The 57,671-nt window shown below is 37.8% G+C and carries 53 protein-coding genes, 1 rRNA gene and 1 riboswitch (1 of these 55 running past the window's edge); of the genes, 6 read left to right on the top strand and 48 right to left on the bottom strand.

Annotated features, from left to right (window positions below; translation table 11 throughout):
* From JOD29_RS06505 to JOD29_RS06480, 6 genes are all read right to left on the bottom strand, one after another.
* Nucleotides 1–42 carry the beginning of a VRR-NUC domain-containing protein gene (locus JOD29_RS06505; protein WP_124763831.1) on the bottom strand. It extends 240 nt beyond the left edge of the window, so only the first 42 of its 282 coding nucleotides appear in the window; its start codon is at nt 40–42; its stop codon lies beyond the left edge, outside the window.
* A gap of 219 nt (nt 43–261) precedes the next feature.
* Nucleotides 262–2,628, bottom strand: coding sequence for a virulence-associated E family protein (locus JOD29_RS06500; protein WP_124763830.1), 2,367 nt, complete (start codon nt 2,626–2,628; stop codon nt 262–264).
* 5 nt (nt 2,629–2,633) lie between these two features.
* On the bottom strand, nt 2,634–3,059 hold the full coding sequence (locus JOD29_RS06495) for a DUF7768 domain-containing protein (RefSeq protein WP_074050012.1): 426 nt from the start codon (nt 3,057–3,059) through the stop codon (nt 2,634–2,636).
* On the bottom strand, nt 3,059–3,811 hold the full coding sequence (locus tag JOD29_RS06490; protein ID WP_124763829.1) for a phage antirepressor KilAC domain-containing protein: 753 nt from the start codon (nt 3,809–3,811) through the stop codon (nt 3,059–3,061). The genes JOD29_RS06495 and JOD29_RS06490 overlap by 1 nt, the downstream gene beginning before the upstream one ends.
* Nucleotides 3,812–4,193: 382 nt before the next feature.
* Complete coding sequence (locus JOD29_RS06485) at nt 4,194–4,412, bottom strand: hypothetical protein (RefSeq protein WP_039236448.1); 219 nt, start codon at nt 4,410–4,412, stop codon at nt 4,194–4,196.
* A 25-nt stretch (nt 4,413–4,437) separates the two neighbouring features.
* Nucleotides 4,438–5,151 carry a GAP family protein gene (locus JOD29_RS06480; protein ID WP_071396131.1) on the bottom strand — a complete coding sequence of 238 codons (714 nt, stop codon included), beginning with the start codon at nt 5,149–5,151 and terminating at the stop codon, nt 4,438–4,440.
* Nucleotides 5,152–5,254: 103 nt separating this feature from the next.
* Between JOD29_RS06480 and JOD29_RS06475 the strand changes: the two genes are divergently transcribed.
* Nucleotides 5,255–5,854, top strand: a complete 600-nt coding sequence (locus JOD29_RS06475; protein WP_015926218.1) for a TetR/AcrR family transcriptional regulator — start codon at nt 5,255–5,257, stop codon at nt 5,852–5,854.
* Between the two features lie 284 nt (nt 5,855–6,138).
* Here the strand turns inward: JOD29_RS06475 and JOD29_RS06470 are convergent, their stop codons facing one another.
* The 28 genes from JOD29_RS06470 to JOD29_RS06340 all read right to left on the bottom strand — a co-directional run bounded on the left by JOD29_RS06470 (nt 6,139) and on the right by JOD29_RS06340 (nt 38,780).
* Nucleotides 6,139–8,073, bottom strand: a complete 1,935-nt coding sequence (locus JOD29_RS06470; RefSeq protein WP_124763828.1) for a DNA polymerase — start codon at nt 8,071–8,073, stop codon at nt 6,139–6,141.
* Nucleotides 8,074–8,145: 72 nt separating this feature from the next.
* Complete coding sequence (locus tag JOD29_RS06465; RefSeq protein ID WP_124763827.1) at nt 8,146–8,694, bottom strand: DUF2815 family protein; 549 nt, start codon at nt 8,692–8,694, stop codon at nt 8,146–8,148.
* Nucleotides 8,687–9,835 carry a DUF2800 domain-containing protein gene (locus JOD29_RS06460; protein ID WP_124763826.1) on the bottom strand — a complete coding sequence of 383 codons (1,149 nt, stop codon included), beginning with the start codon at nt 9,833–9,835 and terminating at the stop codon, nt 8,687–8,689. Before JOD29_RS06460 ends, JOD29_RS06465 begins: the two co-directional genes overlap by 8 nt.
* On the bottom strand, nt 9,828–10,112 hold the full coding sequence (locus tag JOD29_RS06455; RefSeq protein ID WP_239585606.1) for an rRNA biogenesis protein rrp5: 285 nt from the start codon (nt 10,110–10,112) through the stop codon (nt 9,828–9,830). Before JOD29_RS06455 ends, JOD29_RS06460 begins: the two co-directional genes overlap by 8 nt.
* Before the next feature lie 13 nt (nt 10,113–10,125).
* Nucleotides 10,126–10,344 (bottom strand): hypothetical protein, encoded by a 219-nt coding sequence (locus JOD29_RS06450; protein WP_048717981.1) that lies wholly within the window; start codon nt 10,342–10,344, stop codon nt 10,126–10,128.
* Between the two features lie 46 nt (nt 10,345–10,390).
* On the bottom strand, nt 10,391–10,924 hold the full coding sequence (locus tag JOD29_RS06445; RefSeq protein ID WP_239585605.1) for an RNA polymerase sigma factor: 534 nt from the start codon (nt 10,922–10,924) through the stop codon (nt 10,391–10,393).
* Nucleotides 10,925–11,396: 472 nt separating this feature from the next.
* The gene (locus JOD29_RS06440) at nt 11,397–13,265 is read right to left on the bottom strand and encodes a helix-turn-helix domain-containing protein (RefSeq protein WP_124763823.1); all 1,869 of its coding nucleotides are present in this window, start codon (nt 13,263–13,265) and stop codon (nt 11,397–11,399) included.
* A 17-nt stretch (nt 13,266–13,282) separates the two neighbouring features.
* Nucleotides 13,283–14,743, bottom strand: a complete 1,461-nt coding sequence (locus JOD29_RS06435) for an LlaJI family restriction endonuclease (RefSeq protein WP_048717975.1) — start codon at nt 14,741–14,743, stop codon at nt 13,283–13,285.
* The gene (locus JOD29_RS06430) at nt 14,740–16,959 is read right to left on the bottom strand and encodes a 5-methylcytosine-specific restriction endonuclease subunit McrB (RefSeq protein WP_053094372.1); all 2,220 of its coding nucleotides are present in this window, start codon (nt 16,957–16,959) and stop codon (nt 14,740–14,742) included. Before JOD29_RS06430 ends, JOD29_RS06435 begins: the two co-directional genes overlap by 4 nt.
* The gene (locus tag JOD29_RS06425; protein ID WP_048717973.1) at nt 16,946–18,034 is read right to left on the bottom strand and encodes a DNA cytosine methyltransferase; all 1,089 of its coding nucleotides are present in this window, start codon (nt 18,032–18,034) and stop codon (nt 16,946–16,948) included. The genes JOD29_RS06430 and JOD29_RS06425 overlap by 14 nt, the downstream gene beginning before the upstream one ends.
* Nucleotides 18,024–18,755, bottom strand: a complete 732-nt coding sequence (locus tag JOD29_RS06420) for a DNA-methyltransferase (RefSeq protein ID WP_082169272.1) — start codon at nt 18,753–18,755, stop codon at nt 18,024–18,026. The genes JOD29_RS06425 and JOD29_RS06420 overlap by 11 nt, the downstream gene beginning before the upstream one ends.
* 20 nt (nt 18,756–18,775) lie before the next feature.
* On the bottom strand, nt 18,776–18,964 hold the full coding sequence (locus JOD29_RS06415) for a helix-turn-helix domain-containing protein (protein ID WP_035198876.1): 189 nt from the start codon (nt 18,962–18,964) through the stop codon (nt 18,776–18,778).
* Nucleotides 18,965–19,379: 415 nt separating this feature from the next.
* On the bottom strand, nt 19,380–20,747 hold the full coding sequence (gene rlmD / locus JOD29_RS06410) for a 23S rRNA (uracil(1939)-C(5))-methyltransferase RlmD (RefSeq protein ID WP_124763822.1): 1,368 nt from the start codon (nt 20,745–20,747) through the stop codon (nt 19,380–19,382).
* Between the two features lie 146 nt (nt 20,748–20,893).
* A complete protein-coding gene (gene cydS / locus JOD29_RS20795; RefSeq protein ID WP_420844546.1) occupies nt 20,894–21,013 on the bottom strand; it encodes a cytochrome bd oxidase small subunit CydS family protein in 120 nt (39 codons plus the stop codon).
* Between the two features lie 12 nt (nt 21,014–21,025).
* On the bottom strand, nt 21,026–22,051 hold the full coding sequence (locus JOD29_RS06405; RefSeq protein ID WP_124763821.1) for a cytochrome d ubiquinol oxidase subunit II: 1,026 nt from the start codon (nt 22,049–22,051) through the stop codon (nt 21,026–21,028).
* A gap of 1 nt (nt 22,052) precedes the next feature.
* Complete coding sequence (locus JOD29_RS06400) at nt 22,053–23,393, bottom strand: cytochrome ubiquinol oxidase subunit I (protein WP_124763820.1); 1,341 nt, start codon at nt 23,391–23,393, stop codon at nt 22,053–22,055.
* Nucleotides 23,394–23,871: 478 nt separating this feature from the next.
* Entirely contained in the window at nt 23,872–24,813 is a 942-nt protein-coding gene (locus tag JOD29_RS06395; protein WP_124763819.1) for a diacylglycerol kinase, read from the bottom strand.
* 73 nt (nt 24,814–24,886) lie between these two features.
* On the bottom strand, nt 24,887–25,453 hold the full coding sequence (locus tag JOD29_RS06390; RefSeq protein WP_124763818.1) for a thioredoxin family protein: 567 nt from the start codon (nt 25,451–25,453) through the stop codon (nt 24,887–24,889).
* A gap of 130 nt (nt 25,454–25,583) precedes the next feature.
* On the bottom strand, nt 25,584–27,029 hold the full coding sequence (gatB, locus tag JOD29_RS06385; RefSeq protein ID WP_124763817.1) for an Asp-tRNA(Asn)/Glu-tRNA(Gln) amidotransferase subunit GatB: 1,446 nt from the start codon (nt 27,027–27,029) through the stop codon (nt 25,584–25,586).
* 2 nt (nt 27,030–27,031) lie between these two features.
* A complete protein-coding gene (gene gatA, locus JOD29_RS06380; RefSeq protein ID WP_124763816.1) occupies nt 27,032–28,495 on the bottom strand; it encodes an Asp-tRNA(Asn)/Glu-tRNA(Gln) amidotransferase subunit GatA in 1,464 nt (487 codons plus the stop codon).
* Nucleotides 28,496–28,524: 29 nt separating this feature from the next.
* Nucleotides 28,525–28,818 carry an Asp-tRNA(Asn)/Glu-tRNA(Gln) amidotransferase subunit GatC gene (gene gatC, locus JOD29_RS06375; RefSeq protein ID WP_124763815.1) on the bottom strand — a complete coding sequence of 98 codons (294 nt, stop codon included), beginning with the start codon at nt 28,816–28,818 and terminating at the stop codon, nt 28,525–28,527.
* Nucleotides 28,819–29,226: 408 nt separating this feature from the next.
* A complete protein-coding gene (locus JOD29_RS06370) occupies nt 29,227–30,369 on the bottom strand; it encodes a CamS family sex pheromone protein (protein WP_124763814.1) in 1,143 nt (380 codons plus the stop codon).
* Nucleotides 30,370–30,383: 14 nt separating this feature from the next.
* The gene (gene ligA / locus JOD29_RS06365) at nt 30,384–32,384 is read right to left on the bottom strand and encodes an NAD-dependent DNA ligase LigA (protein ID WP_124763813.1); all 2,001 of its coding nucleotides are present in this window, start codon (nt 32,382–32,384) and stop codon (nt 30,384–30,386) included.
* A 41-nt stretch (nt 32,385–32,425) separates the two neighbouring features.
* The gene (gene pcrA, locus JOD29_RS06360; protein WP_124763812.1) at nt 32,426–34,681 is read right to left on the bottom strand and encodes a DNA helicase PcrA; all 2,256 of its coding nucleotides are present in this window, start codon (nt 34,679–34,681) and stop codon (nt 32,426–32,428) included.
* A gap of 84 nt (nt 34,682–34,765) precedes the next feature.
* Nucleotides 34,766–35,458 carry a heptaprenylglyceryl phosphate synthase gene (gene pcrB / locus JOD29_RS06355; protein ID WP_124763811.1) on the bottom strand — a complete coding sequence of 231 codons (693 nt, stop codon included), beginning with the start codon at nt 35,456–35,458 and terminating at the stop codon, nt 34,766–34,768.
* A 198-nt stretch (nt 35,459–35,656) separates the two neighbouring features.
* Entirely contained in the window at nt 35,657–35,971 is a 315-nt protein-coding gene (locus JOD29_RS06350; RefSeq protein ID WP_124763810.1) for a YerC/YecD family TrpR-related protein, read from the bottom strand.
* Nucleotides 35,972–35,994: 23 nt separating this feature from the next.
* Nucleotides 35,995–37,035: a DUF3048 domain-containing protein gene (locus JOD29_RS06345; RefSeq protein WP_124763809.1), complete on the bottom strand. Its 1,041-nt coding sequence runs from the start codon at nt 37,033–37,035 to the stop codon at nt 35,995–35,997.
* A 14-nt stretch (nt 37,036–37,049) separates the two neighbouring features.
* Nucleotides 37,050–38,780 carry an adenine deaminase C-terminal domain-containing protein gene (locus JOD29_RS06340; protein ID WP_124763808.1) on the bottom strand — a complete coding sequence of 577 codons (1,731 nt, stop codon included), beginning with the start codon at nt 38,778–38,780 and terminating at the stop codon, nt 37,050–37,052.
* 188 nt (nt 38,781–38,968) lie between these two features.
* Here JOD29_RS06340 and JOD29_RS06335 point away from each other — a divergent pair, with 188 nt between their 5' ends.
* Nucleotides 38,969–39,622, top strand: a complete 654-nt coding sequence (locus JOD29_RS06335; RefSeq protein ID WP_124763807.1) for a DUF2892 domain-containing protein — start codon at nt 38,969–38,971, stop codon at nt 39,620–39,622.
* Between the two features lie 193 nt (nt 39,623–39,815).
* Here JOD29_RS06335 and purD read toward each other — a convergent pair whose 3' ends face one another.
* The 13 genes from purD to JOD29_RS06270 form a co-directional block, all read right to left on the bottom strand.
* Nucleotides 39,816–41,072: a phosphoribosylamine--glycine ligase gene (gene purD, locus JOD29_RS06330; protein ID WP_124763806.1), complete on the bottom strand. Its 1,257-nt coding sequence runs from the start codon at nt 41,070–41,072 to the stop codon at nt 39,816–39,818.
* Nucleotides 41,073–41,350: 278 nt separating this feature from the next.
* Complete coding sequence (gene purH, locus JOD29_RS06325; RefSeq protein ID WP_124763805.1) at nt 41,351–42,877, bottom strand: bifunctional phosphoribosylaminoimidazolecarboxamide formyltransferase/IMP cyclohydrolase; 1,527 nt, start codon at nt 42,875–42,877, stop codon at nt 41,351–41,353.
* A 156-nt stretch (nt 42,878–43,033) separates the two neighbouring features.
* The gene (gene purN, locus JOD29_RS06320; RefSeq protein ID WP_124763804.1) at nt 43,034–43,615 is read right to left on the bottom strand and encodes a phosphoribosylglycinamide formyltransferase; all 582 of its coding nucleotides are present in this window, start codon (nt 43,613–43,615) and stop codon (nt 43,034–43,036) included.
* Nucleotides 43,615–44,670 (bottom strand): phosphoribosylformylglycinamidine cyclo-ligase, encoded by a 1,056-nt coding sequence (purM, locus tag JOD29_RS06315; protein WP_124763803.1) that lies wholly within the window; start codon nt 44,668–44,670, stop codon nt 43,615–43,617. The genes purN and purM overlap by 1 nt, the downstream gene beginning before the upstream one ends.
* 23 nt (nt 44,671–44,693) lie before the next feature.
* Nucleotides 44,694–46,118 carry an amidophosphoribosyltransferase gene (purF, locus tag JOD29_RS06310; protein ID WP_124763802.1) on the bottom strand — a complete coding sequence of 475 codons (1,425 nt, stop codon included), beginning with the start codon at nt 46,116–46,118 and terminating at the stop codon, nt 44,694–44,696.
* Nucleotides 46,094–48,322 (bottom strand): phosphoribosylformylglycinamidine synthase subunit PurL, encoded by a 2,229-nt coding sequence (gene purL, locus JOD29_RS06305; protein ID WP_124763801.1) that lies wholly within the window; start codon nt 48,320–48,322, stop codon nt 46,094–46,096. Before purL ends, purF begins: the two co-directional genes overlap by 25 nt.
* Complete coding sequence (gene purQ, locus JOD29_RS06300; RefSeq protein ID WP_124763800.1) at nt 48,312–48,992, bottom strand: phosphoribosylformylglycinamidine synthase subunit PurQ; 681 nt, start codon at nt 48,990–48,992, stop codon at nt 48,312–48,314. Before purQ ends, purL begins: the two co-directional genes overlap by 11 nt.
* A 2-nt stretch (nt 48,993–48,994) precedes the next feature.
* Complete coding sequence (gene purS, locus JOD29_RS06295; protein ID WP_124763799.1) at nt 48,995–49,243, bottom strand: phosphoribosylformylglycinamidine synthase subunit PurS; 249 nt, start codon at nt 49,241–49,243, stop codon at nt 48,995–48,997.
* A gap of 2 nt (nt 49,244–49,245) precedes the next feature.
* Entirely contained in the window at nt 49,246–49,956 is a 711-nt protein-coding gene (gene purC, locus JOD29_RS06290; protein ID WP_124763798.1) for a phosphoribosylaminoimidazolesuccinocarboxamide synthase, read from the bottom strand.
* 73 nt (nt 49,957–50,029) lie between these two features.
* A complete protein-coding gene (purB, locus tag JOD29_RS06285) occupies nt 50,030–51,325 on the bottom strand; it encodes an adenylosuccinate lyase (protein WP_124763797.1) in 1,296 nt (431 codons plus the stop codon).
* Between the two features lie 14 nt (nt 51,326–51,339).
* Entirely contained in the window at nt 51,340–52,464 is a 1,125-nt protein-coding gene (purK, locus tag JOD29_RS06280; RefSeq protein ID WP_124763796.1) for a 5-(carboxyamino)imidazole ribonucleotide synthase, read from the bottom strand.
* Nucleotides 52,461–52,949, bottom strand: a complete 489-nt coding sequence (gene purE, locus JOD29_RS06275) for a 5-(carboxyamino)imidazole ribonucleotide mutase (RefSeq protein ID WP_124763795.1) — start codon at nt 52,947–52,949, stop codon at nt 52,461–52,463. The genes purK and purE overlap by 4 nt, the downstream gene beginning before the upstream one ends.
* 145 nt (nt 52,950–53,094) lie before the next feature.
* A riboswitch (purine riboswitch) is annotated at nt 53,095–53,194 on the bottom strand.
* A gap of 109 nt (nt 53,195–53,303) precedes the next feature.
* Nucleotides 53,304–53,492 carry an NETI motif-containing protein gene (locus JOD29_RS06270; RefSeq protein WP_124763794.1) on the bottom strand — a complete coding sequence of 63 codons (189 nt, stop codon included), beginning with the start codon at nt 53,490–53,492 and terminating at the stop codon, nt 53,304–53,306.
* Between the two features lie 236 nt (nt 53,493–53,728).
* Between JOD29_RS06270 and JOD29_RS06265 the strand changes: the two genes are divergently transcribed.
* The 4 genes from JOD29_RS06265 to JOD29_RS06250 all read left to right on the top strand — a co-directional run bounded on the left by JOD29_RS06265 (nt 53,729) and on the right by JOD29_RS06250 (nt 57,318).
* Complete coding sequence (locus JOD29_RS06265) at nt 53,729–54,436, top strand: response regulator transcription factor (protein WP_124763793.1); 708 nt, start codon at nt 53,729–53,731, stop codon at nt 54,434–54,436.
* Nucleotides 54,433–55,806 carry a sensor histidine kinase gene (locus JOD29_RS06260; protein ID WP_124763792.1) on the top strand — a complete coding sequence of 458 codons (1,374 nt, stop codon included), beginning with the start codon at nt 54,433–54,435 and terminating at the stop codon, nt 55,804–55,806. The genes JOD29_RS06265 and JOD29_RS06260 overlap by 4 nt, the downstream gene beginning before the upstream one ends.
* Nucleotides 55,803–56,600: a PepSY domain-containing protein gene (locus JOD29_RS06255; protein WP_124763791.1), complete on the top strand. Its 798-nt coding sequence runs from the start codon at nt 55,803–55,805 to the stop codon at nt 56,598–56,600. The genes JOD29_RS06260 and JOD29_RS06255 overlap by 4 nt, the downstream gene beginning before the upstream one ends.
* 112 nt (nt 56,601–56,712) lie before the next feature.
* Nucleotides 56,713–57,318 carry a PepSY domain-containing protein gene (locus JOD29_RS06250; protein WP_124763941.1) on the top strand — a complete coding sequence of 202 codons (606 nt, stop codon included), beginning with the start codon at nt 56,713–56,715 and terminating at the stop codon, nt 57,316–57,318.
* 248 nt (nt 57,319–57,566) lie between these two features.
* On the opposite strand, the gene rrf is transcribed toward JOD29_RS06250, so the two are convergent.
* Nucleotides 57,567–57,671: ribosomal RNA gene (gene rrf, locus JOD29_RS06245) — 5S ribosomal RNA — on the bottom strand; the annotation flags it as partial.

Here is a 57,671-nt window from a genome sequence, read left to right as displayed (position 1 = left end):
TACCTCAACCACCAGTTTCTTTTCTATATATTTTTCAAGCATAAATACCTCCCATATAAAAAGGCTCGGAACAAGAAAACAACTTTGACCCAATTTTCCTATACGCGCGTGTATACGTGTATGCACAGGCTACTATTACTTCTTTTTACTATTTATAAATAAATAGGATACTTCTTGTTCCACTTGTTCCGAACCGTTGATTTTCCTTATCATTACTAACTTTAGGGAAAGAACCAGTATGGGAACAATGTAAGGTACAACTTAGCGTTGTTCCTCGACTCGGGAATAAGCTCGTTGCTTTCCGTAGACAGGAAACGTCACAACACCATTCTTGTTCCCAGTGTACTTGTTCCACTCACTGATCTTTCTCATAATGGCACCGATGGCATAGGAATCTGAAGGCTTTAGCATGGATGCCTCTTTACCGAAACACTCACACCAAATTTCCATATTGCAGACAAGGGTTCTGTGTACTGTTCCAACCCGGGTGCCGCCGCCAAATTCGCTACCGCCAAGGAAATTTCTACGCTCGTACAAAGACATCGTGTCCCAATCATCCGGCAAGAGCGTATCCAAGTAAGTACGAACTAGTCCTTCTCGTTCATCTGTTTCCATGGCATCTGCCTGTTCACTAGTTGCCATGGATACATCATCACCTTCAAGGTAGAGTTTTTCTCCTTTCTCATAAAGAACTAGTGCCTCTGCCCAAATCTGCTGTACTTCCTCTTTAGTCATCTGCCAAGCTTTCTTTTTACTGTTGCCGCTAATGCGGACTGGCCAGAATCTACGGTTACCCGTAATATCCCGAAGAAATCCGCTTTCGGCATTGGTAGAACCTACAATCACGCATTGACGGGGATGGCTTTCCACGTTGACTCCATAACTGGCACGGTATTTATCATCCGCCCTCGAAATAAAGGACTTCACAATCTCCACATCCGTCTTACGCATTCCAGCAAGCTCACCCAGTTCTAACAACCAATATCCCTGAAGTTTTTCAGCACCTGATTTATCTTTCATGTCCGTAATGGTCAAACTATCTGAAAACCAATCCCCTGCAAGCCTCGCAAAGAAGGTTGACTTACCGATACCTTGAGGACCGTTTAAGATTAGAACACTATCAAACTTTGTACCTGGTCTATAAATGCGGGCTACCGCTGCAACCATCGTTTTGCGAATAATTGCCTTTGTGTAGGAATTATCTGTTGCACCGAAATAATCAATTAGTAGATTTTCTACTCGGCTAATACCATCCCATTTTGGCAGGGAGTCTAGGTACTCCTTAACAGGATGGTATGCTCGTTCTGATGCTACTGCTAACACAGCATCCTTGGTCTTGGTAGGAGAATAGACACCGTATTTGCTGCTTAAGTACACCTTAAGAAGTGCATTGTCCGAATCATTCCAACCCGCCTTAAGCTGTTCCCAAGGCAGACCACCTTTGGCATCAATACCATCACGGTGGCAGTTGAAAGCGATATGCTGTAAATCTTCATCATGACGAATAATCAAGACGATGTTATCCAGTGTGTCTTTTATCCGACCTTGCTTATCTAGTTCCAAACCTGTCTGCCAATCCTCATCCCTAAACTCTTCTTCAGCCTGAGCCTGTCTTTCCTTTGCGAACTCAGCTTTTACCGCTTCATCTTTTATAGCAAACTCGCACATTGCCACAAAAGACGGCATCCTGCCAGGAGCCGTAGTAGTGGAAGCTCTATCATCTAAAGAGCCGAATTTATGAATACGAACTAGATCAAAAGCATTGAGGAGCAGGCCGCTTGCTGGATCGGTGGCATGGTGGCTGTATGCAAATTTATCATCATAGATAATCACACCCGCACTGCTGTCAGCTGGAATATAGTCATAGCGCCCTTCCATAGCAGATGGCGCATAAACTGTACCTAAAAATTTATCAATTGCTTCACGAACGGAATAGGCACGACAGAAAGTTCCTACCACACCTTCCTTTAAAAGCGGATCGGCTTGTTCTTTAAGACTGCGATTAATAACCTCAGACTGCCTGCTTGATACTGGCCAAGTTGACGTATCTCGCCAGTTTTCATATTTTGCAAGATAAATATCCGGGTCAAGTAATGCTCCATCCTGCTCTTCGTAGACAAATTCACCATTAGAGGAAGTGGATGGCCAATACATAAGGCGATGGGCTTCATATGTCGTATCATCAAAAAGGTCAATACCGATTTCTTTTGCCACCATACGTCCAACGGCTGCATATTCTTCTTCACTGATCTCGCGGGCAAGAGGAACAATAAGTCTGAGTCTTGGATTTTCCGGTGTGTGCTTATGAGTGGAGTAAACGCAACATTTGAAGTCAAAAAGCATGCTGATTTGTTCCCAGATATCCGGTCTACCGTAATCCATATCAAGGGTAAGCAAAGAACGACACAGAACATTGCCCTTCTTTCGCCTTCCTTCTTTTAAATGTCCCCCGACAAAGCCGCCCACGTCTTTGATATCATCTTGCTGGCCTTTTTTAAGTTTCCGATATTCTTCTACCGTTTCTGTAGTACGTTGGGTTGTCTTTACACGGGAGCAAAAATCCCCCCAGGAGATATCTTTGTTTTTCCATTTCCTGTCCATCCGACTATTGCCCACTGCAATTTTCATAAACTTTAGACCTCCTCATGCTCCGGACTAAAATACCTGACCGTTTGTCTGCGTTTCTTGGCTACTTCAATCTCCCTTGCCATACCGCTTGAGATGGTATTGCCCAGCACCCACACCTCAGAGCATTTGCCCATAAGAACGATGTCCATAAATATGGCAAGCTCTCGTTCCTCTGGGTTTTCATCATCCATAAACTGCGGAAACATAAGGTGGGGAGCAATTGGGATACAGTTTTGGTCTAAGGCAAACCTGCAAAAACTGCGAGCCTTTTTAATGTTTCCTTCTACATCACCGGAATAGGGAGAACAGATATATACAAGTGGCTTAAAGGCAGATTTTTTCTCTGCCTTTTCCTTTCTCATTATGTTGGTCAGTGCTTCATGGGGAGTTGGGTCATGGTATCCTTCATGGTTAAATTTGTTGATCCCCATTACACACCCTCCATTTCTATCTGAGGCAAAATACCGTCCGCCTTCATCAGTTCGTAAATGAAGAGTCTGCCTTTTTGAGTCCAATATGTATGGACCTTTGTATGCTGTTCACCGTTACTGCCAAGGTAGCTATGTGTCTTAGTACTGGTGTAGCCTTTTTCCGCATACTTCTGATATAAAAGCCAAATGCCGCCTTGTTTAAACTGGATGCCCTTTTTATTAAGATAGCGGTTCATCCAAATAGCTGACTTGCCGTAATCTTTGGCAATTGCTGAGGTGGAAATGAGGTCTTTACAATTTAAAACTACATCGTAATAAGAGACTTTCGGTTTCATTTCTGCAATTTGCTGATTCTGAACAGCAACCGTACCTTCAAGCACTTTATTTTGATTCCTTACTTGAGTTAGTTGTTGATTGGCAAACTGTAATGCCCTTGCCATGATCGCCTCAGGGGAATTCCATCGTCTTTCTATTTCAAGAAAGTATTGACGGCATTGTTTTCCTTTTGGAGTACGCTGTATCATACATAGCTCTTTTGCCATATCAATTGTTAACTGATGGTCTATGCTTGGTCTGCCTCCAGTACTTTCGCTCAAAAATGAGCTAAAGTCTGACCCTTCCTCAAATCCGTACTCACACATTCTTGGAAACCAATCTTTATAAGCGGTCTTTACTTCCAAGGCTTCATGTAAATCACGACCGAGTACGGTTGGTCGTTGATTTTCATAATTGATTTTTACTAATTCGTCCATACGAATTACCTCCTGCAATATAGTCAGAGGAAAGTTCCTCTACCTAATAGCCGCAGGAGGTAATCAATGTTGAGGATTTTGAAAAAATAAATTATACATCCGATTGTTTTTCGGAATTTGAGTATGTAAAATAGATTTAAAAGTTGATTCAGTAATTTTCTACTTTAACAAACAGACTAGATTGATAAACAAGAAATGGTAACGTAAACAGTAATAGGCCTATAGAACTGGAGCTAATAGGAAAAGAGAAAAACAGTCATTTTGGTATCATATTTTATCTATGACCTGGATGAGTAAGGTTGGTAGAGCCTGAGGAGAATCAATTAAAATAAAAAATACAGAGCGAGAAATTCTCACTCTGTATTTTTTATTTTTGCATCGTTCACTTATCGCTTTTACTTGATGTTATTTTACGAGTGGCTAAAGCTATGATCCCACCAACTGCAATAAATACAATGTCCAAAACGATTTCCAACCCTTGAAACGCATCAATATAATTTACTAAAAACCAACTTTTTCCTCCATTAGTCAAATGATTGATTAATCCGCCTACTCCCTGAATAATAAAAAGTAGACTGAGTCCACTGATAATTTCTTTCATAATGAACACCTCTTTAATATTTTTTCTAATTTAATATGCCTCTAAGACCGATATTAAAAAAAACTGCACCTATGACTCCTGTCGCTACCAAGAGTGAAGAGATTGGAGCTTCATTTAATTTTGACCTCATTTTAACAAGAAATTGTTGCAATCTTTCTTTAAATATAATATTAACCCCTAACAGTAATATAGAAGGAAGCACCATTACTAGATTGTATCCAATAATCATTAAGATAGCAGGTGTAGTCTCAATTGTTTGATGATTCATTAAAAAGATTGAATAAAAGTAAGGCAATGCCGTTACAAATTCAATTAGGAAAACAATGATTCCTAGTATAATCATCCCTTTAATTGTTGTATTTTTGGGGATAAATGAAATTAAACGTTTTTTTGTAGTCTCTTTTGGTTTACTGAAGCTTATTAGAACAAGAACTGCTCCAAGTAGGATATAAAACCAATTGATAAAGTCAAACTGAGACAATTGTTCTATTCTCTTCAATAATGAATTTCCACCAAAGTAGAGTAATAAGCCCGTGATGAAATAGCCTAACTGCGTGATGAATAAAAACACAAATAAACGAGAAGATAACTGATTCGGTTGTGTCAGTAATAAATAGGCTGTTACAGTCAGTACACCGGGACTTAAAATATCAATTAAAGCACACAAAGAAATAATCATTAATGCTGAAGAAATGTCTAATGATGAAGAAGGCATCAATGCTTCAATAGTTTCGATCAAACAAACTAGTCCTCCTTTAAATATTGTGGTATTATCTATTTAACACATCGTGCTATAAAAAGATAATAACACACTGTGCTAAATAAAGGAAGTGATTTTTATAATGCCAAAAATTGTTGATCATGATGAAAAGCGCAAACAAATTGCTGAGGCTGCATGGAATATTATTAGGAAAGAAGGGGTTGAGAAAGCGTCTATACGAAGAGTTGCAGCTGAGGCAGGGATGTCTTCTGGTGCGTTAAGACATTATTTTTCAACTCAAGATGAAATGTTATTATTTATTATGAATTACTACTTAGAAGAAGGGAAAAAACGTTCTCAAAATAAAGAATGGTCAGAAAACCCAGTGCAGGCAGTAGAAGAAGTTTTATTAGAGCTAGTACCAATAGATGAAGAAAAGAAAATTGAAACGAGCGTTTGGTGGATTCTTGCATTACGTTCACTTACAAGTGATACAATAAAGGACAAAAAAGATGAAATGACGGACGGTACATATGAATTAGCAAATTCAATGATTGAAATCTTAGCTCTAAAAGGCGTATTATCAGATTCAATGAATGCAGAATTAGAAAAGAGTAGGTTAACGGCATTAATAGAGGGATTGTCAATTCATGCTTTATTAAGACCTGATGTATACTCTCCAGAAAAGGTGAAGGAAGTTATTCGTTATCATTTAGAGACACTCTGCAATAAAATCAATTAAGCTAATCGGTCGATGTATCAATTATTGTCCCATGTGTTTTTAATAGATTTAGTCTTACCCCTTGATTTATTATTAACTTTATAGAGAGAGGAGTCAAAATCGGTTCTTTCACTATATTTCTTCAAGATTCGAATTTTAACCCTTTATTCCACAAAAATGGAGCGTTTATTAAACAAACAAGATAGCACGTACCGGTCATAAAATAAGTGCTATCCTGTTTTCATTATTTAAAAATTGAAGGTCTTTTAACCTCCTCCCACACGATTATCCGATTACCAATTAATTTAATCTTTTTGATAAAACTGACACTCATAACCATCAGCACTAAGCAACAGGCCATTTGCCCATGTTGGCATCTTAGCCATCTGTTCACAGATAGCGGAAAGTGACGTCCCCATATCTGCCTCGATGATAATTTCATCGTGTACATGAGCCACAATGGAACAATTCTTTAATGTCTGCATGGCATGACACAAGATGTCACGACTGATTGCTTGAACAATATTCTCTACAAATTTGGGACCGTAGCTTTCGATTCTTTCCCATTTCTTCGTTCCACCGACACCTTCATAAGTAACTGACTCACCGCCAAACATATTCTCTCCCATACGAGGTTTCACATAGGCAAGCCGTCTACCAGAGGGGAGGACAATAAAGAGCATTCCACTTTGATATATAAATTTAATGCCGTGTGTCTCTGTAGGAGTTTTTTGCTTAACACAAGTTTTTACTGCACGGTCAACATCCCACCAAAGTTTTGTGATATTGGGATTGGATTGTCTCCAAGCCGTTACAAGGGGCTGAAGTTCCTCTTCTTCAATTCCCATCTCCAAAGCACCCATTGATTTTAATGCTCCAACAGATCCACCATAACCGAGGGCAAGTTCGGCTATTTTCCCTTTCTGACGAAGGTGACCGTTCACACCATGCTTTTCAACAGGTACATTAAACATCTGAGAGGCACTGGCACAGTAGATGTCACCGCCGTTTTGGAATACATCTATTCTCCATTTTTCACTTGCAAGCCAAGCAATGACGCGAGCCTCAATCGCTGAAAAATCTGCCACAATGAACTTCATACCTTCTCGCGGTATAAAAGCAGTACGGATAAGTTCCGACAGTACCTCTGGGATTGAATCATAGAGTAAAGTAAGAGCATCAAAGTTTCCGCTTCGAACAAAAGCACGAGCCTGTTCCAAATCGGGCATATGGTTTTGGGGTAGATTTTGTAACTGAATTAGCCTGCCAGAGAATCTGCCGGTTCTGTTGGCTCCGTAAAACTGAAACATTCCTCTTGCACGACCGTCACTACATACCGCATTCTCCATTGCTGTGTATTTTTTCACCGATGATTTTGCAAGTTGTTGCCGAAGTTCCAAAACAGTGCCTAGTGGTTCAGGTGCTGTCTTTAACATCTCAGCAACCGCTTTTTTACCAAGTGTATCTGTTTCTAGCCCATTGTTAGCAAGCCAGTCTTTCATTTGTTGTACAGAGTTTGGATTCTCTAAATTGGTTATTTCTTGCATTGTAGCCATTAGCTTTTCACGGGAATGTTCATCCATCACAACAGCCTGTTTTACGAAAGCCATGTCAATGGCAATGCCACGATCATTGATTTCTTGGTCGAGATGATATTCCTTCCAGATATTTTCCGGCACCAGAAACTTGGATAACCTTTGTTGTATTGACATCTCGGCTTCCACATCACGAAGGTTATATGCTTTAAACCGCTCCCATTTATCAATGTCGTGTTCTGGCAAATTACGAACTCGACCACTATTAGATTTTGTAGGGGAGCAAGGTGAACAGAAATATTTAATAAGGTCCTTACCCTCAGTTAGCTTTTGTTTCTCCAAACCTAGAACCGCCCCGACTCCCTCCAAAGAAAGAGGTAATCCCATATATGCCGACCATATCATGGAACATTTCCAGGATGCGGGGTCAAGATATTCTTTAAGGTTAAGCCATTTTGATAGACACACACGCTCAAACATTGCGTTGAAAGCCCACTTGGTAACGGAATCATCCATAAGTGCGTTTATAATTTCAGCTGGGATTTCCTCTCCGCAGGCAAGATCAACAACTTGTACTTCACCAGAATCTACCGAATAGCCAAATAGTAGAATTTCAAAATCATCACTCTCGGCATAACGGTAAACTCCAGACTTTTGAAGATTGGCACTACTAAATGTTTCAATATCAATAGAAATAGAATTCATGTATTACCGCCCCTTCCAATGCAAACGAGGTGGCAGAAGAACAACCTCCACCACCTCGTTTGTATTTATTCTTTATGCTAGAAAATCATCATCTTCAATAGTTGTGAAGTCATCAGCTGCATTTGTTCTTCCGCCTAAAGGCTCTCCATCTCTTATCTTCTGGATGTTGCCAAGACCACACGCTACACCCTTATTACCATTAGAGTTAAAAGCATAGAAATTCAGGGATACTCTTGCATAACAACCACTGTAAACCTCGTTGCGATCCAAGATAGGTCTGACTGCTTTATCTACTATTTGGGGTGGAGTCTTGCTGTTGGCATTTATAAAGTAATGCCCTTTGTAAGCCTCATCATCACGTTCTACGTCACCATCTCGAAGTGGCAGTTTGATAGCAGCCTTATTCGGCTTTTTACCGCCAAACTTTGCAATGCCCTCTTCAATGGCTGCATCTACGGCTGCATTGATAGCATTGATGGTTTCCTTATCTGTTTTGGGAATCAATACGGATACGCTGTACTTTTCCGCTCCGCCATTGATGGATACCGGCTCCCAGCCGTGAAAGTAGCTAAGACGTGTGTTGACGCTTGTAACAACCTTCGTTCTGTTTTGATTATTCATATTCCAAATCCTCCGTTATCTCATTAAATTCGTTTTTTACGTTTGATATATTCATAGCAGGCCGCTTATCCGAAAGTGGAACCAGCGTTGGCTTACCTGGTGGTTTATGTATGAGACCACCGAGGATTTCTTCAAATTTCTTTTTACCCATCAGCTTCTGCATTTCCGTTAAGGTAATAAGACTATGGCGGTAAATATCCTTATAACCGTTTGCCTTGACTGCTTCAGCCACAGCTTCTTCGTCCTTATATTTGCGGACAGACCTGCCCTCGACTACCTTAAAACCGTGCCACTCTTTCCCGTGATTAACGGCAGCATCCGTGGCATAACCAATGATTTCATTGGCCCACTTTGTAAGGTCGGACAATTTAGAGAGAACTTCCTCAATTTCAGATTCCGTAAGTAAGGGTGGCAGTTTAAATTCCATCTGCGCTAATTTCAGCTTTTCTTCTGCCCTTGCACGGCATTTGACAGCCGCTCGACAGAAAGTACACCATTCACCTGGAAGATAGTCACCTTCACCTTCATAGGCTTTTTTGGCCTTTGGTCTCAGTTCGTTTTCTGCCCAGTCTTTTAATTCATTTACCGAGATTGTCCATGTACTGACATTCTCCCTGCGTGGCTGGAAGACAGTCATAGAAACCTCCTCGATGTCATACAGGCTATCATAGATTTCCAAAGCTCCAAGGGCATATAATTTCATCTGTGGGTTTCCTACTGCATCTACTAACACACCCATGCCGTACTTAAAATCGATAATATGAAGCTTTTTATCGCCAATGATGATGCAGTCACCAGTTCCGAACCCCTGTGGTACATAGCAGGAAAAATCAAGACGTTGTTCAATAAGTATTAACGGGTCGGTACAGCTTTGTTTCGCCAGTTCAAACTGCTCCATTACAAATTCAACATAGGCATCGCTGTGTTCTTCCATCTCATCGGTGTTATAAGATGAAACAGGACGCTTACTTCTCATGTGAAGTGCTTTTTTAAGTTTATGTTCACAGAGAGCATGGGCGGCGGTGCCTTCAGCGGCTGCATTGGATTCGCTATTTTCAAACTCCAGTTCCAATCTTGCAGATGGAAGGCAATTCAACCACCTATGGGACCCCGATGCGGAAAGTACTGCGTGATCACTCATTACCTAGTACCTCCGCATCTATCAACATATCTGCATAATGTTTCTTGTCAACTTCGCTTAATTTAGAGCCACCGTATTTTTGGATGATTTCTCTCACTTGGTCAGTAAGACCAGCTTGACTCTTCTCAGCGAGTTTTGCTCTGACTTCCTCTAGAGTGATTTCCTTTTTCTTTGGTTCTGGCTCTTTTACAGTTGTGGTCGGTTCTTTTGCTTCGACAGGCTCACTACCCGCCATTGCATCAGCAACCGCTTGTATGCTGTCTGCCAAAGAGCGCATATCAGAAACCACATCAAGAAGTAGTTTGATTTTGCTCATGGTTTAATCCCCCCTCCTTAATCTCACTGATGGCGAGTTCCTGTACGGTGTCACCCGGAACAAGAATAGTCAGCTTCTGCTTATCACCAAGTAAGAAACGAAGGAAGCGCTCCCTTATGGTGACATTACGGCAAGTTACAATCCCGCCGGACTGTGGAGTTTTTGAAACACTGATTTTCAAGTTGTGTTTCATGTTCTTCACCTCTTTCCGAGAGCGTTTATGTACTGCCCTCTATCTATTAGCCGTGGCAAGAGGGGAAAGTTGAGGATTCTGGAAAAACTTTTTTTAAATTCTTCTTGGCTGTATTTAAACGGTGTGAAATGGCGCTTTTACTGACACCTTCACGCTCTGCATACTCAGTCATTGTCATGCCATCAAGATATACAGCAATAAAAGGTTCTGAATGTTTTGGCTTGAGAATGGAACGAATAATCTCACAGTAATATTCATAATCTTCCTTTTTAATTCGTGCCACTTCATGGGTATTATCGGGGAGATAGTCCATATGATCCGTTGCATCCTCGGATTCGTCGTCCTTACGGAATGGTTTTTTTGGCATCCCTCTATGTCTGTCAAATTTATGCCAGTTATTGTAGTCGGGCTTGTTAAAACGCTCGTCCATAATCTCCTGTGGCGAACGGCGAATCACGGTTTCATTATCTTCGGCACAGGATAGCCTGTCCTCATAGTCCATATCAATCATTACAGTGCAGTCTTCGTCTGGTACCTCCAAATAGGTAGGTTTGTTGTCGTACATAATTCTAATTTTCATTTTGCATCCTTTCCGCCGGACTGCATTGGCGGCAAAGGATACAAAAATAGGTCTGTGCCTCGAAGTACACAGACCCTTTGTCCTGAAAATGAGCGCAACAAGGTAAGGTACTTCTATTGCAACGCATAACAATCCTAAACGGAATGAAACGTAGCAATATGTATCCTTTGCCCTTATTGCAAATCAGGCATTTGATATTTTTTTGTAGACGATGAATGGTCTAATTCTTGCTAACTACGAAGGACCTTTCCTTCATCTATCATTATTGTAGGTGAGAATTGGACAGCCTTGGCGGACACCTCATGCCCGTTAATTTCAGGCTCAAAATGACGCTTTTCCCAACAAAAACACCTAAAAACAACAATAAAAAAAGCCATACACAAACCCTTAAAAGGATTCATGTATGGCTTACTTAGTTAATAACTAAAAAGCGGACATCCTGTGTCCGCTTTTTCAAAAAAATTATTGAATTTTATAATGGCTCTGCGCCATGTTCCTGTAAAAACGTTCTAATCTCATCCATCGATTTTGCATATAGGTGAGTCAATGCAAAGTTATACCAAATATGACTATTGTTATTGAAGTTCAATGAAAATGGTGAGTTACGAATTATATGACTGCTAATATTTGGCGGTAGATGAAGTCCAAGGCAAATCAATACTATGGAATTAATAGATCCCGGTTCCTCACCATTAACGATTCGTCTTATGGTACGCTCGTTGACCAATATTTTTTCTGCTAATTCTTTATAAGTTATTTTTTTCCACTCACGTACTATTTTGAGAGAGCTGGTATAGCTATTTGGCAATTCATTATAGATTCGCATTTCTTCCGCTATTGTTTCGGCTAGTAATTGGGCCTTCTTTTCTGGAGCCGCATACTCAAAACCATTACAATACTTTATATCAAAATCTATATTTGATGTCTTATCACGGTTGAGGAAACATTCAGTATAGTATCTTTCCCTACACCCAGATTTGACTGATAACTCGAAAACCAAGCAGCACTCTTCCATATGGGTTCGTGCGTAGTCTGTAAGTACCGTTTGTCCGAATATATCCTGTGTTAAATATTTCGGATGATTTAGCACAAAGTGGGAATCCACATATATATAACTTCCATCCCTAACTAAAGCGGACATTTCTGGATTGGTTATGCTTTGGATAGCAGCATCCTCTGCACCTATAGAAAAGGTCTGATTTCTTTCAAGCGCACCCTTCTTAAATCTATGCGGCTTGACGTAGCGACCATCTATATAAGTAAAAGTTCCGATTGCTTCCTCATATCCAGCATCAATCATTCGGATTTTAGCTGCTGCCCGAGATACGCTGAAGAACGTTGCTAAGGCGTCAATAACTGGCTCCATTACATCTATAAGTTCAGATGTTCCCAGTTCTGAACTGAATTGCTTAATAAATTTGAACGCTTGGGTTTTAAACATGGCAAGTGGCATTTGTATCTTTGGAGCGAGGGCATTCGCCTGCCATTCCATCCAGTCAGTTGCATCTCTGGTATTGTCTTTTATACCCCCAACTACCTGACACTTGATTCGTGTGGCACTACTATTATATAACCGCTCCAATTCAAATGCTTTTCTATGTTGGTCCCAATGAACACACTCATGCACAATAGTATTATTGACTGATCCCAGATTACGAAGGAAGTAAGCTTTAGGGTCCACGATTATTGTACGGCCACTCACACGGGTCTGTACCATTTCATCGCTATCTTCATCATAAAACTCTGCATCACAGTCGTGAAAGTATATCTGCCCAAAAACAGTGAAATCCTTTGTAATCTCTCTCATTTCTACTGTAAGACCCATTTTTTCTGCCAACACCTGTGGCTCAACTGCCATTGGGTTTTTTAATGCTTCAGGATAATGTCTTCTAAGGAAGTCTGTGGCAACAGATTCTAGTTGTTCCTTATGAATGATAGGGACAAGGGAGTCTGACATAGGTTTCGGCTGCTTATTTTTGCTAGTATACTCAGTTATACTAGAGATTGAAAAATCATCCAAATTGCAATCTAAATCTCCTGAGCATTCCAGCATAAACCATTGCCGACAATTTTCTGATTCATCATAACGATGATTTGATTCACGGACTTCGAATTCAGCTTCAACAGCAACATCAAATTCTATTTTCATGTCCGGTAAGTCATTAACAGATACGAACTTTACTTCTATATCTGATAACTCAATGCCGCCGATGTTTTGAACTCTGTATAGCCGTAAGTCTAAGCCATCGTAGTTTTCTTCGGTGAAATCCTGTATGGCAGCAAACATTTTATTATAGAATCTTTCTGCCACATATTCTTTAAATGAACGATTACCTGCCATACTCCCCCACATCCCCTTTATAAATGAAGTAAGCCTATATCCATTTTTTCATTTGCTAAATAGTGCGAGTATATCAATTCTGCGGGCAACTGTCTTATTTGTATATTCTGTAACCCGAGAGCATCTAACATTTCTATATTGACGTATCCCTTATTAATAATGCTATGTTGTTCGGTTGGCATCAAAAAGCAATTTTTAACATCTTGAATTCCATGATCATTAACAAAATTTTTATATGCCAACTGATATAGGTACTGCTTTGTAATATCACCAATTCCAGGTTGTCCCCGTAGTTCTTTTCCATGCTCAAGTTGAATATTATAATACTTAGCATCAAATATAATGAACTGATGTGAGTTATTCATCTTATGGATTGACACAAGGTCTGGGACGAGGGTTTCCCTAGCGGCCTTTTGAAATTCAGAACCATCTTGCTTATAACCATTCCACTTTGGCTTTTCTATTAATGAAATGAGCAGGTCATAAGGATTATATCCGTCAGATAACGAAATAGGCAGTGAACCTAGTGGAGTCTGTAATTGATTGTCCAGTACTTCCGCACACACCTTTTCCCATACTAAATTAAAACTGTTTGTACCAAACATAGTGAAACAATCAATTTCTGCAAGTGTACTACTATGTGCAACATAGGCGTATAACGTCTTTAGTAATAACTGCTTTCTTGTATTAAACTGCAAATTCAATTCATTTTGTATGCGGTAAAGTATATAGTCTTTTTCTCCAAAGTCATCAAGTTCTTCATCGGACACTTCAACCGGCAGTATATCAAACAAATCCAATAAATCTGCATCTTTTAGTTCCCTAGAGCAAATACTTATAATAGATTCATGGAGTCTTTTAAAGTAATCAAAATCATCATTTATACGTTTTTGTGTAAACAGTTCTATGTAATATGGTCGATTATTACTGAGATAAGTAAAGGTCTCATTTATCGTCTTGTCCCACAGTATTTCACCCGAACCATTAGTTTCAATTATATCCTTTGTATTCGTATATGCACCATTTTCGTAGTAGTCATGTAGCAAGAAAATCATAACAGCAAGCAAGTTGAAAGCACTACTTTCACTGTTATCATTATACATACGAATGATTTGCTCTTTGGCATTATACTTTTCAAGAACTTTTATTATTGTTTTTAACTCAGTTAAGGGATCATTATTAGTTAAGATATATTTAGGATAGCATTTTAATACACAACCCCAAACGGTTATTACGCCAACGAAAGTAAACACATAAAGGTATTCGTTCTCACCAATTTCTACATCTGCAACTTCAATATCCTCTTCCAAAAGGTCTGACATATTTTTTTGAGAATCCGTAGCTTTAACAGCCTTTAGAACACCAAACTCTTTCAAACGCTTAATAATATCTACCGTTTTTTCTTCCGAGCATTGAAAGATGTCCTGTAATTCAGTTTGATTGTATCTTTTCTGTTCTCGGACAAACTTCGATATCATTCTGCACCGTCCCCTGTAAGGTTATTTGTAGGTGCAGTAGCAGGGAATTTATTGCTGATATTTTTGGCAAAGATAAATACACCCTTTTCCTCAAACTCTTTGCAAATAGAAGAGTATGTCGTCTTATCATTACAACCATCAAAAAGAGTCTGGCGTTTTTGCTTTGCTGCGTCATCAAATAAATACATGATAACTTTGCTCTTAAATGTGGCGATAAACTTTGTTGGGTCAATAGGCTCCGTTTCAGGAACGATTTTCCTTGACAGAAAATATGGGCCAAGCAACTTATCCTCATTCACTTTATATGAAAGAAGTTCAGTATTTATCGCTTTACGCAATTCATTCCACTCAACTATTCTCTTGTTTGCACCTTTACCTAGTTCAACAGTTTTACCTACAATTTTTTCTTCGCTATCATCAATACCTAAATAAGTGAAGTCCCATCTACGTTTGAATGCAGTATCCATAGGGAATACTCCTTGGTCAGCACTATTCATAGTTGCCCATATAAACATATTATCTGGAATTTTGATTTCAGAATACTCTTGTGGATTACCTCCTAATTCTTTAGCAAGATATTTTTTAATATCCTCAGATGTTTGAATAGCATATTCACTAACATTATCCTCATCACGGTCTAATAACTGAAATATATCACCAAATACAGCTGCAACATTCGCTCTGTTGATTTCTTCAACAATTAATAAAAATGGCTTAGGACTATCTGACTGAGCATTTTTAAGTGCTTTAACATACGTCCTCATAAATGGGCCAGGAACGTATTCATATGCAATTTCACTAGCAGGTTGTTTATTTGAAATCAGATTTACATATGGCCTAATCGCACGACCATGATTTCGTTCAACGCTATTATCACCACTAGCATCAGAGCCATCTTTTTTCTTAGTTTTAAACTTGTCATCACTATATAATCCTAGTAAAAGTGGTAAGCGAGTTAAATCGCCATCTTTAAATTTTTCATATAGCAAATCATATTTTTCTTGAGCCGTTTTATCATCCAACAGAACAGTTAAAACATCCCTCTCATCTTTGCTTCCAATCAGATTCTTTACTGAATCCACCATCGTAGGCTTGTAAGTTCCCACAAAGTTAGCATACGAATAGTCGGGATGGAAAGTCACACGCTCGTACTCGCCACCATTTTTAAGCAAGGTCTCCTTATCTCGATTTAAAGTATAACTTTTACCTGTTCCTGGAGCACCAAAGATAATTCTATTATGGTGGAAATCAGTTTGATATCCTGTTTTATATTTTATTAATTCAGCATTAGAAGAATCGGTAAGATAGTCATCATTGGATTCATGTGCAGCATCTGCCCCACTCTGTACTTCTTCATACTCATCAATTCCTACGATTTTTGTAGTACTTAGAGACAAGAATGTAGAAACACGTTTTTGATAATCGGCAAGGTTTAGATCCGGATCATTTGTAGAAGTAACTGTTCCACGCGAATAGTTCAAATATGGATTAGTTCCATCATTTAGCGAGGTTTTCAGAACTCGTAATGAACCCTTGGCTTCTTTATCACCATTAATGTCTACTGGTTCGGTGGTAGCTAAAAGTTTACGATAGATGCTATCTTGATTAAAAATTACATCTTGACCACTATCATCAAGTTTAAATACGGCTGTTTCTGACAAAGCCGTTAATACGGACTTAAGCAATTTATCTTCTCGTTCACTTGTGGCAACATTCAATCCCAACCAATTAAGCAAAACTTCCTTATATTTCTCCTCTGCCACAGCCATAGCTACATCAATAATATCCATATTCAAAGTAAAATGTATCTCTTTTGGATATCTCACACCACCTGTTCTCTCAGAACTAACAGGCTTAGTATTATCCTGAAAAACAATTTCGCCCAATTTCCAATACAGTTCAAACGCTACAATAAGAGCTTCCATTTGTGATTTTAATAGTTGATTGTTATTCACCGTTTGACGAAATTGATCATCCGAAACGCCATGAGCACTATACACTGGTGAAGAGTATGCAATAAGCTTATTCATGAGTTCATCCGAAATACGAATTGAATCACCATCTTGAACTGAATATTTTACTTCTGCCGGACGTCCTTCACTCTTCCAAATCAAAATAAAAAGGGCAAGTGTAGCTTTAACGTTGGGCAAAGATGACTTAATGCCAAGCTTTAAATCTATATCTTCATAAATTTCCATGTTTTCAGGCCTTTGCATATGCAGTATCCTCCTTATAGACTTCTATATCTTTCATAATAACCTGAGCAATGGCTTTAGCTAATAAAGGCGGAACAGCATTTCCTACCTGTTTCATTTGAGATCCTTTAGTACCAACAAAGTGAAAGGAGTCTGGGAAAGACTGTATGCGAGCCGCTTCACGAACAGTAATTGCACGATTCAAAAAAGGATGTGTAAACTTTCCTGATGATGGTGTATCAAACCGTGTCGTAATGGTAACAGATACTTCATTTTTTCTCATACGGGTCCAAGTACCACTATAAATAGATTTTGTTAAGTGCTCTTCTGGAAGAACCTCCTTGCCACTATTTGGTGGAATCAATGACAACCTTTCTAAAGCTAAAGCAGAATGATTAGTTGCAACGTGATTATATAAAATAGTTGATTCTTTTCTCAAAGTTTCTTGGTAAGAACTTTGTGGCGGGTTTCTATATTCTTGTTTTTCAGATCCCTCACCAGAATTCAAGTAAGCTAAATCACTTATTGCGTCCCATATTGTTACTTTACCTTCTTGTGGTGTTGGGAGTGAAGGGGCAACATCTCCTTGCTTACCAATAATTATCGCACGTCTTCTATTTTGTGGCACTCCATAATCTGACGCATTTAACACTCCCATGTTTAATTCGTAACCCATGTCATTAAAGAGTTTCTCTAGTTCCTTCTTAAAATACCCGCGTTCAGCAGTAAGTAAATTGGGGACATTTTCCATCACAAAGTACTTTGGTCGTACTTTCTCAACAACTCTCACAAAAGACTTAAAAAGGAAATTACGTTCATCATGAATTGTTTTTCTCTGACCCTTCTGCGAAAATCCTTGACATGGTGGCCCTCCGATAATCACGTCTATTTCCCCAAAATACCTTGAAAATGTTTTTTCAAAATCTACAGTTGTTATATCGGCCACTAACATATCCGTATTAGGATGGTTTATTTTATAGGCATCTGCTATTGAGACATCATATTCATTTGCAAATACTACATCAAATCCCATTTGTTCAAATCCCAAAGACATTCCTCCAACACCTGCAAATAAATCGATTACTTTAGGCTTCATTTTGCACCTCCTCGATACGCTTAGATGCAGCATTAAAATAATCTTTATCTAACTCAATTCCAATAAAGTTTCTATTATGTCTTTTCGCAGCTACTCCAGTTGTTCCGCTTCCCATAAATGGGTCCAAGACAGTATCACCCTCAATAGATAAAATTTCCACAAAATGTTCCATTAATTGTTCTGGCTTTTGAGTAGGGTGCTTGCCATATTTTTTCTCCCCATTCGGTGTAATTGAGGTTTCTATAAAATCATGGATTAAACGCCCTTCATTATTAAATGTACCTGTACGTGTTTTATATGTGAAGTATAGCCATGCTTCAGTTGAATTGACAAAATGGAGATTCATATTTCGTGGCATTGGATTTAACTTATGCCAAATACCTGTAGTCTTATAATAAAATCCACTTTTTTCTGCAAGCCTAATCAACGTTTCAACTTTAATAATTGCCATGAAGACAATCATAGAACCACCTTTTTTTAATACCCTAGCAGACTCCATAAAAAAGTTATCCATTGACTTTTGCCAATCATCAAAGTCAAGGTCATCCCAACCAGCTGCTCCAAAAAAGTTTTCTCTCATTTTTACAAGATTGGTATCTCTATTTTTCATAAAATTCCCTAAATTATATGGGGGATCGGTTATTATCAAATCAACAGATGCATCGTCTAGTTGCTTCATCGTTTCGATACAATCACCGTTGTATAAACGTATTTCTGCCATAAAGCTCTTCCTTCCAAAACTTATTCTATCGCACTTTTTCCACTCTTGACCCATTCATCAACTTCTGAAAGTTTAAACTTCCACTGCCGACCAATTTTATGAGCAGGGATATCAGTTTTTTTTATCCAATTTCGAATTGTATCTTTTGTAACCCCTAAATACTCAGAAATTTCCTCAAGGTTTGACCATTTTTCATTCATCTCATTCATTTCTTTCACCTCGGATATCAAACTGGTGATAATAATTATAGTAATCTATTATAACATAAAAACCTATGAATATAAATATTTTAATATAAAATTGCAATATTAAATATGATTTAATGGTAGTAGATATGAATTAGCGTTGATATATACTGTTTATATTAAATACTTATTATTTCAATTCCACCTATCATTTCGAACAGATATAGTTTGGACATTTGTTATTTATTACATCTATCCTATCTCCACACCCTACAAAATTATCCATCCTATCTCCTCAACCCTTTGCCCATTTCCACAGTCGATATGTTTCCTTAGTAAATAAAAACAAGGGTTTTCGAGACTAAGAATATCCATCGCACAACTGGCAGAATGTTTCCCAATCTCGAAAACCCTTTATTTATCATTACTTTGAATAGCGCTATTTCTCCACCCTAGACATCAAGGCAACACACTCCACGTGTGTCGTCTGAGGGAACATGTCTACTGGCTGCACTTCCATCGTTTTATATCCACCATCTTCTAGGATTCTTAGGTCCCGCGCAAGTGTCGCTGGATTACACGATACGTAAACGACTCGTTTCGGCCTTTGTTCAATGATTGTGTTAAGTAATGCTTCGTCACAACCTTTGCGAGGTGGGTCAACTACTAACACATCAGCTTCTTTACCTTCTTTATACCAACGAGGAATGACTTCTTCTGCTGGGCCTGCTTCGAAATACGTGTTGGTGAAACCATTTAGTTCTGCGTTACGCTTTGCATCTTCAATTGCTTGTTCCACGATTTCTACACCCATTACAGATTTTGCATTTTGAGCTAAGAATAAAGAGATCGTACCAATACCGCAGTATGCATCTATAACGGTTTCATCACCTGTTAGTTGTGCGTAGTCTAACGCCTGTTTATATAATACCTCTGTTTGTACAGGGTTTACTTGATAGAATGAGCGTGCAGAAATTTCGAAACGTACACCACCGATTGTGTCTTCAATGGAATCTTTGCCCCAAAGTGTAATCGTTTCATTACCAAAAATCACATTGGTTTTCTCACTATTCACGTTTTGTACAATGGACGTCACATTCGGTACAAGTCTTTGTATCACTTCGATTGCCTGTTCTTTTTGAGGAAACTTGCGACTTTTCGTAATGAGTACAATCATTACTTCCCCCGTCACTCTTCCTTTTCGAACAACAACATGGCGTAGCATTCCTTGATGAGTGGCCTCATTATAAGGCTGCAACCCAATGTCTGTTAACTCTTTTTTCAAATTGGCCATCATGCTATCTGCTTCACTTACTTGAATTAGACAACGTTCCATATCCACAATTTCGTGAGATTTCATCTTATAAAATCCTGCTACTGGCCCCGTTTCAGTTATTGAAAATGGGATTTGCGATTTATTACGATAATTCCACGGATCCTTCATACCCTTTACTGGAAGTACAGGCACATCGATTTTCCCAATACGTTTCATGACGTTGCGCACCATATTTTCTTTCCATTTAAGCTGCCCCTCGTATGATAAATGTTGAAGTTGACACCCTCCACAAGGACCAAAATAAATACATGGCGCTTTAACACGATCAGGCGAAGACTCCAGGATTTCCACTACTTTGGCAAATCCATAATTTTTTAGTGTTTTTAATACGTGAACCTCCACTGTTTCTTGTGGAAGTGCTCCGCGAATAAATAACGGATAGCCATCTATTTTTGCCACGCCATTCCCGTCATGAGTCAAATCTTCTATATAAACTGTTTTTCGATCATTCTTTTTTACTGGTGTTACCATTGTTACGTCCTCCATTCAGCTCCTCTATTTTAGCATGGACACAAACGAATGTAATAAAAACAAATCTGACTATATTATGTTATTTTTTCTTTTTCTACAGATTTGCCTCAAAAAAAATAAAAGAGCTACTAGTAAAAGCAGCTCCTTTATCTTCTATGCCGTTCATTCTCTTTTACAAATCGATCCTTTGGCGCAACATAAAATGCAAAAAATATCGCAAAGATTATAGTTAAAAATGGAGCAACAAATATCATAAACTCATTCATATGATTCCCCTCCTATACATGTTCTTTCCGTTCACCTCTCACGTAACCCTTGTTAAACACAAACAGTCTAAACAATAGATAAAGTGATGGTATGAGTAAGCACAGTCCTGCAATAAAAGCAATAACTAGAGCGAGTGCCATCTCCGTATTGGTGAACCCTTCGTGAATAGTTAAATATGGATATAATAAATACGGATAATGAGAGAAACCATATGCAAAAAATGCCAATGCAAATTGAAGAATTAACAAAATAACTGCTAAGCCATAATGTCTTTTTTGCCAAATACACCATATGGTAAATATGAAAAGAATTGCAGATAAGGCAAAAACCATCCATAGATTTCCCATCATCTCAAATCGCTCGACATTATGGCTTCGCATTTCATAGACGATGCCTACTGCAGTAATTATTAATGGTGCTGCCCATATTAGTGCATATTTACGCATTAGTTGTGATGCAGGTTGATCTCCAGCTTTCCATGCATACCATGTCAAAAAGACAGCCGATATATAAAGAACGGCTACAATACTTAGTAAGACAATACTCCAGGAAAGAGGGCTTGTGTATAATTTCCAATAATCTAATTGAGGCCCACCATTAACGATCTCTACAAATCCACCCTCTGAGATGGTAAACACAACGGACAATGATGCAGGTATTAATAATCCGGCTCCCCCGTATGCAAAAGCATAGCCTTTATGCCCTTTCGATACGTAAGCCTCAAATGCGTAATAGGAACCGCGAATAGATAACAATACTACTGAGATGCTGATCGGTACAAGCAAAATCGTCCCATAATAATAGGCTGTTTTAGGAAAGAAACCGACAATTCCTACAAAGAAAAAGACTAAAAATACATTTGTCACTTCCCAAACCGGTGATAAATACCTACTAATAATATTCGTTAAAATATGCGAACGACCCGTTAAAATACTGTAGGCATTGAAAAATCCAGCTCCAAAGTCGATGGACGCAATAATTACATAGCCGAAGAGGAATAGCCATAAAACTGTAATTCCTAAAATCTCAAGACCCAATTTACTTCACCTTCCTATCGGCATGTCGCTCTGCTATTTCACGTTCGATTGGATTTTTACGGAACATTCTCCTTAACACCACTATGCTTCCAATACCTAATACAATATACAGAATACAGAATAATAGTAGCATCAAATCAACACTCCCACTTGTGGTTGCTCCTTGTTCTGTTCTCATATATCCTCTTAAAATCCATGGTTGTCTACCAACTTCCGTAAGCCACCATCCTACTTCAATCGCAATGATGGATAATGGTCCACAAGCGCCAACAACCCACCGGAACCATCTCTTTTTAATAAAACTCCACCGTCTCGACATCGCTACAATATAGACAAGTGAAACGAACAGTAAAAACATCCCAATCATAACCATTGAATCAAATAAATAATGAATATAAAGAGGCGGAATCTCATTTTGAGGAAATTCATTTAACCCCAGTACTTCTGCCTTTGGATTACTATGTGCTAAAATACTTAACGCGTAAGGAATACGGATCTCGTATTTAACGTCTTCCCCCTCAAGTACTCCAAATAAAAGTAATTCTGCACCTTCTTCTGTTTCAAAGTGCCATTCAGCCGCCGCAAGTTTTTCAGGTTGATATTCTGACAAATACTTCCCAGAAAAATCCCCTATTAGGGCTGTCGCTACTGAAAAGATAAACCCTAATTTCATTAACAAATAAAGCGCCTTTTTATGATAAATATGGTTTGAACCCTGTAACAGACGAATCCCTGCAATCGAAGCTAGAACAAATGCAGCCGTCATATAAGCTGATGCTAAAACATGGGCCACTTTAGTCGGCATCGCTGGATTAAACATAGCGATTAATGGTTGAATATTCACCAGCTCTCCATTCAACACTTCAAACCCTTGAGGGGCATTCATAAATGCATTAACGATTGTGATAAAGACTGCAGACATTGAAGCCCCAATGGCAACAGGAATAAGAAGGAGTAAGTGCTTTCTCTGATCTTCAAATCGGTCCCAAGTATATAAATAAATCCCTAAAAAGATGGCCTCAAAGAAGAACGCAAAAGTTTCCATAAAAAGCGGAAGCGCAATAACTTGTCCAGCAAACTGCATGAAGTTTGGCCAAAGTAGCGAAAGTTGTAGTCCAATCGCAGTCCCTGTTACAACCCCTATTGCAACAGTTATGACAAAGCCCCTCGCCCATCGTCTTGCAAGTAAAATATAGTGCTCGTCATTATTTTTTATCCCAACCCATTGTGCAATCATAATCATTAATGGGATTCCAACACCTATAGTAGCGTAAATAATATGAAAAGAGAGCGTTGTTTCTGTTAACACACGACTCCAAAATACTGCTTCTTCATTAATCAAACCATCGTCCTCCTAACTTCCAAATATCCTTCCCAGTATAGAAAGGAGCATAATGGCAGCCACTCCAAAACTTAGGTATATAAGCCACTTTTCTTGTCTTTTATACAAATTAACCTCTCTCCTTTTAGTATTGAACCCTATCTGTGTATGAAAGCTCTAATTTAGTTGCTTAATGATATCCCTTCAAATGTATGAATAAATGGTTGAGGTTTATGTTGTGAAGTAGACATTCCCTTTTGAGAGAGCTCTTTTTCTTTATAAAGCGCTAGATTTCCATTTATGAAGGCGCCCTTTCTCTTTTATAGAGCAACTCGACTATTCTTCAGCTTACCCATTTATGAATTTCAACCTTCTTATAAACACAAAACTCCTTAAAAATATCTTACATAAATCACTTATTACCGAAAAAAACAAAAAAATACCTATATAAATACCAGCTTTCACTGACCATTTATATAGGTAGTACCCATTATACATTTTAATCTTCTGTTTCCTTCCAATTAAGTTCTACTCGATCTTGCTCGCGAATATCATCAATTGGCACGAAGACTTCAATATGTCTTTTTAAATTTTTAAAAGTAGCCGGTGCATCTCCACCGTATTCACCATCTAGATTAAGGTGAACCTCTTCTTTGGAATCTACTTTTACAATACTTGCCTTTTTATATATTAAATTCGGATCATTTAAATGTTCACCACGGAGCGCAAGCGATGCTAACCTGATGAAATCAGGAATTGAACATTTTTTCAAAATCATCATGGTAAAGTAGCCATCATTAATACTTGCATCTGGTGCGATTTTTTCAAAGCCGCCCACTGAATTTGTCAGGCCGCATAAAAACATCATAGCTTCTCCTTCGAATACCTCATCATCATATTCGATTCGCATTTCTGTAGCCTTAATGGAAGGAATCATTTCAATCCCTTTTAAGTAATATGCAAGTTGACCAAGCATCGTTTTCATTTTACTTGGTACTTCATAAGTTAGTTCAGTAATTCGACCACCAGCAGCAATATTAATGAAATAGCGTTCATCATTAATTAATCCAACATCTACAGGAATCGTATCGCCTTTGACTATAATATCAATTGCTTCATCAATTTTTCTTGGTATTTGTACTGCACGTGCGAAATCATTTGTTGTCCCTGTTGGAACTAAGCCAAGCTTTGGTCGTTTTTCATAAGGGCTAATTCCCGCAACAACTTCATTTAATGTGCCGTCCCCACCGACTGCAATGACAAGATCAAATCCGCGCTCTACAGCTTTCGCTGCAGCAAGCGTTGCATCCCCTTCACCTGTCGTTGCATGACAAGACGTTTCGTATCCTGCCGTTTCAAGCCTCTCTAAAACCTCTGGTAGATACTTTCGAAAGATTTCTCTTCCTGACGTCGGATTGTAAATGATTCTAGCTCTTTTCATTTTATCGCCCATCCTACTTCTGTAATTATCTATCGTGACGCTAGGCTCAAATTATAGTTACTAAAAACATAATTTATTCTGATAGCGCTTTCGTAATAACTGATTTTATATCTTCATAAACCCATTTTGCACATTGTGGGTCTTTGACATATTTCTCCTGCATAGTAGTATACATTTGTTTTTGTTTTTCTTCAAATGAAGGGTCATCTTTTTCCGGGAGCTCTGCACGCATTTCAGTAACCATTTGTTGTAACTCAGGTGCACGTGGGCCCCATTTCCCAATCACTTCACCTTCTTGACTTAAGAAAAGATAAATCGGGATCGCTCTGCCTCCATTTGTTAAGTGACGGTCAATTAAATCTGTATCTGCGTCACGGAATGCACAACGAATATCTAAGTTCGCCTCTTCAGCGATTTTGCGAATAACTGGATTGTTTAACATCGCATCACCACACCAGTCTTCAGTTATAGCTAATATATGAGGCTTTTTCTCTTTTAGCAACCCGAATACGTCATCTTCTTGATTCACATTGAAGTTTTCATATACTTTAAAACTTGGATCTTTTAAATTTGTTGTCATTTGATCCATGTAATCTGCCATGGACATAGATTCTTCAAAATATTGTTGTTCAGTTTTCATCTCATTACCTCCTCTTTTTCATACTATTATTTTGCCTTTTGATGTAGATAATTACAATCCTTTCGACTTCAGGAAACATAAAAACCCCATAAGCCGAATTTACGACTTATGGGGTAATTGATTAATAAAATTAGCGTTTATTAATTTCTTCAAGCAAGATTTTGTTAACCATTGGTGGGTTAGCTTGTCCTTTTGAAGCTTTCATAATTTGACCTACTAAGAAGCCAATTGCACGGTCTTTCCCGTTTTTGAAGTCTTCAATAGATTGAGGGTTGTTGTCAAGAACTTCTGTTACAAAGCCTAATAATACAGCTGGATCAGAGATTTGAACTAATCCCTTTTCTTTTACGATTTTCGCTGCATCGCCACCGTTTTTCACAAGCTCTGTAAATACTTTTTTCGCAATTTTGGAAGAGATTGTACCATCCGCAATTAATTTCACCATACTTGCCAAGTTTTCTGGTGTTAATGCAGTATCGCCAAGTTCTTTTTGTTCAGCGTTTAAGTATGCAGAAACATCACCCATTAACCAGTTAGCAGATAATTTTGAGTCTGCGCCTGCAGAAACCATTTCATCAAAGAAGTCAGAAATCTCTTTATTTACAACTAGTACGCTTGCATCGTAATTTGTTAATCCAAGTTCTTCAACATAGCGTTTTTTACGAGCGTCTGGAAGTTCAGGAATTGATTGACGAACGCGTTCTAGCCATTCGTCGTCAATTTGAAGATCGACTAAGTCTGGCTCTGGGAAGTAACGGTAATCATCTGTTCCTTCTTTAACACGCATTAAAATTGTTTTACCAGTTTTTTCGTCAAAACGACGAGTTTCTTGCTCAATTACTCCACCAGACATTAATACTTCTGCTTGGCGTACTTCTTCATACTCAAGACCTCTGCGTACAAAGTTGAATGAGTTTAAGTTTTTAAGCTCAGTCTTTGTACCAAACTCTTCTTGACCATAAGGACGGATCGAAATGTTCGCATCACAGCGTAGTGAACCTTCCTCCATACGTACGTCAGAAACTCCAGTATATTGGATAATTGATTTTAATTTTTCAAGGTATGCATATGCTTCTGCTGGTGTGCGGATGTCTGGCTCAGAAACGATCTCAACAAGTGGCGTACCTTGACGGTTGAAGTCAACTAAAGAATAGCCGTCACCATGTGTTAATTTACCAGCATCTTCTTCCATATGAAGACGAGTAATTCCGATTTTTTTTGTGTAACCTTCCTGACCATCTGTTCCAGGAACTTCAATTTCAATCCAACCATCATACCCAATCGGTTTATCGAATTGAGAGATTTGATATGCTTTCGGATTATCAGGGTAGAAATAGTTTTTACGATCAAATTTTGTATGTTGATTAATTTTCATGTTAAGTGCTAATGAAGCCTTAATAGCATAGTCAACAACATTTTTATTTAACACAGGTAAAACCCCTGGATAACCAAGGTCAATTACTGTTGTATTTGTATTTGGCTCTGCACCGAAGTGGTTCGGTGAAGGAGAGAAAATTTTAGATTCTGTTTTTAATTCTACGTGTACTTCTAAACCGATTACTGTTTCGAAATTCATAATTATTTACCCTCCCAAATTTGAGGAGTTTGTTTGTTGAAGTCTGTCGCTTGTTCATAAGCGTAAGCAGTACGATAAATTGTTTCCTCATCGAAATGTTTACCGATAATTTGTAAACCTAGTGGAAGTCCATTTTCAAAACCACATGGAATTGAAATCGCTGGAACACCTGCAAGGTTAATCGGAATAGTTAAGATGTCGTTTAGGTACATCGTCATTGGATCATCAATGTTTTCTCCAACTTTAAATGCAGGAGTTGGCGAAGTTGGTCCGATGATTACATCATAGTCTTCGAAAATTTTATCGTAGTCTTGTTTAATTAACGTACGAACTTGTTGTGCCTTTTTGTAATAAGCATCGTAAGTACCAGCACTTAATGAATAAGTTCCAAGCATAATACGGCGTTTTACTTCATCACCGAAACCTTGAGCACGTGTTTCTTTATAAAGTTCCATTAAGTTCTTAACGCCTTCTGCACGGTAACCATAACGGATTCCATCGAAACGAGAAAGGTTTGATGATGCTTCAGAAGATGACAGAATATAGTAAGCTGCTAATGCGTATTTAGAATGTGGTAATGATACTTCTTCAACTGTCGCACCTAAGCCTCTTAATACTTCAAGAGCATCTAATACTGATTGTTTTACAGTCTCGCCTACACCTTCACCAAGGAATTCTTTTGGCACTGCAATTCGTAAACCTTTAATATCGCCATTTAAACTAGCAACATAGTTAGGAACTGGTACATCTGCTGAAGTTGAATCGTTTGGGTCTACTCCTGCAATTGCCTCAAGAAGTAGAGCATTATCATATACATTACGTGTAATTGGTCCGATTTGATCTAAAGATGATGCAAAGGCAACTAGACCAAAACGTGATACACGGCCATAAGTAGGTTTCATCCCTACAACTCCACAATAAGCTGCTGGTTGACGGATTGAACCACCTGTGTCAGAACCTAAAGAGAATGGTACTTCACCAGCAGCAACAGATGCTGCAGACGCACCTGAAGAACCACCTGGTACATGATCTAAGTTCCAAGGGTTTTTTGTAGTTTTGTAATAAGAGTTTTCATTTGATGAACCCATCGCGAATTCATCCATGTTTAATTTACCAACTGTAATCATTCCTGCTTCGCGCAGTTTTTTTACAACTGTTGCATCATAAATTGGCATGAAGCCTTCTAGTATTTTTGATGCACAAGTTGTCTCAAGTCCTTCTGTTACGATGTTATCTTTTACACCGATAGGAAGTCCAAATAGAGGGCCACGTTCAGCAAATGGAACTTGGTCTTTTTCAGCTGCTTCCGCAGTTGCTTTTTCTTTGTTTAATGCTAAAAAAGCTTTTACATCTTCATCAAGTTGTTCGATGCGAGAAAATGCTTCGTTTGTTAGGTCGGCAATCGTGAAATCGCCGTTATGTAAACCTTCTTGTAATTCTTTCGATGAGCGTTCAAATAACGTCATAAAGGGTGTCCCTCCTTAACTTTCAAGTATTAGTCTTCTAGAATCGGTGGTACTTTCACTTGACCAGCTTCTTGATCTTTAACGTTTAGCATCATTAAGTCACGATTTAAACCTTTTTGTGCTACGTCTTCTCGTAAAACGTTTACGATTGGTAATACGTGAGATGTTGGTTCAACGTTTGTTGTATCTAGCTCATTTAGTTGCTCCGCGAAGTCAGTAATTTTCCCTAATTGTTGTGCAAACTTTTCTGCCTCTTCATCTGTAATAGCAAGACGTGCTAAGTGAGCAACGTGCTTTACTTCTTCTTTTGTAAGTTTTGCCATTTTTACACCTCCGAATATAAATAAATTGGCTTATGATTTTCACAGACTGATTACACTGCTTGTGGTTGATTTTTAAATTGGCACAAGTACTACTATAATTCTGTAAAAATTTTGTGCAAGTTTTTAACTTTATTTCGAGCAATAAAAATACGCCTACTGAACTAAATTTTATATAGTAAATAAAGTTAAACCTGGCAATAATGATACCATTTTTCCTTCTAAAAATCACAAATTTGATTAAATTCACGAAAGTTCAGCATTATACTACTTCTTAATTATCGCCAATTATGACATATCTTCAAACATGATTATGTAAAATCTTCTTTTCAATAGTATTTCACCCAGTAAACCCCATCCCTTTTGAGATAAACAAATGAAAAAAGCTGCCCTATTCAAAAGGGCAACTCTTTAATTATAGATATGAACAAACGGTTCAGTTTCGTTTCTTTCTTTTAAAATTAACGCTTCTGGCCCATTAACGGAAGTAATACTCACTTCAATAGTGATATCTGTTGGCAATTGTTTCAGAATAATACCTGAAATATATTGTGTAAAGCCAATGACTTCCGTTGTGCCATAAAATTGAATTGGTATTTCAATTGATAACTGTTGGATTTTATTATTTTGATAAAATCCTCTTCCAATAACACTTGTGTAATTGGAAAAATATTTATCCACATCTTGCTTAAAGTTTTGGAAGCCATCATTAATATCACGATAAATATCTTCTGGATTAGACATTGGGAAGGTTACATATTCTTCTTTAATTCCTTGCCAATCCCCACTTAATCCATTCTGACCTGCCTTCGATACATTGTATGAAAAATAAGAACCTGGAACGATCGAGTTACGTTCTTCTTGCTTATACAGGCCAATTACAATCGGAATATCTTGTAATTCGGGTCTTGCACGCAAACGTGAAATAACTTCATTGGCCATCTCTTTTCCCTTTTCAGCAAGAGCTGCATCCGAAATTTTTTCCTCGTAATATTCGCCATATTGCTCTTTTTGATAATAATAAGTTGAATTGAGGGCAAGTCCGATAGAAATTCCACCGAGCGTTACTTTATTATCATTAGTTTTCACTAAATAGTTTTGCTCTACAAGGTGTGCAAGATATACAGGTGCTTCTTTTGCACGCTTTTCTGGATCCATTCCTTTTGGAGCAGCTGGATTTAATCCATCTTCTGTTTGATTGCTTCTTGCAAGCCAGCTACTTACCGTTTCAGTGTCTAAATACTGGCCTTCTTGGAAGAAATAATTTTCTGTATCAAATTCATTTTGCGAAAGTCGCATCAAACCTGTTTCTACTTCTTTAATATCGTACTTTGTAAAAATATTAGATACAACTAGTCCTCGGCTAGCACTTTCTTTATAGGGGACTAGAGTTTTATAGTAGCTTTCGCTCAACTGCATATTGGGGATGATTGTCGTTTCAACTTCTGTTTCAGCTTCATCAGTTAATACTTCGGTATCTTCTTTTATGGAAGGTACACAACCTGTGAGCATTGCAACAACGACCATCGCAGGAATCCAGCGATATCGGCTCATTGTTTGAAACTCCTTTACTTTTGTAATTGTTCGAGAAGACGATCTTCGTCCCAAACTTCAATACCTAAATCCTGTGCTTTTGTCAGTTTTGAACCCGCATCTTCTCCAGCAATAACAAGGTCTGTCTTTTTACTAACACTACCTGTTACTGTTCCGCCTAACTCTTCTATTTTCGCCTTAGCATCATTGCGTGTCAATTGCGTTAATTTTCCAGTTAAAACAATTGTCTTACCTGCAAACGGATTTTCTCCTGCTTCAACGACTACTTTTTTACCTTTATACTCCATATTTACGCCGGATTCGTTTAATCGTGTGATAAGGTGTTTTACATCATCATTATCAAAATAAGCAACGATGGATTCTGCAATCTTTCCTCCGATTTCATGAATAGCCGTTAACTCTTCTACCGTTGCAGCCATTAATCGCTCGATCGTTTCGTACTCCTCTGAAACAATTCTTGCAACTTTTGCGCCTACGTGACGAATACCAAGTCCAAAAATTAATCGTTCCATTGAATTTTCTTTTGATCGCTCGATTGTGTTGACAAGGTTCGTAGCAGAAAGTTGTCCCATTCGATCTAATTTCGCTAATTGGTCAACTTCTAAATGATAAAGGTCTGCAACATCACGAATATACTTCTCTTGTAGGAGCAACTCTACCACCTTATCTCCTAATCCATCAATGTTCATGGCATTACGAGAGACAAAGTGCTTAATGCCTTCTGCAATTTGTGCAGGACATGTTGGGTTTACGCATCGAAGAGCAACCTCTCCTTCAAGACGTACAAGCTCACTATCACATGCTATACAGTTTGTTGGCATATTGTATGGTTCTGAGTCTTCTGGACGTTGTTCCAACATAACACCTACAACTTCAGGGATGATATCTCCAGCTTTGTGAACAATGACGGTGTCGCCGATTCGGATATCCTTTTCTCTGATTAAATCTTCATTATGAAGTGAAGCCCTTCCTACTGTAGTTCCTGCTATTTGAACAGGTTGTAAGATGGCTGTTGGTGTGACGACACCCGTACGTCCAACCGTTAGTTCAATATCAAGTAATTTTGTTGAAACTTCTTCAGCAGGGAATTTATAAGCAATTGCCCAACGTGGACTTTTTGCTGTGAATCCTAATTCATCTTGATGCGCGTAACGATTTACCTTTACCACGATTCCATCAATTTCATATGCGAGATTTGGACGTTCTTCAGTCCATTTATTAATAAACGCTAATACATCTTCAATTGTTTCGCAAAATTGTCGTTCTTTATTTGATGGGAAACCTAGGTCTTGCAAATAGTCGAGCATTTCTGCATGTGAATCAATTCCATACACCTCACCATTACCACCAACAGCATAAATAAATGTTGATAGATTCCGACTTGCTGCAACTTTTGGATCAAGTTGGCGCAATGAGCCTGCTGCAGCATTACGAGGGTTCGCAAACAGCTCATCACCCTTTTTAGCGCGCGCTTGATTTAATGCGTCGAATGATTTTTTAGGCATGTATGCTTCGCCACGTACTTCAATTGTCACAGGCTTTTTTAATCGAAGAGGAATTGCTCGAATCGTTTTTAGGTTTGTCGTAATATCTTCTCCAACTACGCCATCGCCACGCGTTGCACCTTGCACAAATACACCATCTTCATATCGTAATGAAATCGCTAATCCGTCGATTTTCAACTCACATACATAAGTGAAATCATCACCAATTGACTGTCTAATTTTACGGTCAAAATCACGTAAATCTTCCACATTGAACGCATTAGATAAACTTAACATTGGATACGTATGTGTCACTTTTTGGAATCCCTCAAGTGGTGCCCCACCTACACGTTGAGTTGGTGAATCGGGGTAAATTAATGAAGGATTCTCTTGTTCTAGTGCAATTAACTCATGTAATAGTTGGTCATATACAGCATCCGATACTAGTGGCTTATCTAATACATAGTAAGCATGACCATATTCATGAAGAAGTGCATTAAGTTCGGCAACTCGTTTTTCAATGTCGTTCATTCTACTCCTCCATATCCACTTGCTAACAGTTTTTCTTTAGATTAACCTTTTGTAATTGGGGCAAATGCAGCTAACAGACGTTTTATTCCGATACTTGGGAACGCGATATCAAGCTCCATTCCATCGCCCTCTCCTTTTACACTAACAACTGTACCTGTACCCCATTTTTTGTGTACAGCTTTGTCTCCAGCTTTCCATTGCATTTTGTCCCCACCAGTCGATTGAAGACTTTCAACTTGCGACTTGGTTTGCACATTTCCAATCGTACGTCTTGAACTTTGTGCTCGTCCCATTCGACTAGAGCGGAATGGTAAATCGTCTGGGTCAGGTCTTCCCCCTGCTTTTGAAATTTGTTCGACTAGCTCATCTGAAATTTCACGTAAGAATCTTGAAGGCATATTGAAGCTTGAACGCCCATACAAGGTACGTGACTGTGCACAAGTTAGGTAAAGTCTCTTCTCTGCCCGTGTTATGCCAACATACGCTAACCGACGTTCTTCCTCCATCTCAGCGACATCATCTAATGATCTTGAGTGTGGGAAAATATTTTCTTCCATACCAATGATAAAGACGACCGGAAACTCAAGTCCTTTTGCTGAGTGCATGGTCATTAAGATAATATTCCCTTTAGAAGTATCTTCTTTGTCGAGTGAATCAATATCAGCAACTAGAGCTAAATCCGTTAAGAAAGCTATCAGTGACTTATCGTCGCTTCTTTCTTCAAAGGCTTTTGTAACTGATAAAAACTCTTCAATATTCTCTAATCGACTTTCTGCTTCAATAGTTTTTTCGTTTTCCAACATTTGGCGATAGCCAGACTTGTCGATTACTTGTTCCACTAATTCCGTTACCGAAAGATAGTCTTGCATTTTTGTAAACCCTTCAATTAATTCACGGAACTTTTCTACTGAGTTTGCTGCTCTTTGAGTCAATCCCATAAACAGGGCTTCATTCATTGCATCAAAAATAGAACGGTCTTGGATAATTGCATACGTAGCAATCTTATCAAATGATGTTGCACCAATATTTCGCTTCGGTTCATTAATAATTCGTGCAAGAGATAAATCATCATCGTTATTAGCAATTAAACGTAAATAGGCTAGTAAGTCCTTAATTTCTTTTCTGTCATAGAACTTTGTACCACCAACAATTTGATAAGACATATTTGATTTCACTAAAACTTCTTCCATTACACGAGACTGTGCATTTGTTCGATAAAGAATAGCAAAATCATCTAATGAGTAGTGTTCATTTTCAATTAATTTTTGGATCGTCTGAACAACAAACTGAGACTCTTCTTGTTCATTATAAGCGTTGTAGACAACTATTTTTTCGCCTTCTAGATTGTCTGTACGTAATTTTTTAGGGTAACGGCTTTCATTGTTTTCAATGACTTCATTTGCGGCTTGTAAAATACGTTTTGTAGAACGATAGTTTTGTTCGAGAAGAATAGCTTTTGCGTTCGGGTAATCTTTTTCAAAGGATAAAATATTCCCGATGTCCGCGCCTCTCCAGCGATAAATTGACTGATCCGAATCACCAACAACGCAAATATTTTTAAATTTTTTGGCAAGCAATTGGACCAGTTTATATTGTGAGTGGTTGGTATCTTGATACTCATCCACATGAATATATTGAAATTTATTTTGATAATACTCCAAAACATCAGGAACTCGTTCAAATAAAGTAATCGTTGTCATAATTAAATCATCAAAGTCTAATGATTGATTTCGACGTAATCTTTTTTCATATCCTTCATAGACTTGCGCAATTACACTTTCATAAGGGTTGTTTGGATTCATTTTCGCTTTATACATGTCTGATGTAATACATTCGTTTTTCGCAGAACTAATTGCATTTAATATTGCACGTGGTTCAAAGCGTTTAGAATCAATATTTAATTCTTTTGAAACGTTTTTAACAACAGAAAGCTGATCGGCTGAATCTAAAATTGAGAAGTTTTTCGAAATGCCAATACGATCAATATTACGACGCAATATTCTTACACACATAGAGTGGAAAGTTGATACCCACATACTTTGAGTTGTTCCATTTCCTAATAATCCATCAATACGCTCACGCATTTCTCGAGCAGCCTTATTGGTAAATGTAATGGCTAAAATTTTGGAAGGGTAAACTTCTTTTTCTACAACTAAATAAGCAATACGATGTGTTAATACGCGCGTTTTCCCCGATCCTGCACCAGCCATGATGAGAAGTGGTCCTTCTGTAGTCTTCACTGCCTCAGCCTGTTGAGGATTCATCCCATTCAATAAATTTTTCGTTATTTGTTCCATGATGCACCACCTTAAATACAAACGTTTGTTCTTATTATACTATAATCTTACTAACCTTGGCGAATTTAGATTCAAGCAAATATTCTAAATCGAAACATTCTTCACTGCTTCGACTGTTTTTAACGCTTCTTTTAAATCTTCATATATGATATTTCCAACAATAATTGTATCTGCTAAATGGGCCATCTCTTCTGCCTGCTGTGCAGACTTGATGCCCCCACCGTAGAATAATTTTGTTTCATTTAATACTTCTTTTACTGAAGAAACAATGTCGACATCTCCGTAGGTACCGCTATATTCCAAATAAAAGATAGGTAATTTAAAGTAATTCTCTGAAAGACGCGCATAGGCGATCACATCATCCATTGTTAAATCGGTATTTGCATTCGTTGCTTTTGCGACCTTACAATCAGGATTTAAAATACAATATCCTTCAGCAATTAACTCATCCCATACCATGATATCTCCGTATTCTTTAATTGCTTGATGATGAAGATCTTTCACCCATTTCGTATCCGTACTATTTAATACAGATGGTATAAAATAATAATCAAAACCAGGAGTTACAGACTCGATATTTGATATTTCGAGAGCAATTGGAACTGTATAGCGACGTACACGTAGTAAAATATCAATAACATTATCAATCGTTACACCGTCTGTTCCCCCTACTATAATGACGTCAGTTCCTGACTCACAAACTTTTTCTAATGCTTCATCTGAAATTTCTTTTGCTGGATCAATTTTGAACACATGGCGCCAATTTTTATAATCCATCTTATTTCCCACCTATTCGTTTATCTAATCTCGTTTACAAGTATAGCGTAAAGTAATAAAAAGCGAAAACGTCCACTTAAGTATTAACATCGCTCTATCTCATCTTATTAATGCATTTGTTTGTTCTTATTCTTTAACATTAGAATAGGCTGTTTAAAAAGTCACAATGGGACTCATTAAACAGCCTACTACAAAAAACTATTTAGCCTGGAATGGTTTTTCATCAGGATATAATCGACCTAACATTTCATCGTATGTATCGTTCCCATAATCGAAACAACGACGTACACGAGAAATTGTTGCAGTAGAAGCACCTGTTTCTTTCTTTATTGCTTCATAAGTTTTTTTCAAGCGCAATAAATGTGCTACTTCAAAACGTTGAGCTAATGATTGTATTTCGCTAATTGTACATAAATCGTCAAAAAATTTATAGCATTCGTCGAGATCTTTTAACTCTAAAACTGCTTTAAACAATTGATCGGTTTGATGTCCTCGAATCTTGTCGATTTGCATTCATACCCATCCTTTCTCTTGTGCTACGAATATTTTACAGATGTTTCTATACCCGGATTGGATGGAACAAAATGAACCCACGTTTTTCCAGGTACTAATTTAACTTCGGTTCCATCTGGTTCAAAGGCTTTTAGTAAACCATCTACATTGTCCCATCTTACTTCTCGCATCATGCCCTCTTGGAATACATACGCTGTTCCACCTGTTGTGATATCAATTTCGCGACGTCCTGCATTATCGATTATTTGGTGGTCCATTTCAAAAAATAAAATATTAGATAATGCGATTGGTTCATTTGTTAAAGCATCTATTGTTTCTACATTGTCTGATTGGCGAGCATATGTGTTACTACTTACATTATATTTATAGGAACTATTGAACACATCATGGCTACTATACCTAATAGATACTTCATTTGCTTGTGTTCCTATTTTAACACTTTCTTCTTCATCATAAAACGTATAAGACACTTTTTTGTGATAAAGAAGTGAAGTGCCAACTTTTTCTGCAGCTACTGGTACATTTTCGCCTGAAATATAGGAATTATGCGGTGCCACACGATCTGTTGAGCGTTTGAAAATAGTCCCATCATATGCCATACCATTTATGTTGTCCACTACCCCATTCATTAGCATAACTTGTGCTTCTGGACTATACCCATGTGCAATATAAAATGCATCTAAACCTTGTGCAATTTCCACAAAATAAGATCGTGCACTTCGAATAGGCCCAATATTATCAGGTACTTCAGACTGATACAAAGCTAGTAATCTTGTAACATCACCTTCAGCTAGCATCTCATAAATTACATCCGCAGATGCAATTCCTGATTGTGGTCTTGCATCCGGATGGTTGTTGATTGTTGCAATGACCGGCCGCATAGTTACTTCATCAGCTACTTTTTCCCCTGTAAAAGGCATTACATAAGAGGGCTCCGCTACTTCTTCAGTAACTGGAATTGTTTGTTCCTCAACCTCTTCTTTTACTGTCTCATCTTTTCCACATCCGACAAGCATAATTGTCGAACATAGAGCTATAGAAAATATCCCTTTTTTTAACAACATATTCTATCCCCTTTTTAGCGCATAACTGCTGGTATAATTACACTTTTTTTCATTACATCATAAATACCTAATGGCGTAATCCGTATATAAGGTAAATGGGTAGATTGTAAAAACAACAAAGTATATATTGCATCTGTATGATGATATCCACGCTCTTTTAATTCTGCTTTTAATTTTAACTCTAATTCAATTAAATCATCAACATCACCATCGTAAGCAGTACCACCAATTGTTAATGGAATTGAAGAGACGACTTCATTATTCTCAATTAGGGTAATTCCACCATTCATATTTTTTACTTCCTCAAAAGCTCTCTTCATATCCGGTATACTTTTCCCAATTATAATAATTTCCCCGGTACATGAATATGAAGATGCGAATCCTTTTACATCTTTCGCAAAACCTTTAATCATTGTATTAACACGCCACTTACCTTTTCGATCAATCAGCATTAAATAACTTTCATCGCTTGTTGAACATAGCTCATTATTGCTAAACTGAGTTTGAATTGTAAATGGTTTTGTGATTACATCATTCACCATTTGAAGACCAATTGGCATTGAAAATTGGAAATCATCATCATTTAAATCAAAATCTATTTTTAATTTTGGTACAGGTGACCAATTGATTTTCGGAAAGTGATCCTGTTTTTGGTTTTCTTTTTTCAACCATACCCCTTTTGATAAGACAGCTTCTGGAGTTGGAGTGAATTCGTCCTTAAGAATATTAATGTTGGCCAAACGACCAGTTGCAATTAATCCATGCAAGTGAGATAGATTATAATAACGAGCAACATTAAAAGAAGCCATATTGTAAGCGTACACTGGCGGAACACCTACATCTAACGCAACTTGAATACATTTATCCATTACACCGTCCTGATGAAAACTAGGTGTTGAACCGTCTGTTGTCATCATTAAATGGTCAAATATATTTAGATCCTTTTCCAAAACCCCTTTTAAAAGCTCTGGTAAGTCAGGTCGAATCGAAGAATATCTCAACGTTACATCAATTCCATGTAAGATCCTACGTTCCACCTCTTCAATTGTCATTGCTTCATGATCACCATCTGCACCAAGAAGTTTTAGACGAGCTAATGTACGTTCCGATGCGCCTGGGAAGTGGCCTTCTATTTTTTTCCCCTTTTGCTTAGCCATTTGAATCCAATAAAGCATTTGGTCGTCCCCATTAAGTAAGCGTGGCCACCCGGTTAACTCTCCACCCAGTAAAACATCCTCACGTTCTAACCAAGATAGTACTGATCTATTTGTAAACAATTCATCTTCATTACCTAGTTCAGTTTGTGAATCAAAACGAGCCCACCAATAAAACGAAAACGGTAAGTCATTCAATCGATTGATAATTGAAAACGCTTTCTTATTTGATAAAGATAGAAAGAATATCATGTTGTCTGATATAAAGGTAGTCGTCCCACCTTGTGAGGCAAAATCTGCAAATGACTGTGGATGATACAACTGAAATGGATGAACATGTGGCTCAATATAACCCGGTACAACAGTTTTACCTGCTAAATCAATTACTTCTGTTCCACTTAATTGAGCCGGCATTTCTGTTCCAACATATACAATACGGTTGCCGAGGATCCATATATTTCCTTCCAACCATGTTTTCAGCATACTATGTAAATACCGCGCATTTTTCAAAACAATTGAAGGCGCCAATTTTCCATCAATAACTGCGACTTGCTTTCGAAGTTCATCGATTTTCCATGTAGATACAGGCATTTTTTACACTCCCTTCTTTCCTTAAAAGATTTTTAATCCGGTTATTCGTTATCTATATGCACATACTAAATTTACTTATTTTTGAGTGTTTTTATTTCGATTATACGTAATCGTATCACAGCACTTTAACAAATTAAAGTGCATTTCACTCAAATTTAAAACACATTTACAAAAGGAGCTGATTTACATTGCTAGAAGAAAACATCTCAGAGAGAAGCGGTTTTGTTCGCTTGGCATTAGGAGCAGGTATAACAGCTTGCGGTATTGCTCACCTAGCACGTGAAAATTCAAGCAGAACATTAGGATCATTACTAGTTACTGCAGGTGCACTAAAAATAGCAGAAGGGATTTTCCTACACTGTCCTGCAAAGGCTTTAGTTAGCAGAAATATAAATGATGCAGTATCTACATCATTTGAGAACTTTTTAGATGGCGACAGCCTAATGCAAGCTTTCCGTGATACGTATGCCAATACTAGTTCTCAAAATGGCGGTGGTCAATCAACTTCAGCCCAAGGGCAATCTAGTTCAGGCTCTTCAACACAAGGGGGTCTAGCCCAAGTTGTAAGTGCCGCAGCTCAAGGGGTCCAATCACTTTCAAATTCTTCTCAGAGTAAACCATCTAATACCACTAATTCATCGCAAGATGCGCTAACACAAGCAGCAAATAAGGCTGCAAAAACTATAGCTGGTGGTGGTTCTGTTGAAGGAGCTATTTCAAAAGTAGCCTCATCAGTAGCTGGCTCTCAAAATAATCAAAATAAATCTAACAACAACCAAAACAAGCAGAACAACCAGAAAAATAACAATAATAATAAAAACAATGCAATTAATCCTTCTTAAGGATAAATTGACAAGAAAAGAGCAAGAAGAACGTTTAGATTCTTCTTGCTCTTTATTATATGGTAATAATTTTAACTTCATTCCTAAGTAGCCTCTCTTGCTTCTTAAGTATGTAGTTAAACTTCCGCATATGACGAAAACGCAGGACACAGTCACAAATGCTCCAAGGGACATTTAATTTTTATTATTAATTTTATTTAAAAGTTCTCCAACCAATATCTTTTCTGAAGAAGAATCGATCCCAAGAGTGTTGGCCAATTCCAGCATATACTTTTTCTTGAGCTTCTTTTAATGAATCAGCTTTTGTTGCAACTAATAACACACGTCCACCGTTACCTACAAATTGTCCGTCAACCAGTTTTGTGCCGGCATGGTATACTTCATAGTTCTTGCTTATTGCTTCTAAATTAGGAAGAGGACTTCCTTTTTCTACATCGCCAGGATAGCCTTCAGCTGCTATTACGACACCTAACATTGCTTCATTTGTCCATTGTAGGTCAAAATACTTTTCTTCCATTAATGATTTCATAAATAACCCAAAGTCAGAAGTCATACGTGGTAGTACAACTTGTGTTTCAGGGTCACCGAAACGTGCGTTAAACTCAATTACTTTAGGGCCTTGAGCTGTTAAGATTAAACCTGCATAGAGGATCCCTGTAAAGGAAACGCCTTCCTCTTCCATTGCTTTGACAGTTGGCTCCACAATTTCGATATATGCACGAGAAACGACTTCTTGTGGAATTTGTGGCACTGGGGAATACGCTCCCATTCCACCTGTATTTGGACCTTTGTCTCCATCGTAGGCACGTTTATGGTCTTGTGCAATCACCATTGGGTAAATTTGACCTTTATGAACAAATGACATAAAGGAAAATTCTTCACCATCTAAAAACTCCTCAATGACTACACGTGATGAAGATTCACCGAAACGTTGATTACCAATCATATCATTGATAGCGTCAATCGCTTCTTCTTCTGTCATCGCAACAATTACACCTTTACCAGCTGCTAAACCATCTGCTTTGACTACAATAGGAGCTCCTTGTTCTTTAACATAGTTGATTGCACTTTTTGCTTCTGTAAATGTTTCGTATGCTGCTGTAGGGATATTGTATTTCTTCATAATTTCTTTCGCATAAGATTTACTTCCTTCAATTCGAGCAGCTGCTTGTGTTGGTCCAAAGATTGTTAAACCTTCCTCGTTAAAGAAATCTACAATTCCTCTTGCAAGAGGTTGTTCTGGTCCGACGAATGTTAAATCTATTTTATTTTCTTTAGCAAATTGGGCTAATTCTTTAAAGTTCATTGCATCAATGGCTACTACTTCAGCGTCTTGACGCATTCCATCGTTCCCTGGAGCAACGTAAACCTTTTCTACAGAGGGCGCGATGCTAAATTTCTTTGCAATTGCATGTTCACGCCCACCACTTCCGATGACTAGAATGTTCATTTGAATTACCTCCCTATTGTTTTATGATTACTTTTGGATTTTTGGTGTTAGTTTGGTTCCTTGGTTTCCGTTATGTGCGAGTTCGACTACTTTACATGTGACTTTGTACTGATTAAGTTCGTTTTCCCTCTACACGTCCATGCTCTTCACACAAACAGTTAGCTTTTCTAAAAGGAAAGGAATCTTTACTCTTCAAAAAACGCTCGCCTCCTCAAAGACGAGCGTTTGATACCCTGTTCTATAGCATTAGCTTTACGAGCCGCCTCCGCTTTCCTTTATTAATGTTTAAAATGTCTAACCCCTGTTGTAACCATTGTAATACCAGCAGCGTTTGCTACTTCGATTGAGTCTTGGTCACGGATTGATCCACCTGGGTGAATAATCGCTGTAATACCTGCAGCGATTGCTGTCTCAACTGTATCAGGCATTGGGAAGAATGCATCAGAAGCTAATGCAGCACCTTTTGCTTTGCTGCCAGCTTGTTCTAAAGCGATTTTTGCCGCACCAACACGGTTCATTTGTCCAGCACCAATTCCAAGTGTCATTTGTGCATCATTTACAACGATTGCGTTTGACTTCACGTGTTTAACAACTGCCCAACCAAGTTTTAATGCTTCCCATTCTTCTTCAGTTGGTTCGCGGTCTGTTACCACCTTAATGTCCGCTTCGTCGAAACCGAATTTATCGTCTTCTTGAACTAATAAGCCACCTTCAACAGATACAACTTTATATTGATCTTGTTTTTCTTGAGCAAAGTTGATTGTTAATAAACGGATATTTTTCTTTTTTGTTAAGATTTCTAATGCTTCTTCAGTAAATGAAGGTGCAATAATAATCTCAAGGAAGATTTGCGAAAGTTGCTCCGCTGTTTGTACGTCTACTTCACGGTTTAATGCAACGATTCCACCGAAGATGGATGTAGAATCCGCTTCATACGCTTTGTTATAAGCTTCATAAATCGAAGCACCTGTACCAACGCCACATGGATTCATATGTTTCACTGCAACTGCTGCTGGAATATCAAATTCTTTTACAATTTGAAGTGCTGCGTTTGCATCTTGAATATTGTTGTAAGAAAGCTCTTTACCATGTAATTGAGTTGCATACGCCACTGAGAAGTCAGAAGCTAATCGTTTTTGATAAAACGCTGCTTTTTGGTGAGGATTTTCACCGTAGCGTAATGTTTGTTTTAATTCATATGTCATAGTCAAATTCTCTGGGAATTCATCTTCAGTTAAATAATTTGAAATGTATGAATCATATGCAGCTGTATGACGGAATACTTTAGCGGCTAGACGTTTACGTGTTTCAAGTGTAGTAGCGCCTTCAGCTTTTAATTCTTCAATTACTTGTGCATAGTCATTTGAGTCTACAATTACTGAAACGTATTGGTGGTTTTTTGCAGCTGAGCGTAGCATTGTTGGGCCACCGATATCAATGTTTTCAATTGCATCTTCGAAAGTTACATCTGGTTTTGAAATTGTTTCTACAAACGGATATAAGTTTACACAAACAATTTCAATCGGTTCAATACCGTGTTCATCCATTTGAGCTTTGTGAGAAGGATCGTCAAACTTTCCTAATAAACCACCGTGAATTAGTGGGTTTAGAGTTTTCACACGACCATCTAAAATCTCTGGGAATTTTGTTACTTCATCAACTGCTGTCACAGGTACGTCATTGTCAGCTAATAATTTTTTTGTCCCACCAGTAGATAAAATCTCATATCCTAACGCTACTAATTCTTTTGCGAAGTCTAAAATACCATCTTTATTTGAAACACTAATAAGTGCACGTTTAGTCACGATAAAATCCTCCAGTATATTCATAAAGTCATTGTCTTAACGTTTCGCAACATTCAGACTTCAAAAATTTAAGTTATGTAAATGAAGAAAGGCTTTGAGTTCTTTCAACTACTAAGCTTTCTGCATTGGCTCCTAGTAAAACACACATTAACTATGTTAGTGTAGTTTCGATGTTGGGTTTAAAAGCTGTATTAAAGATTTTTTATAAAGTTCATGTTCAACTGTATGAATCCGTTCTTCTGTCGCTTCACGATTGCCCTCAACAACTTCTACTGCGGCTTGCGCTAAAATTGGTCCTGTATCCATACCTTCATCTACAAAATGAACCGTAACTCCTGTTATTTTAACCCCATGCTCCATTGCTTGGCCGATTGCATCCTTACCTGGAAACGAAGGAAGCAATGAAGGATGGATGTTAACGATCCGATTTGGATAGGCTGAAAGTAAAGTATTCCCAATTAAACGCATATAACCAGCAAGTATAATCCATTCTACTTCTTTATTACGAAGCGCTTGAACAATTTCTGCTTCATATGCAGCTTTTGATTCATATGATTTTGCCGAAAAAGCAAAAACCGGAACCCCAAAGTTTTCGGCTCTTGTCACAACATAAGCATTTGGCTTATCCGTTATAACAAGCTCAATTTTTGCATCAAGCTCTCCATTTTCAATTGCTTCTTGAATTGCTTGGAAATTGCTCCCACTACCAGAAGCAAATACGGCTACTTTCGTTGTCATTAAACTAAGCTCCCATCATGAGAACCTTTAAATACAACACCTTCACCTTTAATTACACGACCAATTTTGTATGCTTTTTCGCCATTTGATTCAGCAATTGCGACAACGCGGTCCGCTTCTGACTCTGGAACAGAAAGAACAAAGCCAATTCCCATGTTAAATACGTTATATAGATCCCGATCAGCTAGTGCGCCTTTTTCTTTTAGGAACTCAAATATACGTAAAACTGACCAAGAACCTAAATCGATTTCAGTAGCTAATCCTTCTGGCATCATACGTGGTAAGTTTTCATAGAAACCGCCACCTGTAACGTGAGCCATACCATGGATTTCTGTTTGTTTTAACATATCTAATACAGGTTTAGCGTATAGTTTTGTTGGGACGAGAAGCGCTTCACCAATTGGTCCAAGATCTTCGTAACCTTCTACTACTTCATCGACAGCATATCCATTGTCAGCAAAAACAATTTTACGAACTAGTGAATAACCGTTTGAGTGAACACCACTTGAAGCGATCCCAACAAGCACATCACCTTCTACAATTTTTTCACCTGTAACTACGTTTGCTTTTTCTGCAGCACCTACTGCAAAACCTGCTAAATCATATTCATTTTCTTCATAAAGACCTGGCATTTCTGCTGTTTCTCCACCAATTAACGCCGCTCCTGATTGAACACAACCATCAGCAACACCTTTAACGATTTGCTCAATCTTAACAGGATCTGCTTTTCCTACTGCTACATAATCTAAGAAGTATAAAGGTTCTGCTCCTTGTGCAACAATGTCGTTCACACACATTGCTACACAGTCGACGCCGATTGTATCGTGTTTATCTACCATAAATGCAAGTTTTAGTTTTGTCCCAACACCATCTGTACCTGAAATAAGAACAGGTTCTTTTAAGTTTAATGAAGACAAGTCAAACATGCCTCCGAAGCCACCAAATGTTCCCATTACACCTAATCGATTTGTGCGTTCAACATGTGATTTCATTCGTTTTACTGCTTCGTAGCCAGCTTCAATATTAACGCCCGCTTGTTCATATGCTTTTGACATGAATTATCCTCCTTTTGAATCCTTTAACGTAAAAGTTCTTTTTCATGTGGTAAGACTGTATCTGGATAAATTTCTGTAGGATACTTTCCAGTAAAGCATGCTAAGCAAAGCCCACGATTTTCGTCATCAAATGGACGTGCAATGGCTTCAACCATTCCCTCTGGTGATAAGAAGGTCAATGAATCCGCGCAAATTTCCTCACAAATTTCATCTACTGTTTTACCAGTAGCAATTAATTCTTCGTCTGATGAAATATCAATTCCATAGAAACATGGATTTGAAATAGGCGGTGAAGAAATCACTACATGCACTTCTTTAGCACCTGCTTCTTTTAACATTTTTACAATTCGACGTGAGGTAGTTCCACGTACAATTGAATCGTCTACCATTACAACACGTTTACCTTTTACCACTTGAACAACTGGAGCTAGTTTCATCTTCACTCCACGTTCACGTAGTTCTTGCGTTGGTTGAATGAACGTACGACCTGTATAGCGGTTTTTAATTAACCCCAATTCATAAGGAATACCACTTTCTTCAGCAAAACCAATTGCTGCAGATATACTTGAATCCGGTACACCTGTTACTACATCAGCCTCAATACCTGCACATTCTAATGCCAGTTGTTTCCCCATACGTTTACGAGCCATATGGATATTGATTTGATCAATATTTGAATCAGGACGTGCGAAGTAGACATATTCCATTGCACACATAGCACGTTGTTCCATGTCAACATAACGATCTTCTTCGACACCTTTATCAGAAATGACTACTAGCTCACCAGGCTCAATGTCACGAACAAACTCTGCACCGATTAAATCAAAGGCATTCGTTTCAGAAGCCACAACCCAAGATTCACCTAATTTTCCAAGTGATAATGGACGTAAGCCATTTCTGTCACGTGCGACCATTAGGCTATCCTTCGTTAAAATTAATAATGAAAATGCACCTTTTAATAAAGAAAGAGCTTCTTTAACTTGGCCACGAAATGTTGGTTGTTTACTTTTCTTAATAAGATGAACAACAACTTCTGTATCTGAAGTGGAATGAAAAATACTACCAGAACGTTCTAAATGTTGTTTTAAATGACCAGCATTAACTAAATTCCCGTTATGTGCAACCGCAAGAGTGCCAGTTGAAGAACGGAACAATAGTGGTTGAACATTATCAATACCACCGCCACCAGCAGTTGTATAACGAACATGGGCAATTGCTGCATTTCCAATCGCACTTTTTAGTTTTTCTTCGTTAAATACATCATTAACAAGTCCTTCACCTTTTACCGCACGGAGCTGCTGGCCGTCAGTTACGACGATACCAGCCCCTTCCTGACCACGGTGTTGAAGTGCATGAAGACCATAATAGCTTAAATGGGCAGAATCATTATGACCCCAAATTCCGAATACCCCACATTCTTCGTTTAAGCCTCTGATTTCAGCAAGCATGGGATAGCTCCTTTCCAAGCAGTACGGAATTCATCAACAGTTCCTTCTAAAAGTACACCCTGTTCTCCGTTAATCGTTACTTTTGCGTCATCAGTTACAATACCGACTTTTTTCGCTTCAGATACAACTTCTTCGAATCGTGCTGCATTTTCTTCTTTTACAGTGACAACAAACCGAGATTGAGATTCACTGAATAATGCTGTTACTGCTGATCCTTCTAATGTTACATATAAACCTAAATCATTTGCTCCAAATGCTTTTTCAACTAATGCTACTGAAACGCCACCTTCAGAAACATCGTGCGCAGATTGAACTAAACCTTCACGAATTGCAGTTAACAATGCTTGTTGACGTGCTGCTTCAATGTCTAAGTCAATTGTTGGTGCTTGACCAAAGATTTTACCGTGAACTAACTTTTGTAATTCTGAACCACCAAATTCAGTTTTTGTTTCACCGATTAAATACACGACGTCGCTAGCACGTTTTACTTCTTGCGTTGTTACGTGTGCTAAATCTTGTACTAAGCCGACCATCCCGATTGTTGGTGTTGGGTATACAGCTTCACCTGAACGTTCGTTATAAAGTGATACGTTACCACCGATAACTGGTGAATTTAATGCAGTACATGCTGCTGAAATCCCGTCAGCTGATTTTTCAATCTGCCAGAAGATTTCTGGTTTTTCAGGGTTACCAAAGTTTAAGCAGTCTGTAATTGCTAAAGGTTGACCTCCTGAAGCAATGATATTTCGTGCAGCCTCTGCAACCGCAATTTTACCGCCTGTTTCAGGATCTAAATAGATATAACGTGAGTTACAGTCAGTTGTCATTGCAAGACCTTTATTTGTTCCACGTACACGTACAACTGCTGAATCAGATCCAGGTGTTACGACTGTAGAAGTACGAACTTGGTAATCATATTGGTCATAAACCCATTCTTTTGAAGCAACAGTTGGCGCTTGAAGTAAAGATTTTAGTGTTTCTTTATAATCTTGAACTTCTGGTTCAACGTTATCCATTGCTTGGAATTCAGCAAAGTATGCTGGTTCAGCAGATGGTTTATGGTAAACTGGTGCGTCTTCTGCAAGTGCATCAGCAGGTACTTCTGCAACCACTTCACCTTTATGAACTAAGCGAAGCATTTTGTCATCTGTTACGTGGCCAATCGCAACAGCATCTAAACCGTATTTATCGAAGATTGCTTTAATCTCATCTTCGCGGCCCTTTTTCACAACTAGTAACATACGTTCTTGAGATTCAGATAACATCATTTCATATGCTGTCATTTCTGTTTCACGTTGAGGTACTAAGTCTAAGTTCATTTCAACACCTGAACCAGCTTTAGATGCCATTTCAGCTGATGATGAAGTAAGACCAGCAGCACCCATATCTTGAATACCAACAAGAGCATCTGATTTAACTACTTCTAAACAAGCTTCAAGTAAAAGTTTTTCCATGAATGGATCTCCAACTTGAACCGCTGGACGCTTTTCTTCAGAAGCTTCTGAAAGTTCTTCCGATGCAAATGTTGCTCCATGGATACCATCTCGACCTGTTTTTGCACCAACATACATTACTGTGTTACCAACACCTGCTGCAATTCCACGTTGAATATCTTTATGATCAATTAGTCCAACACACATTGCGTTAACTAATGGGTTCCCTTCATAACAAGGGTCAAATTGAATTTCTCCCCCAACAGTTGGAATTCCGATACAGTTTCCGTACCCAGCAATTCCCGCTACAACTTCTTCAAATAGGTATTTACCACGTTCAGTTTTTAACTCACCGAAACGTAAAGAATTTAACATCGCAATTGGGCGAGCACCCATCGAGAATACGTCACGGATAATTCCACCTACCCCTGTTGCAGCCCCTTGGTATGGCTCAATTGCTGAAGGATGGTTATGTGATTCCATTTTAAATACAACGGCTTGCTCATCACCAATGTCCACAATTCCTGCACCTTCACCAGGTCCTTGTAAAACTTGAGGGCCTTTTGTAGGGAATTTACGTAGAACAGGCTTTGAGTTTTTATAAGAACAGTGTTCAGACCACATTACAGAGAATAACCCTGTTTCTGTCCAGTTTGGAAGACGACCTAAAATCTTCTCAACCATTTCAAATTCTTCATCTGACATCCCCATTTGTGCATAAAGCTTTTGTTCCTTAATTTGTGCACTTGTTGGTTCATGTTTAGCTGACATGTGATTCCCTCCACTGCTTAACGATTGATTTAAATAATGCTAGTCCATCATCACTACCTAATAATTCATGTACTGCACGTTCTGGGTGTGGCATCATGCCAAGCACATTTCCACGTTCGTTGATGATCCCTGCAATATCTACAAGACTTCCGTTTGGATTTTCACCAGAGTATGTAAAGACGATTTGATTATTCTCTTTAAGTTTTGCTAGAGTTTCATCGTCACAATAGTAATTTCCTTCACCGTGAGCGATTGGAATATTAATTGTTTGGCCTTGTTCGTATTGATTTGTAAATAACGTATTGTTATTTTCCACCTTCAATTCAACTGTACGACACATGAATTTTAAGTTTTGATTACGAAGTAACGCACCTGGAAGCAAACCAGCTTCAGTTAAAATTTGGAATCCGTTACAAACACCTAGTACAGGTTTACCAGCTTCAGCAGCCTTTTTTACTTCAGCCATTACGTTAGATTGGTTAGCCATTGCACCGCATCGCAAGTAATCACCATAGGAGAACCCTCCTGGAACAAGAATTCCATCAAAGCCACTTAAATCTGTTGCGTCATGCCATACGTATTCTACTTCTTCACCAAGTTCGTCCTTAATTGCATGATACATATCGATGTCACAGTTCGACCCAGGGAAAACGAGTACTGCGAATTTCATAATTAATTAGCCTCCTCGACTTCGAAGCGATAGTCTTCAATCACTGTATTTGTAAGAAGTTTTTCACACATTTCTTTCACAATTGTGTCAATATCACGATCTGTTTCACCAATTGTTACTTCTAAATATTTACCGATTCGTACATCTTCTACTTCGTTATAACCAATCTTTCCTAATGATCCTTTTACTGCAGATCCTTGTGGGTCTAAAACACTCTCGCGTAAAGTAACGTAAATTTTAACCTTAGTCATTATTATTGTCCTCCAAGTCTAGAAAGAATAATTTCATATACTTCTGTTAAGCTACCTAAATCACGACGGAATACGTCTTTATCTAATTTTTGTTTTGTTTCTGCATCCCATAAACGACATGTATCTGGAGAAATTTCATCGGCAAGTAAAACATTGCCTTCTGAGTCACGACCAAATTCGAGTTTAAAGTCAACTAAAATAACACTAACTTCTTCAAAGATTGGTTGTAATACACTATTTACTTTCAACCCTAATTCATAAAGTTTATCTACTTCTTCTTTCGAAGCAATACCAAGAATATCAATATGATCGTTATTAATGAATGGATCACCTAGTGCATCATCTTTATAGTAAAATTCAACTATTGTTCGTTTTAAAGGAGTACCTTCTTCAACACCTAGTCTTTTTGCAAGACTACCTGCCGCAATATTTCGAACAACTACTTCAATTGGAATAATGTCAACTTTTTTAACTAATTGTTCATGATCTGAAATTTGTTCAACGAAGTGTGAATCAATACCATGTTCTTTTAGTTTATTGAATATTACAGTAGTAATACGGTTGTTTAAAGTGCCTTTCCCTTCAATTTCTGCCTTCTTTTCACCATTAAAGGCTGTTGCACTATTTTTATATTCAACGAACAATATTTCTTCATTATCTGTAGCATATAATCGTTTAGCTTTACCTTCATATAAAAGTTGACCTTTATTCATGTCGTGTTCCTCCATTATGTTTCATACAGTGAACTTTTGGGTAGTTCACTGTATGAGGGTTAAATATAGCTAATTAGTTTAATCCAAGACGTTCGAAGATCATATCAACATTTTTAATGTGATAGTTATAGTCGAAGCAATCATCAATTTCTTCTTTTGTTAGTAGAGAAGTAATTTTTTCATTTGCTTCTACAAGTGGACGGAATTGCGTTTGTTCATCCCATGCACGAGCAGTAAGTGGTTGAACTGTATCGTACGCTTCTTCGCGAACTAGACCTTTATCAATTAAAGCTAGTAAAATGCGTTGAGAGTAAATTAAACCAAATGTACGATCCATGTTACGCTTCATGTTTTCTGGGAATACTGTTAGGTTTTTCACGATATTGCCGAAACGATTTAACATGTAGTTAAGGGCAATCGTTGCATCTGGAAGAATGACACGTTCTGCAGATGAATGTGAAATGTCACGTTCATGCCAAAGCGATACGTTCTCATAAGCTGTTAACATGTAACCACGAATTAAACGAGCCATACCTGTCATATTTTCAGAACCGATTGGGTTACGTTTATGAGGCATTGCAGAAGAACCTTTTTGACCTTTTGCGAACGCTTCTTCCACCTCGCGCGTTTCTGATTTTTGTAATCCACGAACTTCTGTTGCAAACTTTTCAATTGAAGTTGCAATTAAAGCTAATGTAGAGAAGTATTGTGCGTGACGGTCACGTTGTAATGTTTGTGTTGAAATTGGTGCAGCTTGTAAACCTAATTTTTCACATACATACTGTTCAACAAATGGATCGATGTTCGCATAAGTACCTACAGCACCTGAGATTTTCCCAGTTTCAATTACTTTAGCAGCATAGTCGAAACGTTCTAAGTTACGTCTCATTTCTTCAAGCCATAGAGCAAGTTTTAAACCAAATGTAGTTGGTTCAGCATGTACACCATGTGTACGTCCCATCATAACTGTATATTTATGTTCTTTTGCTTTTTCAGTTAAGATATTAATGAAGTTAACAATATCTTTACGTAAAATTGTGTTTGCTTGTTTAATTAAATAAGATAATGCAGTATCTACTACGTCTGTAGAAGTTAAGCCGTAGTGCACCCATTTACGTTCTTCACCTAATGTTTCAGAAACTGCACGAGTGAAAGCTACAACATCGTGACGAGTTGATTGTTCAATTTCATAAATACGATTAATATCGAAAGAAGCATTTTGACGTAGTAATGTAACATCTTCTTTAGGAATAACCCCAAGTTCTGACCAAGCTTCACAAGCTAAAATTTCTACCTCTAACCATGCTTTAAATTTGTTTTCTTCTGTCCAAATTGCTCCCATTTCTGGGCGTGTATAACGTTCGATCATGTTTACTTCTCCTTTTATTCTGACCAGATATCAGATTTCTCAATTTCACTTAGTGTTTCCTCAATATCATCCGTCATAATGGTAACATGTCCCATTTTACGATTTACCTTTGCTTCTGCTTTACCGTATAAATGGATAGACCAGTTCGGATATTTTGATATGGAATTACTTAATGGTACCACGTGTTGCCCTAATAAATTAACCATAATAGATGGTTGCATTAATTTTGGCTGACGTAATGGCCATCCACAAACTGCGCGAACATGCTGACCAAATTGTGAAATGTTACATGCTTCAATTGAATAGTGCCCTGAGTTATGAGGTCTTGGCGCTAATTCATTAATCACGATTTGCCCATCTTCAAGGACAAACATTTCTACAGCTAATGTACCTACAAGTTTTAGATAATCCGCAATTTTCATTGCAGCTTCTTGTGCAAGTGATAAGGTTTCATCTGCAACACGTGCTGGTACAATTGTTTCATGTAAAATGTGATGCACATGGATGTTTTCTCCTACTGGAAGACAATATGTCTCCCCAAACCCATTGCGTTGCACAATAACGGATATTTCTTTTGTAAAGGGTACAAAGCCTTCAACAACGCACTGTGAATGTTCAAATAGCTTTTGGGCTAACGGCAAATCTTCAACTCCATTTAATTGTTGTTGCCCTTTGCCATCATAGCCTCCACGAGCTGTTTTCACAATACTTGGGAAACCAATTTGATCAATTTGTTCGACTAGCTCTTCATATGAGTTTACAACTAAGTAAGGAGCTACTGGACACCCAGCCTTCACAATCGCCTCTTTTTCCGTTACACGATTTTGAGTTATACGGACTAAATCCGCACCTTGAGGGATATATGCTATTTCGGTTAATCTCTTTAACCCCTCAAAGTCTATATTTTCAAATTCATAAGTAATGACATCACTTACTTCAGCTAATTCCTCTAACGCTGCTTCATCATCATAAGGGGCTACAATTCGAACATCAGCAACTTGACCACAAGGAGAATCCATCGCAGGTTCTAACACCGCAATTTTGAACCCTGCCTCTTTTGCAGCTAATGCCATCATTCTTCCTAATTGGCCACCGCCAATAATTCCAATTGTTTGACCTGGATAAATTACCTTTGTCACACTAAGTCACCTGTACTTTCTAACACTTGTTGCTTAATCGATTCACGACGAGCGTCAAGTAGCTGTGCTAATTCTTGATCTGTCGTTGATAAAATCTGCGCAGCTAGTAAACCTGCGTTTGTTGAACCGGCTTTACCAATTGCGACCGTTGCAACTGGCACTCCACCAGGCATTTGTACGATAGAAAGTAATGAATCCAATCCGTTTAATGCTCTTGATTGAACTGGAACACCAATTACCGGTAACGTTGTTTTTGCAGCAACCATCCCCGGTAAGTGAGCAGCACCACCAGCACCAGCGATAATTACTTGAATTCCTCTAGAACGTGCTGATTCTGCATACTCAAACATTAAGTCTGGAGTTCTATGTGCAGAAACTACTTTCTTTTCATAAGGTACTTGTAATTCATCTAAAATGTCACAAGCATGTTTCATCGTTTCCCAGTCACTTGAACTTCCCATAATGACTCCTATTTTTGGATTCATACTTTTCTAGCTCCCTTTTTACGAAATTATTAAATATAAAAAATCCTCAAATACCCTACCTTCTATCCGAAGAAAGCAGGATACTTGAGGAAGTCGATTAAACGAAAAGTAGTGTGAGTCTTCCAAACTACCATTTCATCACGTTCCAAAAGTTGCTTTCCCGCATAGTCCGACGTTTACGGTGTCGGGTAGAAACACTAGAGCCATATTCTCTAGCATATATGTGGGTTACGTCTTTACGTAATTACTTTACCTGTACACATTTTAACAAGGCTTTTATAGAAAATCAATGAAAAAATGCGAACGATAAATTTTCAGAAAACGGTAATGTTCGGATTTTGACTTATTTTCATTTTAGTTTTCAACTTTAATCCCTTTAAATTTAATTTTTTGACGTAAGTACGTTGGTTCTCCATTTACAAGATGAAACATCGGTTCTTCCTTACGCCCCATTGGCATATAGCCTTCAATTTTCATCCTTTCTAGACATTGTTCAATTGTTTCATTTTCCTCTACTTCAAACCAAATTTGTTTTTTACTCATTGTTCATACCCTTTCAATATTTGTAGTTACTATATTACGAAAAGAAGTTGTTGGAAAGAAATATTTAATTTGCTTAACTTCATTTAGTATTAGTCTTCTAATTTTTTTATTTTGACATACTTACTTAGGAAGTAATAACTAAAAAGGAAAATTGCAGGTTAATTCTCATCATATTTTAATGTTTCTTCTGTATTATTTAACTTATACAAATATTAATAACGGTGAGTTGATAAATCATGGAAAAGAAAATATTAATTATTGAAGATGAAGAGAACATTGCTCGTGTATTGCAGCTTGAACTTCAATTCGAAGGCTATATTGCAGATGTTGCACATACTGGTACAACTGGTCTGATTAAATACCGTGAAGGAAGTTATGATTTAGTTTTACTTGATTTAATGTTACCTGAAATGAATGGACTTGATGTTTTAAAGCGAATCCGTGCAACAGAACAATCAACTCCTGTCATATTATTGACAGCAAGAGGAGAGGTAGAAGATAAAGTGAAGGGCCTTGACCTCGGAGCAAATGATTACGTTACAAAACCATTTGAAATTGAAGAACTACTTGCTAGAATTCGTGCTACACTTCGGTTTGCTAAACCCTCTTCCACACAAGAAGAAGAAAATTTAGATCTTCATTTAATTTCATATGGTCAACTTTCACTTCATGAACAAACGAGAGAAGTTTTATATTATGGGACTCCTATTCAATTAACCCCTCGTGAATACGATTTACTTAATTACTTACTTAAGCATCCAAAACAAGTATTATCACGTGAACAAATTTTAGAGTCAGTTTGGGGCTTTGACTATTATGGTGATACAAACGTTGTTGATGTATATATTCGATATGTTCGCCAAAAGCTTGAGGCAGCCCATAATTCTCGAATAATACATACGGTCCGTGGTGTCGGGTATGTATTAAAGGAGTCTAGTTCATGAAGCTTAAAAGCAAAATACATCTATTTACAACCATACTTATGCTACTTCTTTTAGTAGTGATCAATTTCAGTGTTTATGTATTATTTGAAAAGATCTCAATGAATACAGAGTCTGAACAGCTAAATGCAAGGTCAGAGGAGCTTTTGATGACGCTACAATCATTAGATCTCAGCATAGATTCAGATCAAGTACTAAGGGCTTATATGCCTTCGAACGGAGCCATTCGTGTAGTTAATGAACAAGAGAAGCCAATCACAATAGTCGAAGCAGCTCTTTCATTTGATCAGTTTGACGTTAAAAATTTCACTAACAAAGGAACTTACTCCATTAGTAAACTTAATGATATACCTGTCATTATGGTTGAAGTTCCAGCGATATGGATAGACGGATCAATTGTTAAACTCCAGATGCTCCAACGACTAGACGAAGTAGCTTCCAATATGGAACTTTTAAAGCTCACTTTTGTCGTTGTCATCATTTTAGCTACCATCCCAATCCTATTGTCAAACATGATTTTAAGTGGAATCATTCTTCGTCCAATTGAACAATTAAGTGCTGCCATGAAAAAAAGCTCCACCTCTGGTACCTACGAAAAAATAGAGGAAGCAAATGACGGACGTGATGAACTTGCTCAGATTGGCCGAACTTTTAATGGGATGATGAAAACGCTCGAATCGAACTATAAGAAACAACAGCAGTTCGTATCCAATGCCTCACACGAACTAAAAACGCCATTAACCGTTATTGAGAGTTATGCAAAACTTTTGGTACGACGTGGCTTTTCCAATGAAAAAGTAGCATATGAAGCTTTAGATGCCATCGTAAATGAATCACAACGAATGAAAGATATGATTGAGCAGATGCTTCAACTTGCAAAAAATAAAGAAAATATTTCACTTTCCATTTCGAAAATAGATCTGCATAAATTAATTGATAATACACTATCTCAAATGCAGCAGGCATACAACCGACATTTTGAGTTACAATCAGAACTTCATCTTGATATTTATACAGACGAACAAAAACTAAAGCAACTATTGTTTATCCTCTTAGATAATGCCCGTAAATATAGTGAAGATCAAATACTCGTCCAAATCTCAAAACAAAAGGCTCACATTGAAATTGAAATTCGAGATTTCGGAGTAGGCATTCCAAATGATCATATACCTCATTTGTTTGATCGTTTTTATCGTGTTAGTCAAGATCGCAATCGTAAGACTGGTGGTACCGGGCTAGGTCTGTCAATTGCAAAAGTAATAGCCGAACTTCTACAAATTGAAATAAAAGTAGAAAGTGAAGTAGGCGTCGGTACAAAGTTTACGTTAACAATACCGATTCAGATAGGTGAACTAAAGGAGGATAGCCAATGACAGCTTATAAAAAGTGGATGATTTCATTAATCATACTTATGCTTGGCATAACAGTTAGTGTCATTTGGACTATTCAGGATCGATTTTATAAGGATGAGCTGATAACAATACAAGAAGCGTCTAAAAAAATAGAAGCCCTTTACGGTGGTAGCATAGAATCATTTGAACAAAAAGGCAATGTCTTTTATATGGTACTTGAAAGAAATGGACTTTCATATAACTTACAAATGGATGCAAAGACAGGTGATCTTTCATCCATTACAAAAGACCCTAATTCCAAAACTGTAATTAAAACAGTCGAAGAAGTTCGTTCATTATTAAATGCAAAAAAGAAAGGGTCCATTTTATCAATAAAACTACATGGGAATGAAGAAGTTCCACAATATGTTGTAGAGGCTTCTGATCAAAATTTAAAGAAAACTATTATTGTTGATGCTAAAACAGGTGAAGTAGTATCTGAAAAAGTTAAGGAACCAAATATTGCCCCTCCTAGTTCAACAGTTATTTCAATCGAACGTGCAAAGCAAATTGCCCTTTTCCAATTAAGTGGAACAGTTCAATCCGTTACGTATAAAGATACATCTGATGGTGGTTATTATTTGGTTTTTGTTAATGGAAGCAATATGGATGCTACTTTTGAAATCCACGGAATATCAGGTAAAGTTCTTTCAGTAACACAACAACTAAAACCTACAGATGATGATGAGGACGATGGGGATGAGGACGATGGGGATGATAATAGCCCTGAACAAGATGACGATGATGATGACGATGACCATAGTGAGGATGACTAATAATGAGATTCTCCTAATTCAATTCTCATGAAATTCTAATCTACCTCTTCCTTTCCTTTCATTTTAATCCAGTATCATAAACGTATCAAAAGATGTTAGGAGATGTTAGGAGATGAAGAAAGTAGTTTTAGTTTCAACATTATTAGGTGTTATGGGTATTGGAGGATTCATTGCTATTGTAGGTGGGGATGTAGTTAGTTCTGCCAATAGCTCAGAAAAACTAACAGTTGGGCAAATTGAAAAGAAAGCACTCCAAGCAGTTAACGGAAGAATTACAGAACTTGAGTTTGAAAAAGAAGGCATGAGAAGCTTATACGAGGTCGAGGTAACTACAAAAGATGCAGAATATGATTTGAAATTTGACGCACTAACTGGTGAATTGCTAAAAAAAGATAAGGATTTATTAGACTTAGATGATCGACGCGATGGCGATTTTGATGATAATCCAACTAGTCAAAATACTATTGTTAACAGTGTTAAGGTTGACGATCAGGATGATAACCAAGTTCAGCAACCTGTGAAGACAAAATCAACAACTGCAACTCAAAAAACAGAAACACAAAAAAGCACTAACCCTACCCCAACAAAAGTATTGGTTACGTATGATGACGACCTTTACGACGATGATCGTTATGGTGATGATGACCTATATGACGACGATCGATACGATGATGATGACGATGACGATGACGATGATGATGACGATGATGATAATTAATTTAACATTTAACTTTAAAAACCCACTAGATTACTGTGGGTTTTTTATTGCTCTATTTCTAAATAACAAACAATTCGTTATGAGTGACACATCAAATCCTCTGTACCAACTGCTTGTTTACTGTTGGTTTTGCTCCTTTGTTTCCTTGACCTTATCTTTGTTTAAACGGCAATCTAAATCACATTTTTAGTTGAAGGGTTTATTATATAAAATAAAAAAAGCCTAAGCTATTGCTTAGACTTTAACTTGCGTAGCGACGTCCTACTCTCACAGGGGGAAGCCCCCAACTACCATCGGCGCTAAAGAGCTTAACTTCCGTGTTCGGTATGGGAACGGGTGTGACCTCTTTGCCA

Source organism: Lysinibacillus composti, assembly GCF_016908465.1.
In the GTDB taxonomy this organism is placed as follows: Bacteria; Bacillota; Bacilli; order Bacillales_A; family Planococcaceae; genus Ureibacillus; species Ureibacillus composti_A.
Note: the sequence above shows the minus strand (reverse complement) of the source record. Positions and strands in the feature narration are given on the sequence as shown.

Coding starts and splice junctions, on each gene's coding strand:
- JOD29_RS06500 (WP_124763830.1), bottom strand. CDS start 2,628: ATGAAAATTGCAGTGGGCAATAGTCGGATGGACAGGAAATGGAAAAAC.
- JOD29_RS06495 (WP_074050012.1), bottom strand. CDS start 3,059: ATGGGGATCAACAAATTTAACCATGAAGGATACCATGACCCAACTCCC.
- JOD29_RS06490 (WP_124763829.1), bottom strand. CDS start 3,811: ATGGACGAATTAGTAAAAATCAATTATGAAAATCAACGACCAACCGTA.
- JOD29_RS06485 (WP_039236448.1), bottom strand. CDS start 4,412: ATGAAAGAAATTATCAGTGGACTCAGTCTACTTTTTATTATTCAGGGA.
- JOD29_RS06475 (WP_015926218.1), top strand. CDS start 5,255: ATGCCAAAAATTGTTGATCATGATGAAAAGCGCAAACAAATTGCTGAG.
- JOD29_RS06470 (WP_124763828.1), bottom strand. CDS start 8,073: ATGAATTCTATTTCTATTGATATTGAAACATTTAGTAGTGCCAATCTT.
- JOD29_RS06465 (WP_124763827.1), bottom strand. CDS start 8,694: ATGAATAATCAAAACAGAACGAAGGTTGTTACAAGCGTCAACACACGT.
- JOD29_RS06460 (WP_124763826.1), bottom strand. CDS start 9,835: ATGAGTGATCACGCAGTACTTTCCGCATCGGGGTCCCATAGGTGGTTG.
- JOD29_RS06455 (WP_239585606.1), bottom strand. CDS start 10,112: ATGCGCTCTTTGGCAGACAGCATACAAGCGGTTGCTGATGCAATGGCG.
- JOD29_RS06450 (WP_048717981.1), bottom strand. CDS start 10,344: ATGAAACACAACTTGAAAATCAGTGTTTCAAAAACTCCACAGTCCGGC.
- JOD29_RS06445 (WP_239585605.1), bottom strand. CDS start 10,924: ATGAAAATTAGAATTATGTACGACAACAAACCTACCTATTTGGAGGTA.
- JOD29_RS06440 (WP_124763823.1), bottom strand. CDS start 13,265: ATGGCAGGTAATCGTTCATTTAAAGAATATGTGGCAGAAAGATTCTAT.
- JOD29_RS06435 (WP_048717975.1), bottom strand. CDS start 14,743: ATGATATCGAAGTTTGTCCGAGAACAGAAAAGATACAATCAAACTGAA.
- JOD29_RS06430 (WP_053094372.1), bottom strand. CDS start 16,959: ATGCAAAGGCCTGAAAACATGGAAATTTATGAAGATATAGATTTAAAG.
- JOD29_RS06425 (WP_048717973.1), bottom strand. CDS start 18,034: ATGAAGCCTAAAGTAATCGATTTATTTGCAGGTGTTGGAGGAATGTCT.
- JOD29_RS06420 (WP_082169272.1), bottom strand. CDS start 18,755: ATGGCAGAAATACGTTTATACAACGGTGATTGTATCGAAACGATGAAG.
- JOD29_RS06415 (WP_035198876.1), bottom strand. CDS start 18,964: ATGAATGAGATGAATGAAAAATGGTCAAACCTTGAGGAAATTTCTGAG.
- rlmD (WP_124763822.1), bottom strand. CDS start 20,747: ATGGTAACACCAGTAAAAAAGAATGATCGAAAAACAGTTTATATAGAA.
- cydS (WP_420844546.1), bottom strand. CDS start 21,013: ATGAATGAGTTTATGATATTTGTTGCTCCATTTTTAACTATAATCTTT.
- JOD29_RS06395 (WP_124763819.1), bottom strand. CDS start 24,813: ATGAAAAGAGCTAGAATCATTTACAATCCGACGTCAGGAAGAGAAATC.
- JOD29_RS06390 (WP_124763818.1), bottom strand. CDS start 25,453: ATGAAAACTGAACAACAATATTTTGAAGAATCTATGTCCATGGCAGAT.
- gatB (WP_124763817.1), bottom strand. CDS start 27,029: ATGAATTTCGAAACAGTAATCGGTTTAGAAGTACACGTAGAATTAAAA.
- gatA (WP_124763816.1), bottom strand. CDS start 28,495: ATGACGTTATTTGAACGCTCATCGAAAGAATTACAAGAAGGTTTACAT.
- gatC (WP_124763815.1), bottom strand. CDS start 28,818: ATGGCAAAACTTACAAAAGAAGAAGTAAAGCACGTTGCTCACTTAGCA.
- JOD29_RS06370 (WP_124763814.1), bottom strand. CDS start 30,369: ATGAGCCGATATCGCTGGATTCCTGCGATGGTCGTTGTTGCAATGCTC.
- ligA (WP_124763813.1), bottom strand. CDS start 32,384: ATGAACGACATTGAAAAACGAGTTGCCGAACTTAATGCACTTCTTCAT.
- pcrA (WP_124763812.1), bottom strand. CDS start 34,681: ATGGAACAAATAACGAAAAATTTATTGAATGGGATGAATCCTCAACAG.
- pcrB (WP_124763811.1), bottom strand. CDS start 35,458: ATGGATTATAAAAATTGGCGCCATGTGTTCAAAATTGATCCAGCAAAA.
- JOD29_RS06350 (WP_124763810.1), bottom strand. CDS start 35,971: ATGCAAATCGACAAGATTCGAGGACATCAAACCGATCAATTGTTTAAA.
- JOD29_RS06345 (WP_124763809.1), bottom strand. CDS start 37,035: ATGTTGTTAAAAAAAGGGATATTTTCTATAGCTCTATGTTCGACAATT.
- JOD29_RS06340 (WP_124763808.1), bottom strand. CDS start 38,780: ATGCCTGTATCTACATGGAAAATCGATGAACTTCGAAAGCAAGTCGCA.
- purD (WP_124763806.1), bottom strand. CDS start 41,072: ATGAACATTCTAGTCATCGGAAGTGGTGGGCGTGAACATGCAATTGCA.
- purN (WP_124763804.1), bottom strand. CDS start 43,615: ATGACAACGAAAGTAGCCGTATTTGCTTCTGGTAGTGGGAGCAATTTC.
- purM (WP_124763803.1), bottom strand. CDS start 44,670: ATGTCAAAAGCATATGAACAAGCGGGCGTTAATATTGAAGCTGGCTAC.
- purF (WP_124763802.1), bottom strand. CDS start 46,118: ATGCTTGCTGAAATCAGAGGCTTAAACGAAGAATGTGGGGTATTCGGA.
- purL (WP_124763801.1), bottom strand. CDS start 48,322: ATGTCAGCTAAACATGAACCAACAAGTGCACAAATTAAGGAACAAAAG.
- purQ (WP_124763800.1), bottom strand. CDS start 48,992: ATGAAATTCGCAGTACTCGTTTTCCCTGGGTCGAACTGTGACATCGAT.
- purS (WP_124763799.1), bottom strand. CDS start 49,243: ATGACTAAGGTTAAAATTTACGTTACTTTACGCGAGAGTGTTTTAGAC.
- purC (WP_124763798.1), bottom strand. CDS start 49,956: ATGAATAAAGGTCAACTTTTATATGAAGGTAAAGCTAAACGATTATAT.
- purB (WP_124763797.1), bottom strand. CDS start 51,325: ATGATCGAACGTTATACACGCCCAGAAATGGGAGCAATTTGGACAGAA.
- purE (WP_124763795.1), bottom strand. CDS start 52,949: ATGAATCCAAAAATAGGAGTCATTATGGGAAGTTCAAGTGACTGGGAA.
- JOD29_RS06270 (WP_124763794.1), bottom strand. CDS start 53,492: ATGAGTAAAAAACAAATTTGGTTTGAAGTAGAGGAAAATGAAACAATT.
- JOD29_RS06265 (WP_124763793.1), top strand. CDS start 53,729: ATGGAAAAGAAAATATTAATTATTGAAGATGAAGAGAACATTGCTCGT.
- JOD29_RS06260 (WP_124763792.1), top strand. CDS start 54,433: ATGAAGCTTAAAAGCAAAATACATCTATTTACAACCATACTTATGCTA.
- JOD29_RS06255 (WP_124763791.1), top strand. CDS start 55,803: ATGACAGCTTATAAAAAGTGGATGATTTCATTAATCATACTTATGCTT.
- JOD29_RS06250 (WP_124763941.1), top strand. CDS start 56,713: ATGAAGAAAGTAGTTTTAGTTTCAACATTATTAGGTGTTATGGGTATT.